The organism is Sphingomonas sp. BL2, from assembly GCF_056680015.1.
In genome coordinates this window covers 1691847-1748335 of the sequence record NZ_CM155261.1, presented here as the reverse complement: position 1 = coordinate 1748335, position 56489 = coordinate 1691847, and the positions used below count along the sequence as shown (strand labels likewise).

Here is a 56489-nt window from a genome sequence, read left to right as displayed (position 1 = left end):
TGTGCACGCTCGCCTGCATTCGCGCGCATCTTGACCATGTGGTCTTTCACGCCAATCTGGAATTCCGCCGGCCCGGTGACAGTGCATACCATCCCGTTGGCGACGCTGGCACACGCATCGACATATTGGCGTGCGTTAGTGATGACCGAGTCTTCAGCCGGACCGAGCCCCATCGAAACATAGCTCGATCCACCGAACAGCGCGGTACCCAGGCCGCCGAGCGTCTTCAGCTCCCATGCGGCGTGGCCGTCAGACGGTTTCGCCGTCTTCATACCGAGCTCGGTCGCGATCCGCTGGCAGAAGCTGGCATTGGCCGCCCCCTCATCCGACTGGGCGGGGGCGGCCATAGTGGCCAGCGCGAGGGCGGCGAGGAAACGGATGTTCATAGCCGGACACTAAGCCGCAACCGATGACAGTTTTGTTAAGCACGTCAAAACCGACGCGTTTGGCCGTCTCACCGCCCTCGTGAAATTCAGATCATCCCCAACGCCTGGAGATACACTTCGAGGATCGCTTCCTCCTCCTGATATTCTTCCTTCTTCTTCTTCCGGATCGACAGGATTTTCCGAATCGCCTTGGGGTCGTAGCCGCGACCCTTGGCTTCGGCCATCACGTCCTTGATGTCGTCCGAGATACCTTTCTTCTCTTCTTCGAGACGCTCGGCGCGCTCGATCAGCAGGCGCAGTTCGTCCGCTGCGACCGCGCCGCCGCCCATGCCGTGTTGCCGTTCGTCAGACATCGAAAATTCCCCACTCGCCAGCGCCCACGCGCCGGTCAAAAGCCAATCAAGATACAAGCCCGCACCGGTGATCGTCGTCCGGAGACGTCCTGAATCATGCCGAATTGGGTGCGGGCCAGCGTCTAGGCGTTTACCGTGTTCGGCTCAAGCGACCCTGCGGGGGATCGTCGCGAATCCATTGCAGCCGTTCTCAGACCACCGCGTTCTTCGCGACGCTCACCTTCATCCGTTCGAGCTGCTCGGGCGTCGCGTCACCCTGGTGGTGCGCCTTCCATTCGGCGTATGGCATCCCGTACACCGTCTCCCGCGCGGCATCCTTCGACAGGCCGCCCGCTTCCTCGACCCAGTCCGACAGGCAGTTGCGGCAAAAACCGGCGAGCCCCATCAAGTCGACGTTCTGCGCGTCCTCGCGGTGGCGGAGATGGCGGATCAGACGGCGGAAGGCCTGTGCCGCTACGGCATCGTCGAGCGTATCGAGCGAGTCGGTTTCGGGGTTCATTCATGTGCTCCGTGGTTGATCCCGCGGAGATAGGGTTTAAGGCCCGTCGCGGCAAAGACCTCCCCCAGGAAACGCACCGCATGACCCACGCCATTGCTCCCCGTTTGCGGAAAGTCCGCATCCTCGCGACCCTAGGCCCTGCCAGCAGCACCCCCGAGATGATCGCGACGCTCTTCCGTACCGGCGCCGACGCGTTCCGAATCAACATGAGCCACGGCGACCAGCAGTCGAAGATCGCCGTGATCCAGGCGATTCGCGCGCTGGAGAAGGACTATGGTCGTCCGTCGACCATCCTCGCCGATCTTCAGGGGCCGAAGCTGCGTGTCGGCAAGTTCGACGGCGGACGCACGGTCCTCGAAACCGGCTCCACCTTCGTGCTCGACCGCGACCCGACGCCGGGCAATGCGACCCGCGTCGAGCTGCCGCACGACGAGATCTTCGCGGCGATCGAGCCGGGCGCCCGCCTGCTGCTCGACGACGGCAAGCTCGTGCTGCGCGTCGTGTCGCACAGCCCGCGCGAGATCACGACGCGGGTCGAGGTCGGCGGCGCGTTGTCGAACAGCAAGGGGCTGAACGTCCCCGACGTCGTGCTGCCGATGGCCGCGCTGACCGAGAAGGATCGCAGCGATCTCGACTTCGCGGTCGACCAGGGCGTCGACTGGATCGCGCTGTCGTTCGTTCAGCGCCCGGAAGATCTTTGGGAAGCGCGCAAGCTGATCGGCGGCAAGGCGGCACTGATGGCGAAGATCGAGAAGCCGGCAGCGATCGAGCGGCTCGAGGAGATCGTCGAGGCGTGCGACGGCGTGATGGTCGCGCGCGGCGATCTCGGCGTCGAGCTGCCGCCGCAGCAGGTGCCGCCGTTGCAGAAGCGCATCGTCGAGGTTTCGCGCCGGATGGGCCGCCCGGTGGTCGTGGCGACGCAGATGCTCGAATCGATGATCACGTCGCCCTCCCCTACGCGCGCGGAAGTGTCCGACGTTGCGACCGCGGTGTATGACGGTGCGGACGCGATCATGCTGTCGGCGGAAAGCGCGGCGGGCGCGTGGCCGGTCGAATCGGTCGCGATGATGGATGCGATCGGCGTGTCGGTCGAGGGCGATCCCGAGCACGGCGACCGGATGCACTTCACCGTGATGAAGCCCGATCCGACGACCGCGGATGCGCTCGCCGAGGCGGCGAAGACCATCGCCGCGACGGTGTCCGCGGTGGCGATCATCTGCTTCACGACGTCGGGCTCGACCGCGCGCCGGATCGCGCGCGAGCGGCCGTCGGTGCCGCTGCTGGTGCTGACGCCGAGCCAGGAGACATCGCGACGGCTCGGGCTGCTGTGGGGGACGCATGCCGTGCATACGCGCGACGTCGAGTCGTTCGAGGACATGGTGGCGAAGTCGAAGCGGATGGCGCTGCGGCATGGCATGGCGAAGGCCGGCGACCGGGTGATCGTGCTGGCGGGCGTGCCGTTCCGGACGCCTGGGTCGACCAACGTGCTGCACGTGGTGCGGATCGTCGGCGACGAGCTTAAGGGCCACCACTCGCAGGTCTGACGTGCCGGTCATGTTGCCGCCGCCGAAGGTCTTCCATCGGCTGCGGCAACGCTGAAACCGGCTGAGGCCGCCTACTCTACCAATTCCTGCTTCGTGCAGTTTCGACCGGCAGCCTTGGCGGCGTAGAGCATCGTGTCAGCCTGCTCGATCCAGGTCGCCACCGAGGTAAGGGTTGGCGTCAGGACGGCGATACCGAAGCTCGCCGTCACCTTGAGCGTGGCGTCATTCGAGAGCCGCATGGGAAACCCCGCAATCGATTCGCGCAGGCGCTCGGCGACAATCAGTGCCTCGTCCGCGCCCGTCTCCGGCAGCAAGATACCGAATTCCTCGCCGCCCAATCGGCCGAACACGTCGATCGGCCGAAGCGTGGCCTCCGCCAGCTTGGCGAGCTGGTGCAACACCTGATCGCCGGTCGTATGGCCATAGGTGTCGTTGACCATTTTGAAATGATCCACGTCGAGCATCACCAGCGTGCTTGGCCGCTCGTAGCGGCGGGACCGCGCCATCTCGCGCTCGGCCTGTTCGACGAAACCGCGCCGAGTCAGCGCGCCGGTCAGGTGGTCGACCTGCGCGATCATCCGCAATTCGAGTTCGTCGCAGACGATGTTGGCGAAATTCGAGAGGATGGCGATGTCGGCAGGGCTGAACCGCCGCGCGCGCGTGTCCATCGCGCACAGCGAGCCGACGTTATAACCCTCGGGCGTGCGCAGCGGGATGCCCGCATAGCTGCGGATATGCGGCGGTCCGACGACCATCGGGCTGGTGGCAAAACGCGGATCGAGATGTGCGTCCTCGACGATCAGCGGTTCGCGCTGCTGAATGGTGTGCGTGCAGAACGAGATCGCACGCGGCGTTTCCTGCTGGTCGAGGCCACGTTGTGCCTTGAACCACTGGCGATCGCGATCGACCAGCGTCACCGTCGCGATCGGCACCGCCAGCACGGTCCGCACCAGCGTCACGATCTTTTCGAACGGCTTCTCCGCGGCGGTATCGAGCACGTTGAGACGGTGGAGCGCCGCGATCCGCGCATCGTCGTCGTATAGCCGCGTGTCATCCATGAGGGGGTGCCTTCATCATCCCGCGGATCGCGACCGTCAATTCATCGGCATAACTGTCGACGAGCGTGCGGACGCTCGACTCCACCATGTCCTCCGACAGGCCCGCAGCGCGCAGGCTCGCGACGAGGCTCGCCAGGTGGCTTTGATGACGCAGGACGCTGTCGAGCAGCTCCGCCGGAATATCGAGCGGTTCGGCACCGGTGGGAGTCGGTTGAAGTTCGGTAATGCGCACGATGCGTCCTCTGCGTGACGGGCGATTCTCGTATATATCCGACTGGTTAACAGAACCGTCCGCAGACCGGGCCGGCACCGAATTTTTCATAGTGTCGACGATGAACCAGTAATCGTGTCGGCCCACCACCACGTCTTCCCGGGGGCATTGCTATGACGCGGTCGCGGGGGGGGCTAGCGCTCCCCCGGCGAATACGCGATGTCGCCTTCGAGAAAGCACGGGAGCGCGAACGCAATGACATTACGCGAGAAGATCGGTTGGGGAGCCCTTGCGCTGCTCGCGGCCTGTGCGCTCGCGGTCGTCGCGTTCGAGCGTGGCGAGCATGTCAACGCGCTGTGGATCGTCACTGCCGCCGTCTCCGTCCAGCTGATCGCGTACCGGTTCTATGCGCGCTACATCGCGCGGCATGTGATGCAGCTCGATCCGTCGCGGCCTACCCCGGCACTGCGCCGCGCCGACGGCCTCGATTACGTCGCGACCGATCGCAACGTCCTGTTCGGCCACCATTTCGCAGCCATCGCCGGTGCAGGGCCGCTCGTCGGCCCGGTGCTCGCTGCGCAGATGGGCTATCTTCCCGGCACGCTCTGGATCCTTGCCGGTGTCGTGCTCGCGGGCGCGGTGCAGGATTTCATGATCCTGTTCATCTCGATGCGGCGTGACGGGCGTTCGCTCGGCGAACTGATCCGCATGGAGATGGGCGCGATCCCCGGCGTGATCGCGCTCATCGGCGCGTTCGCGATCATGGTCATCATTCTCGCCGTACTCGCGCTGATCGTGGTGCGCGCGCTCGCCGGGAGCCCGTGGGGGCTGTTCACCGTCGCGGCGACGATCCCGCTTGCGTTCCTGATGGGCATCTACACGCGCTGGATCCGGCCCGGAAAGGTCGGCGAAGTCTCCGTTCTCGGCGTCATCGGGTTGCTCGCCGCGATCGTCTATGGCGGCACCGTCGCCGCCTCGCCGACGCTTGCGCCGCTGTTCACGCTGACCCCGGTGCAGCTCTGCGTGCTGATGGTCGGCTATGGCACGGTCGCCTCCGTCCTCCCCGTGTGGCTGCTGCTGGCGCCGCGCGATTACCTGTCGACCTTCCTCAAGATCGGCGCGATCGTCGCATTGGCGATCGGTATCGCGGTCGTCGCGCCACCGCTGCGGATGCCCGCGCTGACCCCGTTCATCGACGGATCCGGCCCGGTCTGGTCGGGTGGGCTCTTTCCGTTCCTGTTCATCACGATCGCGTGCGGCGCGGTGTCGGGCTTCCACGCGCTAATCGCTAGCGGCACGACGCCGAAGCTGATCGCGAGCGAAGGCGATGCGCAGTTTATCGGTTATGGCGCGATGCTGATGGAGAGCTTCGTTGCGATCATGGCGCTGGTCGGCGCGTCGATCCTCGATCCCGGCGTGTATTTCGCGATGAACAGCCCGGCGGCGGTGGTCGGCACCGACTTCGCGTCGGCCGCGACCGCGGTCACCGCGATGGGCTTCCCGATCACGCCGGAGCTTCTTGCGCAGACCGCGAAGGACGTCGGCGAGACCACGATCGTATCGCGCACGGGCGGCGCGCCGACGCTGGCGGTGGCGATGTCGGAGATCTTCAGCCACCTCGTCGGCGGGCAGGCGATGAAGGCGTTCTGGTATCACTTCGCGATCCTGTTCGAGGCTCTGTTCATCCTGACCGCGGTCGATGCGGGGACGCGCGCCGGAAGGTTCATGCTGCAGGATCTGATCGGACTCGCGGTGCCGTCGTTCCGTAATGCGTCGGCGATCGTACCGGGCCTGATAGCGACCGCGTTGTGCGTAACCGCGTGGGGCTTCTTCCTGTACCAGGGCGTCACCGATCCGCTTGGCGGGGTGAACACGTTGTGGCCGCTGTTCGGGATCTCGAACCAGATGCTCGCGGCGGTCGCGCTGGTGCTGGCGACGGTGGTGCTGTTCCGAATGAAGCGTCAGCGTTACGCATGGGTGACGATCCTGCCCGCCGCGTGGCTGTGCCTGTGCACGATCACCGCGGGGCTGATGAAGCTGTTCGCGAGCGATCCGAAGGTCGGCTTCCTCGCGCACGCCTCGAAGTTCGCCGATGCGGCGGCGCGGGGTGAACTGCTCGCGCCGGCTAGGACGATGGCGGAGATGCAGCGGATCGTACTGAACGACCGGATCGACGCGGGGCTTTGCGCGCTGTTCCTGGCGGTGGTGCTGTCGATCGTGTTCTTTGGGATTCGGACGTGTCTTGCCGCGCTGAAGATCGACCGGCCGACGGTGACCGAAGTCCCGCCGCAGCTGGTGGCCGCGGAATGATCCGGACACTCTACGCCAAGGTTCGCGAGACCGCGCTGCTGATGGTTGGCGTGCCGTCCTATGCCGCGTATTGCCAGCACATGGCGGAACGGCATCCCGACCACGCACCGATGGACGAACGCGCGTTCTTCCGCGATCGGCAAGAGGCGCGCTATGGAAGCAAGGGTGGAGGACGGTGCTGTTGACCAAGGCGAATACCACGGTCGCCCGCCTGCGCGCGGCAACCGCGAGCGATCACGACGCGGTCGATGCAGGGTTCGGACGCTATGACCTGACCGACGCGGCCGACTACCGCGCCTTCCTGATCGCGCACGCCAAGGCGTTGCCCGCGGTGGAAGCGTGGCTGCGTGATATCCCCGGCTTGCCTGCGTTTCGCGATCGGATGGACCTGCTCGCTGCCGATCTCAGGGCGCTGGGCGAGCCGATGCCGGCGCCGATGGCGTTCGAGGCAATAGCAAGCGTGGCAGCCGGATGGGGTGCGATGTACGTGGTCGAGGGCTCGAGGCTCGGCGGCATCATGCTGTCGCGGTCGGTGCCCGAGGGTATGCCATCGGCGTATCTCGGGGCGAAGCACCTGCCCGGCGAGTGGCGCGAACTGCTCGCGGCGATCGATGCGCAGCCCGCCGACGAAGCGTGGATTGCCGATGCGATCGTCGGTGCGAAGGCCGCGTTCGATCTGTACGGACGCGCGCCGGAGGCTTGATCCGCCCCCGGCGCGGCTCCGTCAACGCAGAAGCTTCGGCGCTTCCTTGCGGATCATGTCCTGCACCTTGCTCGCGAACAGGCCGAGGATCCCGGGCAGGTCGACGACCGCATGGACGTTGGTCTCGAACACCGTGACCGCGCTGGCGATCGTCTGGCCCATCGCCTGGATCGTGAAATGCAGCGTGTCGCCGTCCCAGCGGTGATCGGTCACCGACCCGCCCGGAATGCTGGCGCTGATGTTGTCGATCCCGCCGTCGAGCCTTGTGCGGACCGCTGCCTTGCCGAGCTGGTGGGGGACGTCGACGGTGATGGGAGTGCCCATGTCTATTCCTTAAGTCGCGAAAATCATGTCGTCGTTGGCGAACGCCTTGAACTCTAGGGCGTTGCCGCTGGGATCGAGAAAGAACATCGTCGCCTGCTCGCCGGGCTCGCCCTTGAAGCGGATGTACGGTGCGATCCCGAACTGGACGCCGGCGGCGGTGACGCGTTCGGAGAGCGCGGTCCAGTCGTCCATCGTCAGGACGACGCCGAAATGCGGGACCGGGACGGCGTGGCCATCGACCGCGTTCTCGACCGCGACGGGTTTGGCGGCGGGGTCGAGGTGCGCGACGATCTGGTGGCCGAACAGGTCGAAGTCGATCCAGTGGTCGCTGGAGCGGCCTTCGCGGCAGCCGAGGGTGGCGCCGTAGAAGGTGCGCGCGGCGGCGAGGTCGTGGACCGGGAAGGCTAGGTGGAAGGGGCGTAGGGTCATTGGGGGGAGAATAGGTCGGGCGATCCGGTTCGTCGAGCCGGGGGATTGCGTGGGTGCTTCACCTACCGGGACGGTGGCCCTCTCTTGTTCTCCCGCGAAGGCGGGAGCCCAGTCTGGGCTCCCGCCTTCGCGGGAGAACAAGCTTTGGGCAGGTGATCTCACAACTCTGCACCACCCCGGCGAAGGCCGGGGCCCAATTGGAGAGGTCGCAGTAACGACGCGCTGCACTCCGTTAGCAACGTCCCCCAATTGGGCCCCGGCCTTCGCCGGGGTGGCGCCAGGTAGGGTTCAAGGCCCCAACGAGGCTAAGACATTGCCCGGCCCCTTCCGCCACGCCATAGCGCGAGCGTGAACCGTTACCCTGCCCTCGCCTGCCTCGTCCTCGGAGCGCTTGCCGCGACCGGGTTCGCTCCGCTCGATCTCTGGCCGCTGACGCTGATCGCGTTCGCGGTGTGGATGAAGATCGTCCACGACGCACCGACCCTTCGCAGCGCACTGTGGCGTGGGTGGGTGTTCGGAGTTGGGCATTTTACCGTGAACAACAACTGGTTCCAGCACGCGTTCGACTTTCAGGATGCGATGCCGCCGGTGCTCGGGTACTTCGCGGCAGTCGGTCTCGCGCTGTACCTGGCGGTGTTCCCAATGCTTGCAGGCGGCCTGGCGTGGCGGATCGCACGACGACCCGGCACCCCTGACGCGACGTTCGTGTTCGTCTTCGCCGCGGCCTGGATCGCGACCGAGTGGCTGCGCGCGACGCTGTTCACCGGCTATGCGTGGGATCCGCTGAGCGTCGTCTGGCTCCCCGCGATTGGTGTCGCGCGGCTGTCCGCGTGGATCGGCACCTATGCGCTGTCGGGTGTGACGATCCTCGCCGCGGGCGCATTGCTGATGCTCGCGGTACGCCGTTGGACACTGCCAGCCGTCGCGCTTCCAGCGCTCTGTCTCGCAGCACTGTCCGCGCTCTGGACGAATGCACCGCCGCCCGCTCCCGGCACGCCTCTGGTCCGCGTGGTCCAACCCGACATCGGCCAGGAAGACCGCAGCGAGACCGATGGCGAGCGCGTCCTTACCGCGCTCGAAAAGCTGTCTGGCCAAGGCGGCGCCACCCCGCGTCTCGTCGTCTGGCCGGAAGGCGTCGTCCGCGATTACGTCGAGGATGGCTACCCGTTCTACGCCTATGGCTGGTCGAGCCCGCTCTACCTCCGCCGCCGCATGGCGCGGCTGCTCGGCCCCGAGGACATCCTGCTGATCGGCGGCACCGCGCTCGAGTTCAACGCCAGGGATCAGATCTCCGGCGCGGCGAATTCGGTATTCGCGCTCGATGCGCAAGCGCGGTTGCGGGGCCGCTACGACAAGGCGCACCTCGTGCCATACGGCGAATATCTGCCGATGCCGTGGCTGCTGAAGCCGCTCGGACTCGCGCGGCTCGTCCCCGGCGACATCGACTTCACGTCGGGCAAGGGCCCTGCGAACCTGACACTGCCGGGCTTCGGTTCGATCGGCATGCAGATCTGCTACGAGATCATCTTCTCCGGCGAGGTCGTGGATCGCGCACACCGCCCCCGCATCCTGTTCAATCCGTCGAACGATGCCTGGTTCGGCAAATGGGGGCCACCGCAGCATCTCGCCCAGGCCCGGATGCGCGCGATCGAGGAAGGGTTGCCGATCCTTCGCGCCACGCCGACCGGTATTTCCGCGATCATCGCCGCCGATGGCCGCCTCGTCGCGACCGTCCCGCACGAGACCGCCGGTGCCATTGAACAACCGATGCCGTCCGCGCTGCCTCCCACGCTGTTCTCGCGCGTCGGCAACGCGATGGCGGCGATCGTCGCCATACTCATGCTCGTCACTGCGGTTGCCCTGCGCCGTCGCCAGCGCTAGGGTCATATAAAGCTTTCCTTATATGACGCTCGCTCCAGAGCATGGCAAAGAGGCCCGCATGCGCAAGTCTTTCCTCTTCACTTCCGAATCGGTCTCCGAAGGCCATCCCGACAAGGTCGCCGACCAGATCAGCGACACGATCGTCGACCTGTTCCTCGCCAAGGATCCCGAGGCACGCATCGCCTGCGAGACGCTGACCACCACGCAGCTCGTCGTCCTCGCCGGTGAAATCCGCGGCAAGGGCATCTACGAGAACGACCAGTGGGCCGACGGCGTGCTCGAAGAGATCGAGGCGGCTGTCCGCAACACGGTCAAGGAAATCGGCTACGCGCAGTCGGGCTTCCACTGGGAGACGTTCCGCTTCGAGAACAACCTCCACGGCCAGTCCGCGCACATCGCGATGGGCGTCGACGAGAGCGGCAACAAGGACGAGGGCGCCGGCGACCAGGGCATCATGTTCGGCTACGCGACCGACGAGACCCCCGGCCTGATGCCCGCGACGCTGTATTACAGCCACAAGATCCTCGCCAAGATGGCCGAAGATCGCCACTCGGGCGCCGCGCCGTTCCTCGAGCCCGACGCCAAGAGCCAGGTCACGCTGTCGTACGAGAACGAAGTGCCGGTCGGCGCAACCGCTCTCGTTGTCTCGACGCAGCACGCGCCGGGCTATTGCGAGAAGGGCGACAACGCCGACCCCGCCAAGTACGCGGTGCTGCGCGACTATGTCATGGGCGTGTTCAAGGACGTGCTGCCCGACGGCTTCATCACCGACGAGACCGCGATCTACATCAACCCGACTGGCCAGTTCGAAATCGGTGGCCCCGACGGCGACGCCGGCGTGACGGGTCGCAAGATCATCGTCGACACGTACGGCGGCGCTGCGCCTCACGGTGGTGGTGCGTTTTCGGGCAAGGATCCGACGAAGGTCGATCGCTCGGCGGCGTATGTCGCGCGGTATCTGGCGAAGAACGTCGTTGCTGCGGGGCTCGCGCGTCGCTGCACGATCCAGCTGAGCTATGCGATCGGGATTGCCGAGCCGCTGTCGGTGTACGTCGACACGCATGGCACGGGCACCGTCGAGGAGGCCAAGCTGGAGGCTGTCCTGCCGAAGCTCGTTCGCCTGACGCCGAAGGGCATTCGCGAGCACCTCAAGCTCAACGCGCCGATCTACAAGAAGACCGCGGCGTATGGTCACTTCGGTCGCGAGCCTGAGGGTGACATGTTCACCTGGGAGAAGACCGATCTGGTCGACGCGCTGAAGGCTGCCGTCGCCTGATAGCGACGCCTTTAGGGTTACGAAAAGGCCTCCCGCGGATTCAGTCCGCGGGAGGCCTTTTTATTGTGGGCTGAACTCCCAGTCCCTCTCCCCGCCGGGGAGAGGGAGGGAGGAGCCGCTTGGCGACGGAAGGGTGAGGGGCTTTGGGGAGAGGGTCCGAGCCTCACTCCCCCTCACCCTCCCACCCGGCTTCGCCGTGCGGGCCCCTCCCTCTCCCCAAGGGGAGAGGGTTATCGAGGACAAGGCGCGTTCCGCTCCCCGACCTGTCCTTCGATACGTCGCTTCGACAGGTTCAGCAGCTACTCGGGACGAACGGGGGAAATCTGAGCATGCCGCTGCTCGGTGAGGATCTGCCACGCCGTCAGGAACAGCGCAGCCACCAGCGGTCCGACGACGATACCGCTCAGCCCGACTACTTCGATCCCGCCGAGCGTGGTGACCAGCACGATGTAATCCGGGATGCCGGTGTCACGCCCGACCAGGATCGGCCGGAGGATATTGTCGGCCAGACCAATCACAACGACGCCCGAGACGATCACGACCACGCCCTGCCAGACCGCGCCCGTCGCCAGCAGGTACACTGCAACCGGCACCCACACGATCGCAGGCCCGAGCGCAGGCAGCAGCGACGTCAGCGCCATCAGCAAGCCCCAGAGCAGGGCTGCCGGCACGCCGACGATCCAGAAGGTCAGGCCGCCCAGCGCACCCTGGACGAGCCCGACGATGACCGATCCCTTGATCGTCGCGCGCACCACCGCGACGAACTTGTCGACCAGCTTCACCGCCACCGAATGCTCGAACGGCAGTGCGCGGCGGATTGCCGGACCGACCTTGTCGCCGTCGCGGAGCAGGAAGAACGTCACGTACAGCCCGACGCCGAACGACAGCAGGAACGCGGCCGCGTTGCGGCCGATCGACAGTGCCTGCCCCGCGATCGAGCGGACGCTGTTGCCGAGGATGTTGGACACCCGCGACTGCGCCTGTTCGAAGCTGTTGAGCCCGGCCTTGTCCAGCGCACCCTGGATCCGGTTCGGCATCGCGTCGTGAATCTGCTGAAAATACGCGCCGAAGTTGATCTGGCCACTTTGCAGCTTGGCGTAGACCGAGGCGGACTGGTCGATCATCAGGCTGCCGATGAACAGCGTCGGGATGATTACGGCGACGAAGATGATCAGCAACGTCAACGCGGCGGCGAGATTGCGGCGGTCGGGCCAGCGCTTGAGCAGCCACTGGTACAGCGACTGGAACAGGATTGCCGCCAGCGCACTCCACAACAACGCCGCCGCGAACGACGATACGACCACGCACAACGCGATCGTGATCGCCACCAGGAAGGTGATGAAGCCCCCCGTTTCCAGTCGACGCCTGTCGATCATTGCCGTGTCCCCCGTCATATTAACGACCGATCGAGCCGGTCCTTTCAAAACGTCAAAGCCGCCCTCCGGTGTGTACCGGAGGGCGGCCAGGACGCCGGCGCTGGTGTGCGCCTAGAAGATCAACGGAGCTTTTCGCTGCCGTTGACCAGTGCATCCTTCTGCGCCTGCGGCATCGCCTGCGCGTTCACGTCGGCGTCGTCGATCGCGTCCGACTGGCGATCGCCGTCCTTGCGGACTGCCTTGGCCTGCTCTTCGAGATTGTCGGCAGTCGCTTCGAGTGCGTCGGCACGGTTGTCCGCGGCCTTCTCGACCTGGCTGCCGAGCTTGTCATCGCCCTTGCCGCCGCATGCTGCGAGCGAGACGGCCATGGCGGCGAGCGTGACGGCGATGGAAAGCTTCTTCATGGGGATAGTCCGTTCTGGTTACGATGCGGTGGCAACCGTCACGCGGGCGTAACGGTTCCGCTATCCCCTTGCCGATCCTTACAAATATCCATTTCGCCGCAATCTGTGGTCAACGGGTAACACTCGGTCGCGTCGAACCGCTCAGGCCACGGCGTGCTCGATCAACAACGGCGCCTTGTTCGCCACCGCCGTCTCGACCACAGGCGCAACCCGGTCGAACACCGCGCTGACGAGCGCTTCGGCGATCCACCCGACCGCGGCGCCGACGACGAGATCGGAGAGGTAGTGCTTCCCGTTCACCGGTTGCGCCGCCGCGACCGCGCCGGAGATCAAAGCCGCCGGACCACCGGCACCGGTGATGTCGCGCGACGCGGCACGCGCGACCGCAACCGCGCCGGCAGTGTGGCCAGACGGGAACGACGTCTGGTCGTGATCGTCGCTCTCGCCCGGCTCGAACCGCGCCTTGCCGTCCTCGATCGCCTTTTCCGGGCGGGTGCGGTCGACCGACGCCTTGATCGCCGACTTGACGAAGGTCGCCGCCGCATGCGCCGCCAGCATCCGCACGCCGCCACGGATCACGTCCGGCCTGCGCGCGATCAGGCCGATCACGACCGTGCCGATCGACGTCGCCACCAGCTGCGGCTGGTCGCCGATCTCGGCGAGGAACCCGGTCGCCTTGACCAGCGGCTGGTCGCGGTGCTCTGCGGCCCTGTGCGTTGCCTTGCGGTCCGCCTTTTCGACGGCCTTCGCGGCGTCCTTGGTCTTGCCCATCAATTTTCGCCCTGTCCGTCCATTTCGCCGCGCACCTGTGCATGCGCGAGCAAGGCGAACAACCCCGCACCGCCCAGCAAGTTGCCGAGGATCGCCGGCACCATCAGCCCGCCGAGCGCCTCGGCAGCGCCGACCTTACCCGAAAACAGCAGCAGCCACGCCTCCACCGATCCGACGATCGAATGGCTGAACGCAGCGATCGCGACGACATAGGTGATCGCGACGATCACGAGGAACGACTGTTCGCGCGCATTCGGCAGCGACCAGGCGAGGATCGCGATCATGAACCCGGCCGGGATCGCGTTGACGAACGTCGCACCTGGCGAGAGTTCGGTGATCGCCATCGACACCTCGATCATCGCGGTACGAAGCTCGCTGCCGCCGAGCAGGCCCGCGGCGATCATCCCGCCGGCCAGCGCCGTCCCGATGAGGTTGGCACCCAGCACCACACTCCAGAGCCGCAAGGTGCGCCGCAATGCCCAGCCCGATGGTTTGGTCACCAGCGGCAACATGGCGGTGATCGTGCTCTCGGTGAACAACTGCATCCGCCCGAGGATCACGACCAGGAACCCGATCGGATAGCCAAGCGAGACGATGATCGTCCGCCACGGCGTATCCGGCAGCGCGTGGTGCAGCGCGCCTTCCGCGATCAGCGAACTGGCGATCGCCATCCCCGCGGCGAGCCCGGAGAAGAACAGCGACGATACCGGACGATCGAGTTCTTCCTCGCCCTCCTCGCGAACGGCCTTGTGCAGGTCCTGCGCATCGGCGGCCTTGAGATCCTCGACGTCTTCGCCGGGCGGATTGGAAGCGTTGTCGACCATTACGAGAGTGCAACGGTCCGCGTCGCGCTTTGCTCCGGCGCAATCGCCCGCTAGAGCGCGCGGCGATGAACGATCCTTCTGTTATCCGCCGCCTCTATGGCCGTCGCCAAGGCCACAAGCTGCGCCTCGGCCAAGCCGCGCTCGTCGAGGAAACGCTCGCCGACCTGTCGGTGCCCGAGGAAGGGCCGATCGATGCGATGACGTTGTTCGGCGAGGACCGCCCTTTGCACGTCGAGATCGGCTTCGGTGCGGGCGAGCATCTGGCGGGACAGGCCGCGATGAACCCCGACGTCGGCTTCATCGGCTGCGAACCGTTCCTCAACGGCGTGGTCGGTGCACTCGCACACATCCGCGACGGCGAACTGACCAACGTCCGGTTGCACATGGGCGACGCGCTCGAAGTGATCGAGCGGCTACCCGACGCGAGCCTCGACCGGCTGTACCTGCTGCATCCCGATCCGTGGCGGAAAGCGCGCCACGCCAAGCGCCGCATGGTCAACCACGGCCCGCTCGACACGATCGCCGCCAAGCTCAAGCCCGGCGCAGAGTTCCGGCTCGGTACCGACGATCCGACCTATTGCCGCTGGTCGATGATGATCATGAACGCGCGCCGCGATTTCGAGTGGCAGGCGAAGACGCCGCACAACTTCCTGACGCGCCCGGACGACTGGCCCGAGACGCGGTACGAGCGCAAGGCGCGGCGGCAGGGGCACGAGGTCTGGTATTATCGCTACCTGCGGGTCTGACCCGGCGGCGGCGGTTCGATAGTCAGGTCGCGATACCGCCGCCGATCGCGCGGACGGTGTCGACCGCGATCTGTAGCCGCGTGCTCTGCACTTCGAGCAACAGGCGTTGCGCGTCGAGCGCCGCGGTCTGTGCGGTCACCACGTCGAGATAGTCGGACGCGCCGTCGCGGTAGCGGATGAGCGCAAGATCGCGCGTGCGTTCGGCGGCGCGGGTTGCGGCCAGCTGGTCGCGTTCCTGGGCCACCAGGGCACGCGAGCGGGCGAGGTCGTCCTCGACTTCGCGGAAGGCGGTGAGGACGGTCGAGCGGTAGGATGCCGCCGCCTCGTCATATTGCGCGCGGCTGATGCGGACGCGGGCCCGCCTTGCACCGCCGTCGAAGATCGCGAGCGCGGCGGATAGCGGCCCCAGTGCCCAAAAGCTGTTCGAGGCACGCAGGATGTTGCCGTTGCCCGCCTCGAACCCGCCCGACCCGCCGAGCGTGAGCGACGGGTATTGGGCTGCGCGTGCCACGCCGATCTGGGCGTTGGCGGCCGCGATCCGGCGCTCGGCCGCGACAATGTCGGGGCGGCGTTGCAACAGTGTCGAGGGTACGCCGACGGGGATCGCGGGCGGACGCTGTAATGTGTCCGCTACGGGAATTGCGAAGGTCGAGGGGGTCTCGCCGACCAGCGCGGCGATCGCGTGCTCCAACGCCGCACGTGCGCCAGCGACCGCCGACAGCTCCGCGCGTGCGCTCGACAGCAACGCGGCAGAGCGGCTGACGTCGATCCCCGAGGCGATGCCGCCGGTGTGGCGCGTATCGGTCAGGTCGTAGGCGCGCTGGAACGCCGCCACCGTCTGACGCAGCAACACGGTGCGCGCATCGAGACCGCGCATCTGGAAGTACGAGTCCGCCAGCGACGCCTGGAGCCCGAGACGAACCGCGACGACGTCCTGTGCGCTGGCCTGCGCCGAGGCGGTATCCGCGCGGACCGAATTGCGGACGCGGCCGAACAGGTCGATCTCGTACGCCAGCGATGCACCGACCGAGAGATTATTGTAGGTCGCGGCGTTGCCCGGCGAGAGCGGTCGGCCGGCGGATACGCGCGAACGGCCACCGTCGGCCCCTATCGATATCGACGGCAGTAGCGCAGCACGGGACTCGCCGAGCAGACCTCGCGCCTGATCGTAGCGGGCGACGGCGGCGGCGAGGTCGGGATTGCCCGCCTCGATCCGCGCTTCGAGCGCGGTCAGCGTTGGATCGTCGAACGCGGTCCACCACGCGGCGGGGAGCGACGTGTCGGTGGCGGCTGGCTGCCAGAGCCCCTGCCCTTGCGGTCCTATTTCCTTGTACGCCGCCGCAGCCGGGCTCGGCGGGATGCTGTACGGCGGCGCGAGCGAGCACCCGGCCAGGCTTGCCGCCGCCGCCGCCATACCCAGCCTAGCGCTTCGCACGGGCCGGTCCTGTCGACGGTGCGATACGGACCGGATCGCCGGTCTGGAGCGAGTCCGGCGGGCTGTCGATCACGCGGTCGCTGGCGGTGAGCCCTGCGCTGATCGCGACGCTGTCGCCATCGTCGCGACCGATCGTGATCGTCTTGAGATGCGCCTTGCCGTCGCTGCCGACGACCGCGACCTGCGTGCCCTTCGCGCCGATCACCAGCGCGCTCGACGGCAGCCGTACGCCGGTGCCGCCCGCACCGACCGGGAACTTGACCTGCGCATAGGCGCCCGGTTTCAGCGCACGATCGGTGTTCGCCGCCTGCAACTCGACCAGCACCGTGCCCGACTGCGGATCGACCGCGTCGGCGCTGCGCGTCAGCGTCACGTCGAAGGCGCGTCCCGGATATTCGGGCACGGTCAGCGTCGCGTGCATCCCCTGCCGGGTCTGCCCCGAATATGCCTGTGGCACGCGGACATAGATGCGCATTCGGTTCACGTCGGCGATCGTGAACAGCGGGGTGGACGCCGCCGTCCCTGCGGTCACCAGTGCGCCGACCTGCGTCGAGCGGCTCGTGACGACGCCCGAGAACGGCGCGGTCAGGCGGGTAAAGCCCTGCAACGCGCCGAGCCGGCGGACGTTAGCCGACGCCGCGTTGGCGATCGCGGACTTGGCGGCGAGGTCGCCGATCTTCTCGTCGGTCTCCTGCTTCGACACCGCATCCTTGGCGAGCAGATCGCGCCAGCGCGTCGCGGTCGACGCGGCGAGCGACCGGTTGGCGCGCGCGGTCTGGAGATCGGCCTGCGCGGCGGCGACCTGCTGGTCGACTTCTGGCGCGTCAAGAATGGCCAGTGTCTGGCCGGCGCTCACCGGGTCGCCTATGTCGACGAACCATTTGCGAATATAGCCCGTGGTGCGCGCGTAGATCGCCGCGCTGTTATACGCCTGGACGTTGCCTGGCAGCGTCAGCGCGTCGCTCGCGCCCTCGGCGGTGGGGTGGATCACGGTGACGATCGGGGTCGACTGTGCGGTGGTCCAGGTCGCGAGTTGCGAGTCCGAGCGGTGCCGCGTGAAGATGCCGAACGCCACCAGCGCCAGCGCGATCACCGCCGCGACGATGCCGACTTTCCTGATCGACCCACGCCGCGGTTCGGTGGCGACGGGATCCGGATGAACGATCTCAGACATGCGCTTCCTCTAAAATCTCGTCGCGGCGGGCTTTTGCGGCGGCGCGCTCTGCGTCCTTGCGGTGCACGAGGCTGAAGATGACGGGCACGAACATCAGCGTCGCGAACGTCGCGACGATCAGCCCGCCAATCACCGCACGGCCGAGCGGCGCGTTCTGCTCGCCGCCCTCGCCGAAGCCCATCGCCATCGGCAACATGCCGATGATCATCGCGAGCGCGGTCATCAGCACCGGGCGGAAGCGGGTCATCCCCGCCTCCATCGCCGCCTTGTGCGAATCGCCCAGCTCGGCGAGCCGCTCGCGCGCGAAACTCACCACCAGGATTGCGTTGGCGGTCGCGACGCCCATGCACATGATGGCTCCCGTCAGCGCGGGCACGGACAAGGGCGTCCCCGTCAGGAACAGGATCCAGACGATGCCGGCGATCGCGCCAGGCAACGCGGTGATGATGACGAACGGATCGAGCCAGCTCTGGAAGTTCACGACGATCAGCAGATAGATCAGCACGATCGCGCCGATCAGCCCGAAGAACAGGCCGGAAAACGCGCTGTTCATCGTCGCATACTGACCGCGCAAGGCGACCGTCGTCCCCTCCGGCGCGGACGCCTTGGCATCCGCCAGCACACGCTTGATGTCGCCCGCAACCGCGCCGAGATCGCGGCCGTTGGGGGTCGCGTAGATGTCGATCGCCTGCGCGATGTTGTAGTGCGAGACGACGGCGGGCGAGGTGCCGCGGACGACCGTGGAGAGCCCGCCGAGCACCTGCGACGTGCCGCCCGCATTGGTGCCGGTGACGGGGATGTTCGACAGGTCGCTCATCGATCCGACGCGGTATTCGGGGGTCTGCGCGACGACGCTGTACGACACGCCGTTCTCTGGGTTGAGGTAGTAGACCGGCGCGGTCTGGATCGTGCCGGCGAGCGAGGACCCGACGCTGGCGGTCACGTCGCGCTCGGTCAGGCCGAGCTGGACGATCCGGCTGCGATCGATGTTGACGCGCAGTTCCGGGTAGCGCGCCGATTGCTGGATGCGGGCGTCGGCAACGCCGGGGATCGCCGCGATCTTGCGCAACAGCGTTCGGGCATAGGCGTAGTTGCCGGCCGCGTCCTTGCCGGTGATCTGCACGTCGATCGGCGCGGGCGCACCGAAGTTCAGGATCTGGCTGGTGATGTCGGCGGGCAGGAACGAGAAGGTTGCGCCTGGGAAAGCGCCCGGCAACGTCTCGCGCAGTTTGCGTACATAGTCCGCGGTCGGCGCATGTTCGTGGGCGAGCTGGATCAGGATGTCGCCGTCCTGCGGACCGATCGTGCCCGAATTATTGTAGGTCGCGTTGATCGAGCTGACCGGCAGGCCGATGTTGTCGACTACCGAGACCAGTTCGTTGGCGGGGATGATCTGGCGGACGCGACGTGCGATCCGGTCGAACTGCGCCGACGTGCTCTCGATCCGGCTGCCGATCGGCGCGCGGACGTGCATCGTGATCTGGCCCGCATCGACCGCGGGGAAGAAGTTCTGGCCGAGGAACGGGATCAGCAGCATCGACAGCGCGACCACCGCGAGGAAGCCGAGCAGGAACGGCTTGCCGGTCGCCAGCGCGCGTTCGAGGAGGCGACCATAACCACCGCGAAACCATTCGAACCGAGCCTCGAAACCGCGCTGGAACCGGACGAGCGGATTGCGCGAGGTCGGCGTGCCCGCGGCGTGGACGTCGCCCGCGTGCGGCTTCAGCAGGTACATCGCCATCGTCGGAACGAGCGTGCGTGAGAGTACGAACGACGCGATCATCGCGAACACCACCGACAGCGCGAGCGGCACGAACAGGAAGCCCGCGACGCCCGGCAGGAAGAACATCGGCACGAACACGATGCAGATGCACAGCAGCGACACGAACGCCGGCGTCACGATCTGCGCGGCGCCGTCGAGGATCGCCTGACGGACGCTCTTGCCCTGCTCCAGATGCCAGTTGATGTTCTCGATCGTCACGGTCGCGTCGTCGACCAGGATACCGACCGCGAGGCTCAATCCGCCGAGCGTCATGACGTTCAGCGTCTGCCCGGTGGCCGACAGCGCGATGATCGCGGCGAGGATCGCCAGCGGGATCGAGATCGCGATGATGACCGTCGAGCGCCACGATCCGAGGAACAGCAGGATCATCAGGCTGGTCAGCGCGGCGGCGATCGCGCCTTCCTTGACGACGCCCTCGACCGCCGCCTTCACGAACAGCGACTGGTCGCCGATCGGCACGATCTTGAGGCTGTCGGGCAAGGTCGCCTGGATCGCCGGCAGCGCGTCCTTGATCCCCTGGACGATCGCCAGCGTCGAGGTCGATCCGTTCTTCAGGATCGTCATTACCACCGATCGCGACCCGTCGACATGCACCACGTTGGTCTGCGGCGCGCTGCCGTCGCGGACGTGCGCCACGTCGCGCATGTAGATCGTCGCGCCGTTGACGACCTTCACCGGCAGGTTGTTCAACTCGTCGATCGAGCCCGGCGCGTTGTTCAGGCGGACATTATACTGGAAGCCGCCGATCTTCGCGAAACCGGCCGGGTTGATCTGGTTCTGCGCGGCGATCGCGAGGCCGACGTCCTGCGCGGACAGGCCCTTCGATTGCAGCGCTTGTGGATCGAGATCGATCTGCACCTGACGCTGACGCCCGCCCGACGGATACGGGATCGCCGCGCCCGGCACGGTGACGAGGCCGGGGCGGATCTGGTTGACCGCGGTGTCGAACAGCTTGCCCTCGGACAGCCCGACGCCCGACAGCGCGAGCTGCAGGATCGGCACGGTCGAGGCGCTGTAGTTGAGGATCAGCGGCGGGGTGACGCCCGGCGGCAACTGGCGCAGCACGGTCTGCGACACCGACGTCACCTGCGCGGTGGCGGTGCGGATGTCGGCACCCGGCTGGAAATAGATCTTCACGACGCCGATGCCCGGCATCGACTGACTCTCGATATGGTCGATGTCGTTGACCGTGGTCGACAGCACGCGCTCGTACGGCGTGATGATGCGCCCCGCCATGTCGTCGGGCGACAGGCCCTGGTACGTCCAGGCGGCGGCGATCACCGGCACCTTGATGTCGGGGAAGATGTCGACCGGCGTCCGCACTGCCGCGAGCACGCCGACGACCGCGACCAGGATGGCCATGACGATGAAGGTGAGCGGGCGCGATAAGGCGACCCTGACGATACCGATCACGGACGTGCTCCAATCCGAACGCGGCACGACTGGTGGCGACTCCCGGAGCCGCCAGACCTGCCCGACGATTCCCCTTTGCGGCAGCGCAGCAGGGAAATGCAAGGGTCAATGTTGCTTACGTTTATGGCGTGATGACCGCGAACGCACGCGTACCGGTCGCTATGCGCGCGGTCCGGTGATTTCGACTGAGGGTGGAGCGGGTAACGGGAATCGAACCCGTGTATTCAGCTTGGAAGGCTGCTGTACTACCATTGTACTATACCCGCATGCTATTGAAACCGTTGGGTTTCAAAGCAGGCTCCCGGTAGTTTTCCGACACGGGAGCGGTGCGGCGATAGCGCGGGCGGGTGATCGGTGCAAGCCGCTAGCCGTCGCGGCTCGTCACATACCGGTCGACGCCGAGCGCGCGTCCTGTGCTAGATCGTCGGCTCAATCCTGAACCGGAGCGCTGCCATCGTCGGACCAAGTGTCATCGTCGCGATCCTGACCTATGGCGCGTTGCTGTTCGGGATCGCCTGGATCGTCGACCGGCGCGGGCTGTCGGTGCGGCTCCAGCGGATCGCCTATCCGCTGTCACTCGCGGTATATTGCAGCAGCTGGACGTTTTTCGGCGGGGTCGGCACGGCGGCGACGCGGGGGTGGGATTACCTTGCCATCTATCTCGGCCCGGCTTTGGTGTTCCTGCTTGCGCCGAAGTTTCTCGCGCGTCTGGTGCGGCTGGCGCGCGAGGAAGGGTCGAGTTCGATCTCGGACTTTATTTCCGCGCGCTATGGGCGGAGCCGGGGGACCGCGGCGATCGTCGCTGGCACGGCTTTGCTCGCGTCGGTGCCGTATATCGCGCTTCAGCTGCGATCGGTGACGCTGAGTTTTGGCGCAATCGCGGGCGTGGGGAGTTCGGCGGAGGTCGGCACGTTCGTCGCGCTGTTGCTGGCGGTATTCGCGATCGTCTTCGGTGCGCGGCGGTATGAGGTCGCCGGTCGCAACCCCGGCGTCGTTGCGGCGATCGCGGCGGAGTCGCTGATCAAGCTGGTGTGCTTCGTCGTGCTCGGGGTTGTGACGGTGGCGCTACTGGCCGACGTGCCGGCGGAGATACTGGCGCCGCCGATGGCGCGGCTTCGGTCCGGCTTTACCTGGGGGGCGCTGACGTCCGATTTCTGGGTTCGGACGCTGCTGTCGGCGCTCGCGATCCTGTGCCTGCCGCGGCAATTCTATGTCGGCGTGATCGAGGCGCAGGGTCCGGAGCCGGTCGCCAAAGCGCGCGGGCCGTTCATCGCGTACATGGTGGTGATCTCGGTGCTCGTGCTGCCGCTGGCGCTCGCCGGGATGACGCTGTTGTCAGGCGATGCCGAGCCCGATCTGTACGTGCTCGCGGTGCCGTTGCAGCAGAAGCATCACCTCGTCGCGCTGCTCGCGTTTCTCGGCGGGTTTTCGGCGGCGACGGCGATGGTGGTGGTCGAGACGATCGCGCTGTCGACGATGGCGACCAACGACCTGCTCGCGCCGCTACTGCTGCGGCGGCACGGCGAGGCGGGCGAGGGCGAACTCGGGCGGCGGATGCTGCGCGTGCGGCGCGTCATCATCGCCGCGATCGTCGCGGTCGCGCTGGTGTATGGCCGGAGTCTGGGCGCGGACTTGCCGCTGGCGTCGATCGGGCTGATCGCGTTCGCCGGTGTCGCGCAGTTCGCGCCTGCGTTGATCGCGAGCGTCGGGTGGAACTTCGCCAACCACACCGCCGCGCGCGCGGGGCTGATCGGGGGCGTGATCGTCTGGATCTACTGCCTGTTGCTGCCGTCGATCGGCGAGGGCGTCGGGCCGGCGCTGGCGCAATTCACGCGGGGGTGGCTCGATCCGGATGCGCTGCTCGGGTGGCGGATCGGCTCGCCGTTGGTCAATGGCACCGTGTGGAGCCTTGGCGTAAACGTCGCGCTGATGGCCGGGCTGCATTTGCGCGAGCGGCACCGGGGGAACGCGGCGCTCGATCACGTCACGACGTTGGGCGAATTGCGAATGCTGGTCGCGCGGTTCGTTGGCGACGGCGAAGCGGAGGCGATCGGCGTGGCGTCGCCCGATCTGCGCGCGCCGATCGACGGGCCTGCCGCGCGCACCGCCGAGCGGCTCATCGCGGGCGTGATCGGCGCACCGTCGGCGCGGAAGATCGTCGCGTCGAGCATTGCCGGGTCGGCGATCGACGTCAGCGACGTGGTGCGGCTGCTCGACCAGCGCGGGCGCTCGCTGCGGTTCTCGCGCACGCTGTTGTCCGCGACGTTGGAGACGATCGATCCGGGGGTCAGCGTGATCGACGCGGACTTGCGGCTGGTTGCGTGGAATCCGCGCTATGTCGAAATGTTCGACTATCCCGAGGGCTATGTTGTGGTCGGGCGTTCGATCGCCGACCTGATCCGCTACAATGCCGAGCGCGAGGGCATCGCCGGCGATATCGCGGCGCATGTCGGGCGGCGGGTGGCGCACCTCGCGCGTGGCACGCCGCATAGTTTCGAGCGGCAGCGGCCATCGGGGCGGTGGATCAAGATGGTCGGGCGGCCGATGCCGGGCGGCGGCTACGTCCAGAGTTTCACCGACATCACCGCGGAGAAGGAGGCGCAGGCCGATCTCGAGGCGCGGGTGGCGGCGCGGACGCAGGACCTCGCGCGGTCGAACCACATGCTCGGCGAGGCCCGCGCGATCGCCGAGACCGCGACCCGCGACAAGACGCGGTTTCTGGCGGCGGCGAGCCACGATTTGTTACAGCCGTTGCACGCGGCGCGGCTGTTCTGCGCGGCGCTGGCCGAAGACAGGGCGCCGCATCAGGCGGAACTGGTGCGCGCGATCGATGGCGCGATCGGGTCCGCGGACACGTTGCTGCGCGCGCTGCTCGACGTGTCGCGGCTCGATGCGGGGGGCGTCGTGCCGAAGGTCGAGCGGTTTGCGCTGGGGGCGTTGATCGAGGAACTGGCGGTGCAGTTCCGGCCGTTGGCGGGTGAGCGCGGCCTGGTGCTGGCGGCGCATTCGGGGGCGTTCAGCGTGGCGACGGATCGGTCGTTGTTGCGGTCGATCCTGCAGAATTTCCTATCGAATGCCGTGCGCTATTCGGCGGATGGGCGGATCTGGATCGGGGCGCGACGGCGTGGCGACGATGTGCTGATTGAGGTGCGCGATGCTGGGCCAGGGATTGCGGCTGGGGATCGCGAGCGGATCTTCGAGGAGTTCGAGCGACTCGAGAGCAAGGGGAGCGCGGGGGGCGGCGTCGGGCTGGGGCTGGCGATCGTCCGGCGGATCGCGCGGTTGCTCGGGTCGGCGGTGGAGTTGCGGTCGGAACTGGGGCGGGGGACGACGTTTGCGGTGCGCGTGCCGCTGGCGCCGGCCGGGCTGGATGTTTTGTTGCCAACGCCCTCCGCGACGCGCGCGCTGGTGCCGGGGTTGCGAGTGCTGTGTCTCGACAATGATGCGACGATCCTGGCGGCGCTCGATGCGGCGTTGCGGGCGCGGCGGTGTGTGCCGTTGCTGGCTGCGACGATCGCCGAGGCGATGGAACTGGCGGCGGACGAGGAGCCGGATGTGGCGCTAGTCGACTTTCACCTGGACGAGGTGGGGGACGGGCTGGATGTCGTGGCACGGCTGCGGGCGATGGTGCCGGCGCCAGCGATTGCGCTGGTGACGGCGGACCGTGCGGTTGTGGATGATGTGCGGCGTGAGGGGTTGGTGGTATTGACGAAGCCGGTGGTGCCAGCGGATTTGTGGCGGTTTATCGAGGATGCGTCTGCGGCCGCGGCGCAGGGGAGTTGATCCTCCTCGATCCTCCCCTGCAAGGGGGAGGTGGCAGGCGCTTGCCTGACGGAGGGGGAGGAAAGAGGGAACTGCTGTTGCGTGTTCCTCCCCCTCCGTCGCCTTCGGCGCCACCCCCCCCCCCTGGCGGGGGAGGATTGAGGCACGGGCAAACTTCGTCATCCTGACGAAAGTCAGGATCCAGAGCCATGATCGGGGTGGGTGGTATCCTGGGTCCTGACTTTCGTCAGGATGACGGTCGGGGGAGCGGGCAGCCGGTACGCGGCTAGTCGGCGAAGTGGATGTCCATCGCGCGTGCCGCGAGGACGGCTTGCGTGCGGTTCTGGACGCCTAGTTTCCGCAGGATAACGGTCATGTGACCCTTCACGGTGCCTTCGGAGATGCCGAGGTCGAACGCGACTTGCTTGTTCAGGCGGCCGGCAAGCACGCCGAGCAAGACTTTCAGTTCGGTCGGGGTGAGGCTCGCGACACGCGTCGCCATGTCATCGACGGAGGCACCTTCGATCGGCGCGTCACGTTCGCCGGCCAGGGCTCGGGCTACGGCGGTTTCGAGCGTGGCGAGGTCGGCGGTCTTGGAGACGAAGCCGATTGCGCCGTACGCCCTCGCGCGGGGGGCGGCCTCGGCTTCGTCCGCCGAGGAGATCACCATGATCGGTGTGTCGGGGCGTTCTGCGTGCAGCAACGCGACGCCAGCGAACCCTTCCGAGCCCGGCATCCGCAGGTCCAGCAGGATCAGGTCGAGGCGTTCCGCCACGCGCGCCGCGTCGACCGCCTCGCAGAGTTGCCCCGCCTCGATCACCACCGCGTCGGGCGCGGCGCGGCTGACCGCCAGTTTGAGCGCCTGGCGGAACAGCGGGTGATCGTCGGCGATGAGGATCGTGCGGGTCATGCGGGTACGGGAGCGGCCTCCTCGCGCCCGGCGATCAGCGCGTCGACCACCGCGGGATCGGCGAGCGTCGAGGTGTCGCCGAGCTGGTCGAGCTGGTTCTCCGCGATTTTCCGGAGGATGCGACGCATGATCTTCCCCGAACGCGTTTTCGGGAGCGCGGGGGCGAACTGGAGGATGTCGGGGGTCGCGATCGGGCCGATTTCTCGGCGGACCCATTGGACGAGTTCCTTGCGCAGGTCCTCGCTGGGCTCGGCGTTCGCGTTGAGCGTGACGTAGGCGTAGATACCCTGGCCCTTCACGTCGTGCGGCATGCCGACGACCGCAGCCTCGGCGACCTTCGAATGCGCGACGAGCGCGCTCTCGACTTCGGCGGTGCCCATGCGGTGGCCGCTGACGTTGATGACGTCGTCGACGCGACCGGTGATCCAGTAATAGCCATCCTCGTCGCGGCGGCAGCCGTCGCCGGTGAAATACTTGCCGGGATAGGTCGAGAAATAGGTCTGGAAGAAGCGTTCGTGATCGTTCCACACGGTCCGCATCTGGCCGGGCCAGCTGTCGGCGATGACGAGGTTGCCCTCGACTGCGCCGTCGAGCACCTTGCCCTCGGCATCGACGAGTTCGGGCATCACGCCGAACAGGGGCTTGGTCGCGCTGCCGGGTTTCAGCGCGGTCGCACCCGGTAGTGGCGAGATCATGTGCCCCCCCGTCTCGGTCTGCCACCACGTATCGACGATCGGGCAACGACCGTCGCCGACGACGTTATGGTACCAGTTCCACGCCTCCGGATTGATCGGTTCGCCGACCGAGCCGAGCAGGCGCAGCGACTTGCGGCTGGTGCGGGTGACCCAGTCGTCGCCCTCGCGCATCAGCGAACGCAGCGCGGTCGGCGCGGTGTAGAGGATGTTGACCTGGTATTTGTCGACGATCTGCCAGAAGCGGCTGTGATCGGGATAATTGGGGACGCCCTCGAACATCACCGTCGTCGCGCCGTTCGCGAGCGCGCCGTACAGCGAATAGGTGTGGCCGGTGACCCAGCCGACATCCGCCGCGCACCAGAAGATCTCGCCGGGGCGGTAGTTGAAGACGTATTCGTGCGTCATCGACGCCCATACCAGATACCCGCCGGTCGAGTGGAGCACGCCCTTGGGCTGGCCGGTCGAGCCGCTGGTGTAGAGGATGAACAGCGGGTCCTCGGCGTTCATCGGCTCGGGTGCGCAATCGGTCGACAGGCCCTCGACGCACTCGGAATACCAGCAGTCGCGGCCTTCGGTCATCGTCACCTTGCCGCCGGTGCGACGGACGACGATGACGGTCTCGACCGCGAGATCGCCGTGGTCGAGCGCGGCGTCGACATTGGCCTTCAACGGGACGGTCTTGCCGCCACGCAGGCCCTCGTCGGCGGTGATGACGATGCGGCTGTCGCAGTCGTGGATGCGGTTGCACAGGCTCTCGGGCGAGAAACCGCCGAACACCACCGAATGGATCGCGCCGATCCGCGCGCAGGCGAGCATCGCGAACGCCGCCTCGGGGATCATCGGCAGGTAGATCGTAACCCGGTCGCCCTTCTTGACGCCCTTCGTCTTCAGCGCATTGCCGAGCTTCGACACCTCGTCGCGCAGTTCGGCGTAGCTGATCTTGCGGTCGTCGGCGGGGTCGTCGCCTTCCCACAGGATCGCGGTCGCGTCGGGGCGCGTCTCGGCGTGGCGATCGACGCAGTTGGCGGCGACGTTGAGCTGACCGTCCTCGAACCAGCGGATGTGGAAGTCGCTCTCGTCGAACGACGTATCCTTGATCTTGGTCGGCGGCACGATCCAGTCGAGGCGCTTGGCTTCCTTCGCCCAGAACGCGTCGGGATCGGTCGCGGCCTCGGCATACATCCGGTCATAGGCGGCGGCATCGATCAGGGCGTCCTTCGCCCATTCCGCGGGGACGGGATAGCTTGCCTCGGTCATCTGGCTCTCCTTTTGCCGCGCTGTACGCGGTCGCGTTCGGGCGATCATCCCTAACCAAAGTAAGGGATGGACGCAGGTTCGCAATGCGCCATGATGAGGTCGCTGCTATCCACGCGTCAGATCAGTGGAAGAGAGCAGAGACGGGGATGACACGTATGGCGTTTACGAAACGGCTGGCCTTGACGGCCTTGTTGGCTGGTACCGCGCTGGTGCCGGGCATGGCGCAGGCGCAGACCGCGCGTGAGGTCGAACTCGAGACCCGGTTGAAGGCGTTGGAGGCGGCGGTGCAGGAACTGCGCGGCGAGCTGAACGCCGCGCGGGCGACGGCGGCCACCGCGCCCCAGCCTGCTGCTCCGGCGACATCGACCGCTTCGCCGACGGCTGTCGCGTCCTCGCCGAACGATCTGCATCCGACCGCGCCGATGGGCCCGACCGCGCCGACCGCGCTTGCCGAAGCGAAGGCACCGGGCGCGGCGCCGTCGACCGACGGGTTCAAGGTCGCCGGGACGACGGTAAAGCTCAACGGCTTCATCAAGACCTGGGCATCGGTCAGTCGGTACAGCGGTGGCAACATCGCGCCGGAATCGGTCGGTCGCGACTTCTATTTCCCGAGCATGACTCCGGTCGGTGGCCGCAACGAAGGCAACAGCGTCGAGGCGAACGCCAAGCAGACGCGGATCGTGCTGGGTACCGAGACGCCGATCGCCGGGCATACGCTGAAGGGCCTGCTCGAAGTCGATTTCCAGGTCGTGCCGGGCACTCAAGGCAACCAGCGCATCGTCAACGGTTACAACCCCGGCCTGCGTCGCGCGTTCTTCACGTTCGACAATTGGCTGTTCGGGCAGGAGTGGACCAACTTCCAGTATATCGGTGCGCTGCCCGAGACGACCGACTTCATCGGTCCGTCGGAAGGCACCGTGTTCGTCCGCCAGGCGCAGATCCGCTACACGCGCAAGTTGAACGACACGCTGTCGCTGTCGGTCGCGGCCGAAAACCCCGAGACGGCATCGACCAGCCTTGCCTCGGCAACGATCGTCGAGAATGCCGACGATCGCCTGCCCGACGTCACCGCGCGCCTCAACTACAAGACCGCGTTCGGCGAGTTCTCGCTGGCCGGCCTCGCGCGCCAGCTGACGATCGATACGGGTGCGCTCAAAGACAGCGCCACCGGCTGGGGCGTGTCGTTCGCGGGCAAGGTGCCGCTCGACGCGAAGGGTCGCTCGGACATCCGCTTCATGGTTACGCATGGCGACGGGATCGGCCGCTATGTCGGTCTCGATCTCGCCCCCGACGCGGTGTTCGTGCCGGTGGTCGGCGCGCGGCTGTATACGCCGAGCCTCACCGCAGGGTTCGCGGCGTTGAAGCTCGGCTGGACCGACAAGCTACGCTCGACCTTCATCGGCAGCGTCCAGTCGATCGATTACCCGACGGGCGGCGAGCCGGTTGGCGCGAGCAACTCGGCATGGAGCGCGTCCGCCAACCTGTTCTACTCGCCGATCAAGAACATCGATCTCGGCGTCGAATTCCGTCACGCGGAGCGCGAACTGGTCGATGGGCAGGTCGGCAAGATGGACCGCGGCGAGCTCGCCGCGCGGTACTCGTTCTAAGGCATGATTTCACGATCCTCCCCCGCCAGGGGGAGGTGTCGCCGAAGGTGACGGAGGGGGAGGATGCGGAACAATGGTCATCGCGTTCCTCCCCCTCCGTCAGGCAAGTGCCTGCCACCTCCCCCTGGCGGGGGAGGATCAGCGAGTCGCTTGGCCGGCATTTCTACTTTCTCATAAGTCGGCGGAGATCGGCTGTTCCATCCAATTTCCCTTCTGAGAGGACACTGCCATGGCGACTACAACAGGGGATGCTTCGCCCCTCGGGCACGTGAAGCAGAGCCAGCCGCTCATCATCATCGCGTCGTCGCTCGGCGCGGTGTTCGAATGGTATGATTTCTACCTCTACGGCCTGCTCGCGACGATCATCACCGCGCAGTTCTTCTCGGGCGTCAACGAGACGACCGGGTTCATCTTCGCGCTCGCGGCGTTCGCGGCGGGGTTCGCGGTGCGCCCGTTCGGTGCGCTGGTGTTCGGGCGGATCGGCGATGTCGTCGGGCGCAAGAACACCTTCCTCGTGACGATGGCGATCATGGGCCTGTCGACCTTCCTGGTCGGCCTGCTTCCGAGCTATGCGTCGGTCGGCGTCGCCGCGCCGATCGCGCTCGTCGTGCTGCGCCTGTTGCAGGGCCTGGCGCTCGGCGGCGAATATGGCGGCGCTGCGACCTATGTCGCGGAGCACGCGCCCGACAAGAAGCGTGGGCTGTTCACCAGCTTCATCCAGACCACCGCCTCGCTCGGCCTGTTCGCGGCGCTCCTGATTGTGATCGGTGTCCGCACGCTCGTCGGCGAAGAGGCGTTCGCGGCATGGGGCTGGCGTATCCCGTTCATCGTCTCGATCGCGCTGCTCGCCGTGTCGCTCTGGATCCGCATGCAGCTCGAAGAGAGCCCGGTGTTCCAGAAGATGAAGGACGAGGGCAAGACCTCGAAGGCGCCGCTGACCGAGGCGTTCGGGCAGTGGAGCAACCTCAAGGTCGTGCTGATCGCGCTGTTCGGTGCGGTCGTCGGCCAGGGCGTCATCTTCTACACCAGCCAGTTCTACGCGTTGTTCTTCCTCGAGAAAAACCTGCGAGTCGACGGGCCGACCACCAACATCCTGATCGCGATCGCGCTCTTGATCGCGACGCCGGCGTTCATCTTCTTCGGCTGGCTGTCGGACAAGATCGGGCGGAAGTACATCATCCTGACGGGCTGCGCGCTCGCTGCGCTGACGTACATGCCGCTGTTCCATGCGCTGTCAAAGGCCGCCAACCCGGCGCTGTATGCAGCACAGGCCAATTCGCCGGTGAGCGTCGTCGCCAATCCCGACGAATGCTCAGTGCAGTTCGATCCGGTCGGCAAGAACAAGTTCGACAGCAGCTCGTGCGACATCGCCAAGGCGTATCTGGCGAAGGCCGGCATCTCCTATGCCAACGTGATCGCACCCGCGGGCACCGTCGCGCAGATCCACATCGGTGGCGCGACCATCCCGGTCGTCAACCCCGCGGTCGTGTCGGGTCCGGACAAGGCAGCGGCGATCAAGGCGTTCGGTGCGGAAGTGAAGACCGCCCTGACGTCGGTCGGTTACCCTGAAAAGGCGGACCCGGCGCAGATCAACAAGCCGATGGTCATCGCGATCCTCGTCCTGCTCGTGCTGTACGTGACGATGGTCTACGGCCCGATCGCGGCGCTGCTGGTCGAGTTGTTCCCGACGCGGATCCGCTACACTTCCATGTCGTTGCCTTATCATATCGGCAATGGCTGGTTCGGCGGGTTCCTGCCGACCGCAGCGTTCGCGATGGTCGCGGCGACGGGGGATATTTACTACGGCCTCTGGTATCCGATCGTCGCCTGCGCGGTGACGGTGCTGGTCGGTCTGGTGTTCCTGCCCGAGACTTTCCGTCGATCGTTGCACGGCTAAGGTCTTCGGCCTGTAGTTGAACGACGAAGGGGTCGGTTTGGGTGAACCCAAACCGACCCCTTCGCTATTCCGACGCTGTCACCTTGCCGCCCGATACGCTGGCGGCAAGGATCGTGACGGCATCGTTCAGTAGGTCGACGCGTTCGTCGACGACACCGAACCATAGCGGCCACGCTCGGCAACGACTTCGTCGCGCGTGTATGCGGGTGCTGCCTCGTCGAAGCGCGTCCAGCCGTCCTGGCGATAGGCCGCACCGCGCGTCGTCGCGTCGACCGAACGATGACGATCGAGAACCGCTTCGGCCTCGGTCGCGAGGCTGTCGTCGACGCGTGCGCTGAGCAACGTGCCGCCGCGACGGACGCCTTCCGAATAGACATGCGCTTCGTCATCGGTGTGACCCGCGTCCTTCAGTGCACCGACGATCGTGCCGGTGGCGGCACCGCCTGCCGCACCGATACCGGCACCGACGACGGTCGATGCGAGCCAGCCAGCCGCGACGATCGGCCCCAGGCCTGGGATCGCGAGCAAGCCGAGACCAGCGAGCAGGCCACCGACGCCGCCCACGGCTGCACCGGTCGAGACACCGCGGCTGACATCGCCACGATCGTTGACGTCGTCCAGCGACGTGTCGTGATCGCCATGCGCGCCATCGGCGTTGTTCGCGACGATACTGATCGAGTCGTGCGACACGCCGAGACGCTCGAGATCGTTCAGGGCAGACTTCGCATCCGAATAATCGTCGAACAGGCGGGTAAGGGTCTTGGTCATCGTTTCTCTCCTGGGAAAATGGATCAGCGTGCGGTCACGTTGCCCTTGTAGTCGAGCCCGACATTGACCTTCTTGCCGGCCTTGGTCGCGCTGCCGCGCCAGACGCCGTCCTTGTCCTTCGCCAGGCGCGAGACCGACTGGTAGCCGGCCTTGGTCAGTCGACCGCGAGCCTGATCCTCGGAGAAGGAATTGGCGCCCTTGGCCGGTGCCGCGACATGGGCGGCATCGTTGTTCTTGACGGCCGGGTTGTGCGCGCCGGCATGCGTTGCGGTCTGCGCGACGGCGCTGGAGGCCAGCAGCATTGCGCCGCATGCCATGAATGCTCGAACGGTCATGATACTCTCCTAGGTTTCTGGTTTTGGAAACGGGGGCGTTCGCGAGGTGGGAGGCGGCATGTCGACCACGCCGCCTCCCGGTCGGATCAGCGAACCGTACCGCGACGAAACATGTTGACGATCGCGAGCAGGATCACCGCGCCGACCAGCGAAATGAGGATCGACTGGATGTTGAGCGCGCCGTCCATGATCGATGCGCCACCGATCAGCGGCGTGATCAGGAAGCCGGCCAGCAATGCGCCGACGATGCCGACGACGATGTTGAGGAAGATGCCCTGCTGCGCATCGGTGCGCATGATCATGCTGGCGACCCAACCGATGAGCCCGCCGACGACGAGAAGAATGATGAGGTTCATGATGAGGCTCCTGGACGATGATGGTACGAGTGGATGGTACAGGGGGCTCAACAGTCGGGATCGCCGATCCGTTCAGTTTCGGCGCCGTGACGGGATTTTGCGATTGGTGCTCACATACCGGTCGCATTGGTACAAATGTAGCGCCGGGCACGGAACCGCAGCCCCCTTTTGGTCGCTGGACAGGCATGACCAAGACCAACGGCAAGCCGCTTCACGCCCCGACGCTGCATCACCTCGAACAGCTCATGACCGGGTTGCTCGAGGGCGTGATCCTGATGGATCCGACCGGTATGATCCTCAGCGCGAACCCGGCTGCGTTGAAGATGCACGGCGTCAAGGCGTTGGCCGACCTGGGCGAGACCGCGGACGATTACGCGGCGCGCTTTCGGCTGCGGTACCGTGACGGTCGCAAGCTGCCGCGCCGCGAATATCCGTTGATGCGGCTGCTCGCCGGCGAAAGCTTCCCCGACCTGATCGTCGAGGTCTCGTCACCGGATGCGGACGAGCCGCGCTGGGTGCATCAGGTCCGCGACATCGTCATGGACGAGGATGGCGGCGATCCCGATTGCCTGGGGATGGTCATTAACGACGTCTCCGAACGGTTCGACGCGGAGGACCGGTTCCAGGCGATGTTCCATGCGAACCCCGCCCCTGCCCTCATCATGCGGGTCGCCGACCAGCGCTATGTCCTCGTTAACCAGGGGTTCCTCGATCTCTCCGGCTACGATCGCGACCAGATCGTCGGCAAGACGCTGTTCGATCTCGACTTCCTCGCCGAGGTCGAGCGCAAGCCGTTCGTCAAGGAACGCGTGGCGGGCGGCAAGACCGTGCCACAACTGGAGGCGGAACTGCCGCTTGCGGGGGGCGACAAGACGCTGGTCATCCTCGCGGGCCAGCCGATCGAACTCGCCAACGAGGACTGCCTTCTCTTCACCTTCGCCGACCTCGAGCCCCGGCGGCGCGCGCAACTGGCGTTACAGGCGAGCGAACGGCATTTCGCATCGTTGTTCGAGATGGCCCCCGTCGCGATGGTCATCACCAAGGGTGACGAGAACCGCATCGTGCAGGTGAACGCGGCGTTCAAGAGCCTCACCGGCTACACCGATCACGCGGTCGTCGACCGGATCGCCGATGATCTCCAGCTGTGGAACGACGCCGCGCAGCGGGTGGAACTGGAAACCGAGATCCGCGAACGGAACGGCATTCGCGGCCACGATGTCCGCCTGTTGCACAAGAACGGCGAAACGCTGGACTGCCTGGTGTCCGCCGAACGGATCAGCGTCGACGGCACGCCCTGCGTCCTGTGGCTGTACCAGGACATCACGGCGCGCCGCCGCGGCGAACTCGAACTCGTCGAAGCGATCGACGCGGTGATGAAGGACGCCAACTGGCTCAGCCGGTCGATCATGGACAAGCTGGCGACGCTGCGAAATCCACGCGCCGGCTCGGGTGCCACGCCCCCCACCACCGAACTCAGCAAGCGCGAGCGCGAGGTGCTCGAACTGATCTGCCAGGATCTCGACGATGCGGCGATCGCCACCCGGCTCGACCTGTCGCGCAACACGGTACGCAACCATGTCGCGCGGCTTTACGCGAAGATCGGCGTCAACCGGCGCAGCGCCGCGATCGTGTGGGCGCACGAACGCGGCGTGGGGGCGTAACGCGTATCAGGCCTTGTGGTGCGCGTGGAACAGCTTGCCGCCCTCGACCACGTACACGACCGCCAGGACGCCCAGCCCGATCGCGAGATAGCCGATCGCCAGCGGATAGGTCGTGCCGTTGTACGACTGGCCGATCAATGAGCCGACGATCACCGCGCCGACGCTGGTGATGAACCCCTGGATCGACGATGCGGTGCCGGCGATGTGCCCGACCGGCTCCATCGCCATCGCGCCGAAATTGGAACCGCACAGGCCGATGCACGTCATGCTCAGCGCCTGGAACAGCATGTAGGTCCAGAGCGATTCCGATCCTGCCGCGATCACGCCGATGTGGACCACCGACAGCACGATCAACCCCAGCACCGCGGCCTGCGATATCAGCCGCGTGCCGAGGCGCTCGACCAGCCGGCTGTTGGCGAACGACGCGCACCCCATCGAAAACGCGCAGACCGCGAACAGGATCGTGAATCGCTCGCCGGCGTGGAACTCGTCGACGAAGATCTGTTGTGCCGACGAGACGAAGGCGATGATCCCGCCGAACGTCATCGACGCGGCGACCGCATAGCCTGCCGAATACCGATTGGTCAGCGTCAGGGTGTACGCCTGGCGGAGCGACGCGAACGACAGCGGTGAGCGGCGCTCGACCGGCAACGATTCCCGCAACCGCGTCACCGACCAGGCGAGGACGAACGCCGCAAAGCCTGCCAGCGCGTAGAAGATGAACCGCCACGGACCGAACTGGAGCAGCACCTGCCCCAGGCTGGGCGCCATGATCGGCACGAGGAAGAATATCATCTGCGCGACCGACAGCGTGCGCGCCATCTGGCGACCCGAATACCGATCCCGCACGATCGCGACCGCGAGCACGCGCGTCGATGCGGACATCAGCCCTTGGAGAACACGGGCGCCGAGCAACGCCGCGAACGTCTGCGATCCGGCGGCGAAGATGCTGGCCGCGACGAATCCCGTGAGCGTGACGAGCAAGATGATCCGGCGGCCGTAGCGATCGGCGAGCGGCCCGTAGACGAGCTGCCCCGCGCCGAAGCCGAGCATGTACGCGGTGATGATCCACTGGCGATGGTTCGCGGTGGCGATGCCAAGCTGGTGGCCGATATCGGCGAGCGCGGGCAGCATCAGGTCGACGCCGAGCGCGTTGACCGCCATCAACGCGGCGATGAAGGCGACGAACTCGCCTGGACGCATCGATGGGGCAGCAATTTTGTCGTTCATCGACGTCGCTTAGGACTGTCGCCGCTCGAACGCCATGCCCGAGCGCTGGACTCGATTGCGATGACGGAAAGGCGATGGCGACTGATCGACGAACGCGAATGCCGCCGACCAGTCACCGAGGCGCTTAGGGCTTCTTGAACTTGTAGACGAACTGGTCGGTCGTGCCGCGGATCGCGGGGTCGAACACCGGCTTGGTATGATCGTCGGCGGGATTGCGCAGTGCGGTGGACTCGCCGACGAACTTGAACCCTGCCGCCTGGACCTGCGCCTTTACCGCCGCCGGGTCGATCCGGTGCCGCGTCTCGGTCCCGGCCAGGCCGCTGCCGGGGGCATCCGCATGATCGATCACGACGTAGATGCCGCCGCGCTTGAGCATGTTGAACACCGCCTTGTCGAACGCCTTCAACGCGCCCTCGCCGCCGCCGTTATTGGCGATGTCGTGGTAGTTCTGCACGGTCCAGAACAGGTCGACCGGCTTGGGCGAGGTCGGCAGGTTGGTGGTCTGGACGACGGCGGTGACGTTGGCGAGATTGCGCGCCTGAAGTGCGGGCAGCGTCTTCTCGGCGTATTTCGCGCCGGCCGCCGGCCACACTGCGTAGACATGCCCCTTGGGTCCGACGACGCCGGTGAAGATGCGGGTCCAATAGCCGGCACCCGGCAGGTAATCGACGACGACGTTGCCCGGCCGCACGCCGGAGAAGGCGAGCACGTCGGCGGCCTTGCGGCGGGCATCGTCGCCTTGCTGATCGGCGCGCGCCGGATCGGCGAGCGCGCTGGTGACCGCGGGGCTGACCTTCTGCGCATGCGCGGCCGTTGTGCTCGCCGCGATGGTCATCGCCACTGCAACGCTCGTCCAGATCGTTTTCATCATCCGTCTCCCACCGTCCGGACGACAATGCCGGCTCGGTGAGGAGGATCGGCCGGAAGCCGGCGCTAGTCCAGATCGTTTTCGCTGATGACGACGATCTCCTGGTCGGGATCGCGCGCCAGTGCGACGACGCCGAGTTCGGCGATCTCTTCGGCATGCTGCTTGAAGATCGCCACGGCGTCACCTTCGGGCGATACCGTGCTCAGTGCTTCGAGCACGTCGTACTGGACCGCGAACTGATAGCGTTCCTCGCTCACTTCGGCCTCGAACTCGACCTGGCGCAGGTCGCTATTGTCCTCGAGGGTCTTGGTGTCGATGTTCAAACGGTCTTCGGCCATATCTTCGCTCCTGCTATGCGCCGACAACAGTCCGGGGGCGGAATCGAGCCATTCCACCCCCGAAAAGTGCGGTTGCTTACAGCCCGATCTGGAGGTTGGCGCGCAGCGACAGCGCGACGCGGCCCTGTTGCTGCTCGGCGTTGAACTCGCCGCCCATCCGGAAGATGCCATTGCCGCCGACGCCGCGCAGCTTGCCGACCCAGCCGCTGGTGCGCTTGTCGGGGGTCAGCGTGAACGACTGGCCGCCTTCGAACGATGCGGTGGTCGCGCCCAGGCCGCCGCCGACGATCTGGCGACGGCCGCCTTCGGCTTCGACGCGGAACCAGCCATTCTCGAACTTGGGTCCGCCGAAGTTCAGCCCGAGTGCGCCGCTGCCGGTGACCGCCAGCTCGTCGCTGGTCCGCGACCGAACGACGAGGTCGATCGCCTTGCCGCCGCCGGTCTCGCTGTAGCCGTCCTCCTTGAGCTTGTAGTAATCGATCGCGAGGACCGGCCGGAAGGTGAGCATGCCGGTGCCCGCCTCGTACGACAGGCCGCCGGACGCCGCGTACAGCGTACCGTCCCAGTTGCCCTTCGAAGTCCGCGAGACCACTTCGCTGCCGATCGCGCCGGCGAACTGCCGGACACCGTCGAATTTCACCTTGGCGCCCGACGCGCGCGCATTGGCCTGCAGACCGCCCCAATGCCCGCGCCAGTATCCGGCCAACTCATACTGGTCCGAATTCACCTCGTTGTCCGTGCCGTCGTCGGCATCCTGGCCGTGGAGATAGGCGAGCGAGGTCCCGAAGTTGCCGACGCCCGTCTTGTATTCCGCGCCCGCCGAGACGCCCCAGCCGCTGATGTCGTAACCCGCGGTATCGGCGACGCTTTTCGACGTGCCCCACGCGACCTGCGTCACCCAATAGCCCCATTTGCCCTCGTCCTTGAACGGGCCGTGCGGGTCGGCGAGCACGCGCGCGGTCGCGCGCGAGCCCATCGTCACCGCCTCGAACGTACCGCCGGCATGGTCGGGCAGCATCTGGCGGACCGAACCGCGGAACGCCTCGGCTTCGGTGATGTTGAGGAACGCGCCGCCGACCTTCGCGTCGTTGCCGAGCGCCTTGTAGATCGCGTCATACGCCGACGCCTGGGAGCGGTTGAGCCCGAGTTCGGTCGACGATTTACGCGCGATGTCGACGGCCAGGTCGTTGCCCGTGCCGGTCGCGATGCTGCCCTTGTAGAGGAACGGGAGCAACGTCGTGGTCGCGGTAAGGTTGGCGGCACCCGTCAAGGTGCCAGCGCGAAGGACGGTGTAGCGTCCTTCCGCATCGACGACGCTGGTGAGCTTCAGGGCGAGCTTCGAATCCTTGTCGAACGATGCCGTGCCGGCGACTTGGATCGCCGTGCTGGTGCCGCCAGTCTTGTCGAGCGTCACGGCGAGGATACCGCCGCCGCCGACCGACAGCGACGCGATCGACGCGGCCTTGGTGATGTCGAGCGTGCCGCCGTTGACCGCGACAGCAAGGCCGCCTGAATTGGCGAGCGTGCCGGAGAAGCGCGAGGTGCCGCCGAGCGTCAGCGTGTCGGCGCCGCCACCGAAGTCCGCCGCGCCGTTGAAGACCGAAGTCCCTGCGAGCGTGAGTGCGTCGTTGCCAGCGCCGAACACTGCGCCGCCGGAAAAGTTGGCGTCGCCCGATAGCGCGAGGCGGTTGTTGCCGCTGCCGAAGCGCGCGGTGCCGGCGACCGTGCCGTCCGCGACGTCGAACACGTCGTTGCCGCTGCCGAAGCGGACGTCGCCGACGATCGCGGGCGCCGCGATGCCGGTCGCGACTGCGGTCTGGCGAACGGTCGTACCGGTGGTGTTAGCCGAGAGGTCGATCGCGACGTTGCGCTCGGAGGTGGCAAGGGCGCCCGATGCGCCGATCCCGCCGCTGTTCTCGACCAGCGTGACGGTGCCCAAGCGATCGAGGATCGCGATCGCCGTGCCGTCGGCGGCTTGTGCGGCAGCCTTAATCGTGCCGCTGTTGCGGATCGTGGCGACGGATGCGCCGGTATCGATCAGCACTGCGATCGAGCGCGATGCGGTCGTACCGCCGCCTGCCGCGGAGATCGTGCCGGCATTACGGATCTCGGGGGTCGACGCGCCCGTACCAAGCTTCAACGCGGTCGCACTCGCGCCGTTCGCTATGGCAGCGACCGTGCCGTTGATGCCGATCCCGCCTGCGATCGTCACTGTGCCGCCAAGGCCACCGATCGCCAGGCCGTTGCCCTCGACGCCGCCATAGACACCGCTGCCCGCGATGCCGCCGTCAACGATCAGGCCGAACCCGGTTCCGGTCCCCGCGACAGCACCGATCGCGACGGCGCGCGTGGCCGATCCGATCTGGACAGCCGGTGCCGCGCCGAAGGAGGTGATCGCTGCCGAGCCTTCGGTGGCGTCGGGGAGACCGTCCTTGTCCTCGTCGGTATCGGTCGTGCTCGCGTCCTTCGGCGGGATCGCGAAGATGATCCCGCCCGAGACGTTGCCCGCGACGATCAGCGCCGATCCGCCCTGCAACAGGTCGTCGGCGTCGAGCTTCGACACGTCGGCAGGCGCCGTTGCATAGCGATAGCCGGTCGAGCCGAGCGCGCCCTGCACCACCAGCGCGCCCGCGATATCGCCATCGACGCGCGCGGCGACCGCGTCCTGCCCGATCGCCGCGATCGTGCCCGCGAGCCGGACGTTGCCGGTAACGTCGGCGATCCGCACGCCGGTCGATCCGTTGCCGGTGACCGCGGTCTGGCCGTCGTGCGTGAAGGCGCCGGTCAGCGGCCCGCCGAGCCAGATGCCGGCGGAGTTGTTGCCCTTCACGGTGATCGCGCCGCTGTTGACGATCGCGCCCGTGTACGCGCCTGCGGTACGGATTCCGGTGCGTCCGGTGCCCGCCGCGAACGGGCCGTCGAGGTCGCCGTCCTTGTCCGTGTCGGTCGCGACATAGCTTTCGTCGATGATGATCTTGCCGGCCGCCGCGTTGGTGATCCCGCCGCCGGTGCCGGCGTTGGCGAGGATGCCGGTCGATCCGTCGGCGTTGGTGACCTGGATCGTTCCCTCGTTGCTGACCGAGTTGACGCTGTCGACGGTTACCGGGGTGCCGGTCGTGGGAGTCATCGAACCGGCGGCGGCGATACGAATATTGTCGGGCGCACCGGCCTTGATCGTCGAGGTCCGCACCGCGTCGGTCCGCTTGGTGTCGATCACGGTCTGCGCCCGGGCGGCCGTGGTTACCGCGAACAGGCAGGTGGTGGTCAGCAGAAGACGACGCATACGGAACCCTTTTCGATGTGTTTTCGAGAAGAGGACGGAGACGCGGCTCGCGAACCTTTAACGTTGATGCAGCATAGCGCGGCACCAGGACCGCGGCGGCGCGTTATGGGGCGGATATCTTCAGGGAAATTCCAGCATGATCACCACCATCGCCGAACTCGACCGCATCCGCGACGACAGCAAGCGCCTCGTCACGACGCGCTCGATGATGTCGGCGGGCGCGGCGGTCGTGCCGATCCCCGGCGCGGATATCGTCGCGGATATCGGCCTGCTCACCAAGCTGCTGCCCGAGATCAGCAAGCGCTTCGGGCTGGATCACGAGCAGGTGAAGACGATGGAGCCGCAGCTCGCACAGCAGGCGCTGGTTATGGCGTCGAGCTTGGGCAACACGATGATCGGCCGGATGGTGACCAAGCGAATCGTCGCCGCGCTGCTCCGCCGCGTCGGTGCACGCATTGCCGTGGGGTCGATGGCGAAGTTGATCCCCTTCGCGGGTTCGGCGGTGGCGGCGACGATCAGCTTCGGCGCGATGAAGTTGGTCGGTAATTCGCACGTGGAGGATTGCTACAAGACGGCGCTGGCACTGCTGCCGGCGGATCAGCGAGCGCTGGTGAATGACTGACTCCTGATCCTCCCCCGCAAGGGGGAGGTGGCTGGCCTTTGCCAGACGGAGGGGGAGGTAGGCGGTCACGGAGGTTGCGTATCCTCCCCCTCCGTCTCGCTAAGCGATCCACCTCCCCCTTGCGGGGGAGGATCGAAAGGTCGGTCTAGAAGGCGGCGTCCAGGCCGATGCGAATCGTCCGCGGACGCTGCGGCGTGATCTGCCCACTGCCTACCTGGAACGGCGTCCCCAACGCAAACCGATTGCCGACGCTGTCGGTCAAGTTCGTCATGCCGAGCGTCACGCCCAACGACGGCCGCCCGATCCGCGCCGTCAGCGCCGTATCGAGATAGTCACCCTGCTCTTCGCCCAGTACCGGCCCAACACCCAACCGGGACCGCCCGACATAGCGCGCCCAACCATACACCCGCAGTTCCAGATCCCGCCCGACATCACGCCGGTAATCCGCCCCGAGCCGCCCGGCATAGCGCGCGATGTTCGGCACCTGGCTCATCCGCGCCAGCGCCACGAACAGCGCCGCGCTCGGCTCGGTCACGCGGCTGTCGATGTAGGTGAAGCCAGCGTCGAGCGTCAGTCCGTCGATCGGCTTCCACCCGCCCGCCGCGCTGAACGTCCAGATCCGCCCGTCGCCGATGTTGGCGGTACTCGGCAGGCCGGTCGCGTCGATGAAGTCCGCCTGGATATCCTGCCAGATCGTGTGCGAGACGCTCGCCGTCAGGTACGCGCGATCCACACCGGCGAGCCCGAAGCGAAAGCCGCTCTCCAGCGTCCGCACGCGATCATTCTCGAACCGCCGGACGAAATCGCTTTCGATCGCCAGCCCGCCAGGTCGAAAACCCTGCTGGTATCGCCCGTACAATGACACTTTCGGCAGCACCGCCGCGATCAGCGAGGCGGAGGGCAGCACGCTCGTCTCGATGCGGTCCGCCGTCACGCGCGCCCGGGCAAGCTTGACCGCTTCCAACCGCGCAGGCGCGATGTCCTCGCCGGTCCCCGCGAGCGATGCCCGCGTCACCCGCGCGCCGGCGGTGGCGGTCAACCCTCGCACCAGTTGCACGCTTCCCTCGCCGTACAACGTCGCCTCGTCGATGCTGTTGGTCACGCCCGTCACCGGCGCGGGCGCATCGACCGGGCCGAGCGAGCGGGACAACCGCGTGCGATTGTGCGTGTAACTGCCGCCGACCACCCAGCCGAACCCGTTTCGCATCGGCCGCCATACCCGCGTCTCGTTCGCGAACATGTCGGTCGCATTGCGCTGCGCGAACACGCGCGGGGTGCCCGCGGCTGTCGTCAGGGGGCTGCCGAATGAAGGCCAGTTGGTGATCGGTAGCGTCGGATCGACTGCTGGCAGGGTCGCGTCGTAGCGTTCGGTCAGCGTCTGGCTGACGATCCCGGTCGAGGATTTGACCTTCAGCCCGCCGATCGTGCCCGACACGACGACCTGCCCCATCGTGTAGTCCGCCGAGAAGCCCTGCACGATCGCGCTCGACCGGGTCAGCGGCGGCGCGTCGCGGTCCGCGTACTGGCTGTCGTCGCCCTTGGTCCATTGCCCGATCCCGCCGAGATCGACCGTCCAGCCATTCCCCGCGTCGAGCCGCAGCGCCGCCCGGCCACCACCGATCCGCGTCCGGTTCACATCGCGCCGGTCGAGCACCGGATTGTCGATATATCCGCCCTCGCTCACACCGTAGCCGACGACGCGCAGCGCCACGCGCTCGCCGAGCGGTACGTTCAGCGTTGCGCCCAGATCCGCGCCCGGATCGCCGTGCCACGTCGCGGAGAGGCCGCCAGCGATAGACGCCGACACCGCGCCCAGTTCCGGCGCGTTCGGCACGGTGCGGATAATCCCGCCAAGCGAGCCTGCGCCGTACAGCGTACCCTGCGGCCCCTCGAGCACCTCGACCGAGGCGATATCGTAGAGCCGCAGATCGGGATCGGGCGCGTTGTAGCTCAGCCGCAGGTCGCCGAAATACTGGCCGACGGTGGTCTGGGTCGGTCCGGTGAAACTGGAATCGGCGATGCCGCGGATGAACAGCTTGTTGCGCCCAGCGCCCAGATGCGTCGACGATACGCTCGCCAGCCGCGCGAGGATTGCCTCGGTCCCGCCCGCGCCGCCGAGCGCAAGGTCGACACCGTCGAGCAACGCGACCTGGCCTGCAAAATCGCGCAGCCGCACGTCGCGCTTGCTGCCGGTGACGACGATGTCCGCACCTTGGACCGCGGGGGGCGCGGCGATCGGCACGACTTTCGGCCGCCTCACCCGAACGACGCGGGGCGTGCGGGCAGTCAGCCGCCACCCGAAAGCGCCCGCCGCGACGACGTCCGCATTCGCCGCGATCGCCAGTCGGTCGAGCGCCTCGCGCGCGCCCATCCGCCCACGTACCGCCGGCACGCGCCGCGCCCACAAAGCCGGGTCGCCGACGACGATGCTCGTCCCCGACTGACGCCCGAGCGCCAGCACCGCGTCCCCAAGACGCCCCGCCGGCAAGTCGACCGTCCCCTGCCCCGCCTGCGCAGGAGCGGCGACGGCGAGCGCCGCGACGACCAGACATCCGCGCATCCTCACGAGCGGGAGGACATCACCCAGTGACCGCCACGCTTGCGGATCGCCACCCCAAGCAACGGCGCGGCGAGGCGGGGATCGCCGGACAGCTTGGACGTCGCGATGCTGCCGCTGAACGCGCGTTTGGCGACACCCGGATCGGCGCGCAGGTCGACGCCGAGCGCGCGCGACAGGTCGTCGGCGACCTCCGCCAGCGTCGCGCCCTCATACGCCAGCACGCTGTCGCGCCACGATCCGACGCTGGCGACATCGACTGCGGTCACGGTCGCCTTGCCGTCGCGGACGACCAGCCCCTGCCCCTTCACGAGCCGGATGCCGTCCTGTCCCGGATTATAGTCGACCGCGCCTTCCGACACCGCGACATGCGTCTCGCCGCGCACGCGCTTCACGTCGAACGCGGTGCCGACATCGACCAGCCGCGCGCCGCCGACGCTCACCTCGAACGGATCGCTGTCGTCGTGTCGAACCACGAACATCGCCTCGCCGTGCTCTAGCGTCGCGACCCGCTGATCGTCGCGATCGAGCATCAGCCGCGTCGCACCACCCATCGCGATCGTGCTGCCATCGGCAAGCCGAACCGTCCGCATCGTCCCCGTCGCGGTTTCGACCGCATAGGGATGCGCGCGTGTCTCGATCGACTCATACCCGACGAACAGCGCGAGTGACGCGGCGATCGCTCCACCGGTCCAGACCGGCCAGCGCCTCCGCGGAGGCTGCATCGCGATCGGCGCGGCCTGCACGGGAGGCACCGTCGCCGCCATCTCCTCGATATCCATCGCCATCGCATGATACGCCGCTGCGTGACGCGGGTCCGCCTCCAGCCAGGCGTGGAACGCCGGCCAGTCGTCGAACGCATCGCTGCCGGTCCGGACCACCCAGTCCAGCGCGGTCTCGTTCAGCGTGCGTGCTCCGATATCGTCATGCTCCGCCATCATGGCCTCCTATAGCCGAAGACGGAGACGTTGCGATCAAGCCTCATCGTAACGTCGCTTTGCATCGATCATCGCACGATAGGCTTTGCGCAGATCACCCTCGACCGTGCTGAGGCTTACGCCGAACTCCGCCGCGACCACACGCTGCTCGACGCCGTCGATCCGGTGCCGTCGGAAGATACGCGCCGCCCGGTCGCCGACCGACTGCAACGCCGACTCCGCCAGCGCCGCCTGCTCGCGTGCGATCACGACGCGTTCGGCGGAGGGCTCCTCGGAACGGTCGAGCGACGGTCCCCCGGTCGCCTCGGTCCATTCGCGGTCGCGCTTCTCCGCCTGCCGCACCGCGCGGTGCCGATCGAGCATCAGGTTGTTCGCCATCCGGTACAGATACGATAGCGGCGACGCGATCGGCCCGGTCGGGGCGGTCTGGATCCTCACCCATAGTTCTTGCACAAGATCCTCCGCATCGCTCGCGCCGAGCGAGCGGATAAACCGCAGCAGCGTATCGCGATTAGCCAGGAAAACGGCCTCAAGGCCCGAGGAGTCCATGTCATGCCCGTGTCGATAGGCCGCCGATCGGCGCTCGGCGGCACCGTGTTCCCGGCGGGACGTACAGCGCTTGGCGGGGAGACACAATCGACCCGCCTCACCGCCTATCGGTGCAGCAGCGTCCAGCCCTGCGGCAGATAGTCGGTCGACATATAGTAATAGAACAGGCACGTCCCGTCGCGGCGATAGGTGCCGCCCTTGACGAGGCCCAGCGCGGTGCTGCCCTCGAACACCGGCGCGCCGCTGTCGCCGGCCTTGCACGTCGGCCCCTCGACCGCGACCCAGGTTGGCAGGCACGCACCGCCGCACAGATCGCCCGCCGGCGCGAAGTCGACCATCGCGATCACTGCGCAACTATAGCCGGTACGCTCGCCGCGATGGCACACGAAATCACCGGCGCGGGTGCTCGTCCGGTAGCGCCACGTGGCGACGGGCCGGGCGAGCGTCTTGTCGGTGTCGGCGTAGAACAGCGGTGCGTAACCAACGTCAGGCGCGGTCGCGACGTTGACCTGTACGTCCTGATACCCCCAGCCCCACTGCCCGACGAACGCCAGCGGCCATTCCTCGCGGCTGCCGTCCGAGGGGCGCTTGCCGACGTAAGAGAGCGTGTCCGGGCAATGTGCGGCGGTGACCACGCCGTTGCGCACGCCGTCGGACACGACGAAGCCGGTCGTGCAGGCATAGCGCTTGCCGTCGACCGTCCCGACGACGCGCCCGCCACCCTCTATCGCGCCGTTGTCGACCGGGGCGGGTATGAGCGTGGGGACCGGAGCGACCTGATCCTGCGCCATGTCCGCGGGCGGCTTATCAACGGCTTCGATCCGCACCGGAACGCCGGTCATCGTCGCGATCCGGGTGCGCAGCGCGCCATCGCGGTCGAGATCGGCATCGCCCGACGCGATCATCACGACCAGTTCGCCGGTCCGCTGGTCCACGCCGAGTCCAGGCGGATGCGGCAGGGAATCGCGGATCTTCGCCTGATAGCGCGTGATCGCTTCGAGCACGGCCTCGCGCGTCGCGGCAGCGCCGGTGCGGAAGACGATCGGCACGGTCATGCCGCCCGCCATCACCGATTGCTCCGCGACCGGATCGCTGCCGGTCAGCAGCACGACGATGCGGTAATTCGGCTGATGCTCGATCGCGATGCCGGCCCAGCGATCCTTGTAGGTTTCACGCACCGCGTCGGTCGTCGGCACGCTGGCGCCCTGCGCACGCATCCGCCGCAGCGCCTCGTCGAACGGCACGCCGAACCGAGTCGCATACTCTCCCGCATCCTGCATCAGCGCGTCGATCGGCAGTTGCACCTGCGCCGCCGATACCGGCCCCGCCCCGAGTGCGAGCAGCGCCGCCGCCAGAAACCACCGAACAGATATAGTGAACATGAACGACGAAATCCTGGGCGCGCGGGTCTTCTGAGGCGTCATACCGCCATGATCTGAACCGGTGCTTTCACGCAAGCGATCGAGATGATTGCGCGCGATCTCGCAAGCGTCCTATCAAGCACACCATGAAGATCATGCTCTCCGCCAGCCTCGCCGTGCTCGCCTTTGCGAGTGCCCCTGCCGCCGCCCGGCAACTCACCATCGACGACGTGACGATGCTCAGCCGCGTCGGTGCGCCGACCGCGTCGCAGGACGGGCATTGGCTCGTCTGGGCACAGCGCGAGACCGATCTCGCGGCGGACAAGGGGCGGTATGATCTGTGGCGGCTCGATCTGACCACGCCGGGTGCGACGCCGGTAAAGCTGCTCGCCGACCCGCAGGTCAACGAGAACGACCCGCAGATCGTCGGTAACACCGTGTATTTCACGTCCGACAAGGGCGGCGAGGATGCGGTCTGGTCGGTGCCCGTGACGGGCGGCACGTCACGGCGCGTCACCAGCTTCAAGGGCGGGTTCAGCGGCTTCAAGGTCGCGCCGACCGGCGACAAGCTGCTCGTCTGGGCGGATCGCAAGCCGGGCGCGCCGAGCCTCGAGCCGGCGATGGTGAAGAAGGATCCTAACGCGGGCGCTGGGCGGACGTACGACCAGCTGTTCGTGCGGCATTGGGATACGTGGGCCGATGGCACGCGCTCGCAACTGTTCGTGCTGCCGCTGACCGCCGCAGGTGCGACCGGAAATGGTGTTCCGCTAGTCGGCGCGTTGGTCGGCGATACTCCGTCCAAGCCGAACGGCGGCGGTGAGGAAATTTCGTGGAGCCCGGACGGCCGCACCGTGTATTTCGCGTTGCGCGAGGCAGGCCGGATCGAAGCGCTGTCGACCAATCTGGACATCTTCTCGGTGCCCGCGGACGGCTCGGCGGCACCGGTCAACCTGACTCCGGCGAACAAGGCGACGGACAACCTCCCGACCGTGTCGCCCGATGGCCGCACGCTCGCCTATTTCGCGATGCGCCGGCCGGGGTTCGAGGCGGATCGCCAGGTGCTGACGCTGCGCGATATCGCCAGCGGCAAGACGGTGTCGCTGACCGAGCGCTGGGACCGGTCGGTCGGCTCGATCGCGTGGGCGCCGGACTCGAAGTCGCTCTACGTGACGGCGGACGACACGCAGGAGACGCCGCTGTTCCGTGTCGATGCGACCACCGGTGCGGTCACGCGGCTGACGCAGGAGGGTCACGTCAGCGCGGTCGCGATCACGCCGCGGGGGCCTGTGGTGGCGATCGACAGCCTCACCGCACCCGCCGATTTCTACCGTGTCGCGGGCACCGGCACACCGCAGCGCCTGACGCAGGTCAACGCGACGAAGCTTGCCGGGATCGACATGCCGACGGTCACGCGGTTCAACTTCAAGGGCGCGAACGCGGACACCGTCTGGGGCTATGCGGTGAAGCCGTACGGTTCCACTGGGAAGGTCCCGGTTGCCTACATGGTCCACGGGGGCCCGCAGGGATCGAGCAACAACAGCTGGTCGTATCGCTGGAACCCCGCGGTGTTCGCGGGCGCGGGCTACGGTCTGGTCGCGGTCGATTTCCACGGTTCGACCGGCTATGGGCAGGGCTTCACCGACGCGATCAGCAACAACTGGGGCGGCTGGCCGCTGGAGGATCTGAAGAAGGGGCTGGCTGCCGCGACCGACAAGTTCGCGTGGCTCGATGCGGACAACGCGTGTGCGCTCGGTGCGTCGTACGGCGGCTATATGATGAACTGGATCGAGGGGCAGTGGCCCGATCGCTTCAAGTGCATCGTCCAGCATGACGGCGTCTTCGACGCGCGCGCGATGGCGTACGAGACGGAAGAGCTCTGGTTCGACGAATGGGAGCATGGCGGGAAGGCCTATTACGAGGACCCGCAGGCGTTCGAAAAATGGAACCCGGTCAATTACGTGGCGAAGTGGAAGACGCCGATGCTGGTGATCACCGGCGAGAAGGACTTCCGCATTCCGTACACGCAGGGGCTGGCGACGTTCACCGCGTTGCAGCGGCGCGGGATCCCGTCGCGGTTGCTGGTCAATCCGGGTGAGAACCACTGGGTGCTGAAGCCGAAGAACTCACGGCAATGGTATCGGGAAGTGCTGGGCTGGATGGGGAAGTGGACGGCTAAGTAGCGGTTGCCTCTTCCGCCTCAAAAGCACCACCCCGGCGAAGGCCGGGGCCCAGTTGGAAAGGTCGGAGTAACGTAGCGCACCCTCAGTTAGCCACGTTCCCCAACTGGGCCCCGGCCTTCGCCGGGGTGGTGTTTGTTGGCGGTGGTAGCGCCTTATAATCAAGCGCGACTTGTTTCCCCGCGAAGGCGGGGACCCAGACTGGGCTCCCGCCTTCGCGGGAGAACAAGGAAGGGCGGGCAACGCCTGTTGGTCAGTGCGCCTTCGGCTTCTTCACCGCATGCAAGCCCAGCGCGATCGCACCGCCCAGGATCAAACCGACGATCCCCGAGAAGAACGCGTTCATCACCCAGTTCACCGCGCCCTTGGCGAACGGCACCGCATGCGAAGCCGCCTCCGCCGTGTCGTGGATCCAATGCGGCAGCGTCGTGAACCCGAACTCCTCGATCCCGTGGACGATGATCTGCCCCCCGACCCAGACCATCGCCGCCGTCCCGATCACCGACAGCGCCGACATGACGATCGGCATGCCTTTGACCAGTCCACGCCCGATCGCCTGAACGACCGCGCTGCTGCGCTGCGCCAGATGCAGGCCGATGTCGTCCATCTTCACGATCAGCGCGACCACGCCGTAGACGCCGATCGTGATGACGATCCCGACCAGCGCCAGCACGATCGCCTGCTCCCAGATCGGCTTGGTCGCGACGTCGGACAGCGCGATCACCATGATCTCGGCCGACAGGATGAAGTCGGTACGGATCGCGCCCGAGACCTTCTGCGCTTCGAGCGTCGCGGCATCGACCGGCTCGGCGACGACCTCCTCGGCATGACCGCCGCCAAACGCCTCGAGGATCTTCTCCGCGCCCTCGAAGCATAAATAGGTGCCACCGATCATCAGCAGCGGCGTCAGCAGCCACGGTGCGAACGCGCTCAACGCCAGCGCGGCGGGCAGGATGAAGACCAGCTTGTTGCGGAACGACCCCAGCGCGATCTTCCAGATCATCGGCAGTTCGCGCTTGGGCTCGAACCCGACCATGTAGCGCGGCGTGACGGCGGCATCGTCGACCACCACGCCGATCGCCTTGCTGCCCGCCTTCCCGGTGGTCGCGGCGATATCGTCGAGGCTGGCGGCGGCGAGCTTGGTGATCCCGGCAATGTCGTCGAGCAGTGCGACCAATCCTGTCGGCATTGATGGTGTCCTTCGCGTAGGTGTCGGCGCTCGGTAACGTGACAGGATTGTCATGCAACGGCTTTCGCACTTGCGGTAGTGCGTGGCGGGCGGAATGGTTGCAGCCGACGCGACCCCCAGCGACAGGACGGATCATGACAGACGACTTCATCACGAACCTGCCCAAGGCGGAACTCCACCTCCATATCGAGGGGAGCCTGGAGCCCGAGCTCATGTTCGCGCTGGCCGAGCGCAACAAGGTCGCGATCCCGTTCAGGAGCGTCGAGGACGTCCGCGCGGCGTACAGCTTCACCAATCTCCAGACCTTCCTCGACATCTATTACGCGGGCGCTGCGGTGCTCCAGACCGAGGAGGATTTCCGCGATCTCGGGGTCGCCTATTTCGACCGCGTCGCACAGGACGGCGTGGTGCATGCCGAAATCTTCTTCGATCCGCAGACGCACACGCATCGCGGCATTCCGTTCGACGTCGTCGCGCGCGGTCTGTTCGCGGGGATCGACGAAGCGCAGGCGAAGCACGGCATGTCGGTCGGGCTGATCATGAGCTTCCTGCGCCATCTCGACGAGGAAGACGCGTTCAAGACGTTCGCGCAGGCCGAACCGTGGCTCGACGAGTTCATCGGCGTCGGGCTCGATTCGTCCGAGGTCGGCCATCCGCCGTCGAAGTTCGCGCGCGTGTTCGCCGCGTCGGCGGATGCAGGGCTGATGCTGTGCGCGCATGCCGGCGAAGAGGGCCCGCCCGCCTATATCCACGAGGCGCTCGATATTCTCCAGGTCGACAGGATCGACCACGGCAACCGCGCGCTGGAGGATCCGGCGCTGGTCGCCCGCCTCGCACGCGATGCGATGACACTGACCGTCTGCCCGTTGTCCAACGTCGCGTTGCGCAACGTCGACAAGCTGGAGAACCATCCGATCGACCGGATGCTCGATCTCGGCCTGCGCGCGACGATCCATTCGGACGATCCGGCGTATTTCGGCGGCTATATCGGCGAGAATTTCCGCCAGACGGCGCGCGCGAAGACCTTGTCGCGCGAACAGGTCGTGACGCTCGCGCGCAACAGCTTCCTCGGCAGTTTCCTCGACGACGACGCGCTCAGCGGCCATCTCGCGACGCTCGACGCCTATGTGAAGGCGCATCCGTGATGGGGCGGTTCCTGGCGGTCTTCGAGCCGTTCATCCTGATGCTGCTCGGCACCGTCGTGCTGGCGAGCCTGTTGCCGGCACGCGGCGAGATGGCGACGATCGTCGGCTACGCGGCGGATATCGGCATCGTCCTGCTGTTCTTCCTGCACGGCGCGAAGCTGTCGCGCGATGCGATCTGGGCGGGGCTGCGCAACTGGAAGCTGCATCTGGCGGTGCTGGCCATCACCTTCGTCGCATTCCCGCTGTTCGGGCTCGGGCTGACCGCATTGCCGTTCGTGACCGGGCCGCTTGCGGCAGGGTTGCTGTTCCTGACGCTGCTCCCGTCGACCGTGCAGTCGTCGATCGCCTTCACCGCGATCGCGCGCGGCAATGTCGCGGCGGCGGTGTGCAGCGCGTCGTTCTCGAATCTGCTCGGTATTCTCGTGACGCCGGCGCTGGTCGCGCTGCTGATGAACACTTCGGGCAGCGGCGGGATCTCGATCGAGAGTATCGAGGCGATCGTGCTGCAATTGCTGGTGCCGTTCGTCGCCGGGCATCTATTGCGGCCTTGGATTGGTGCGTGGGTGACGCGCCGGAAAGCGATGCTGACGGTGGTCGATCGCGGCTCGATCCTGCTGGTCGTCTACAGCGCGTTCGGTGCCGCGGTGGTCGAGGGCCTGTGGACCAAATTGTCGATCGGCGACCTGATCCTGATCGGGCTGTTGTGCGCCGCGCTGCTCGCCTTCGTGCTCGGGCTTACCTTCGCGGTGGCGCGCGTGATGAAGCTACCGCGCGAGGATGCGATCGTGCTGCAATTCTGCGGTTCGAAGAAGAGCCTCGCGTCGGGCGTGCCGATGGCGGGCGTGCTATTCCCGCCCGCGCAGGTCGGCGTGATCCTGCTGCCCGTCATGCTGTTCCACCAGTTGCAGCTGATCGCCTGCGCGGTGATCGCGCGCCGCTATGCCGAGTCCGCACCGCGCGATATTGCTTCAGATTAATATCGTAACCCGCTGCGGGTATTTGCTTTGTTCCGCCGGGGGCTGCATGATCGAGGCTCGATAGGAGAGTTTCGGGTAGATGAACGCGTCGAGCGATATTGCCGGTTCCACCGATGGCGTGGGGCTGGACCTCAATGCGTGCGACCGCGAGCCGATCCACATCCCCGGTGCGATCCAGCCGCATGGCCTGCTACTCGTCGCCGATGCGACCAGTCTGACGGTCGTGGCGGGCGCGGGTGATCTCGAGACTCGCCTGACCCCCGACTGGCTCGGCAGCGACCTGTCGACCTTGCTGAATCAGGACGTCGAGGCGATCTTCGCCGCCAGCGATACGGTCGCTGGGGTCGCGCTCGCCGGGCTGCCTTTGAAGGGCCAGGCCGAACGGTTCGACGTCACCCTTCACCGCAACGCTGAACACGTGCTGGTCGAACTCGAGCCCGTCGAAGCGGAGCCGGTCACGGCGGCCGGCATGCTCGGCCGGCTCAACGCGATGGCGATGACGTTCGAGCGCGCGAGCAACCTCCAGACGTTGTGCGAGCGCGCCGCGACCGCGTTCCGGCAGTTGACCGGTTTCGACCGCGTCATGGTCTATCGCTTCCTCGACGACGAGGCGGGCCGCGTGATGGCCGAGGACAAGGCGACGGTGCTCGGCACCTTCCTCAACCACCATTTCCCCGCGTCGGACATTCCGAAACAGGCGCGTGCGCTGTACGTGCGCAACCGGACGCGGACGATCCCGACGATCGCCTACGCGCCCGCGGTGCTGCGCCCGGCCGGGTTCGAGACGCTCGACCTGAGCGACGTGGCGCTGCGCAGCGTGTCGCCGATCCATCTGCGGTATCTCGCCAATATGGGCGTGGCGGCGTCGGCGTCGATCTCGATCGTCAAGGACGGGCTGCTCTGGGGCCTGATCGCCTGCCATCACGGCTCGCCGAAGGGCCTCACCCCCGACATCCGTGCGGCGTCGGCGACGCTGGCGGGCGGGCTCGCGCGCCAGATTCGCGCAAAGGAAGAGGCTGAAACGTACCGCGAGCGGCTGCGGCTGCGCGCGGCGGAGGATGCGGTCATCCCCAAGCTGGCAACCGAGCCGGCCCCGCGCAGCATCGTTGCAGCGTTGCGCGACGATCTCCGGCGGATGCTCGACGGCGACGGCTTCGCCTATGTCGAGGGCACGGTCGTCGACACCGACGGGCCGTGTCCCGGCAAGGACGACATTCTCGATCTCGCCGCATGGGCCCGCACGAGGGGCGTGATCGAGCCGTTCACGACGCATGAACTGTCGGCACTGTTGCCCCGCGCCGAAGCTTACCGTGCGCAGGCGAGCGGCCTGCTCGCGCTGCCGCTGGTCGACGAGGGGGCGGTGCTGTTGTGGTTCCGTGCCGAGCAGATCGAAGAGGTCGAATGGGCGGGCAATCCGCACAAGGCGGTGTCGGTCGATCCCAATGCGGTACTGACTCCGCGCACGTCGTTCGAATCGTGGACACAGGCGGTCAGCGGTCGATCGCGGCGGTGGACGCGCGAGGAAATCGAGGCGGCGCACCGCCTGCGCCGCGCGTTCCACGACGCGCACATCAACCAGCGCCTGCGCCTGCTCAACGCCGACCTGCAGCGGACGCTCGCCGACAAGGACGCGTTGATCGCGCAGAAGGACGTCCTGATGAAGGAGGTCAATCACCGCGTGCAGAACAGCCTGCAACTGGTCGCGGCGTTCCTGTCGTTGCAGGCAAAGTCGTCCGACGACGCGAAGGTGAAGGAGCATCTCGCCGAGGCGCAGGCGAGGCTCGCCGCGGTCGCGCTGGTGCATCGTCGGCTGTACCGCGACGACCAGGTCGAGTCGGTCGACCTGTCGCGCTATATCGAGGAACTCGCGGGCGACATGCAGACCTCGCTGGGCGAGGAGTGGGCGGCGCAGATGACGCTCGATCTCGCGCCCGTGCTCGTCGCCACCGATCGCGCGGTGAACATCGGGCTGGTGCTGACCGAACTCGTCATCAACGCGAGCAAATACGCCTATCGCGGCGATGCGGGCCCGATCCACATCATCCTCGAACAGCATCGCAACCGACTGCGCCTGATCGTCGCGGACCAGGGCGTCGGCAAGTCGGGGACGCGGATCGGCTTCGGCAGCCGGATGATGAACGCCATCGTCGCCGGGTTGTCGGGCACGATCGAGCAGGACGACAACATGCCCGGCCTGCGCGTGATCCTGACAGCGCCGGTCGACGACGTCCGCTGATCACCAGTTGAAGCGGAGCGATCCGACGACGGTGCGCGAGGCGCCGAAGTAACAGCTGTTGACGAAGAAGCAGCTCGCGATGTGGCGCTTGTCGAACAGGTTGGCGACGTTCGCGGTCAGGCTCAGGCCCTTGAGCGACTCGTCGAACTTGCCCAGATCGTAACCGAGCACCGCATCGACCAGCACATAGCCCGGCGACTGGAACCGGGTGGTGAGCGTCTGGTTTGCCTCCACGCGGGTCGCGGTGCCGTCGGACTTGCCGACATACCGCACGCCGCCGCCGATATTGAACCCGGACAGCGCGCCGCCGCCGGCGCGTGACAGGTCGTAGTTGACGAAGCTCGACGCGCTCCACTTGGATATGCCGAGCGGCTTGGTGCCCGTGACGCCGCTCAGCTGGTCGCCGGTGCCGACGACCGGCGTACCACGCGTGACTTCGGGGACGGTATAGGTGCCGGCGACCGTGACGGTCAGGCCCGGCGTGATCTCGCCCCGTCCGTCGAGTTCGATGCCCCGCACCGCGACCTCGCCGATCTGAATCGAGAAATTAGGGTTGTCCGGATCGGTCGTCGGCACGTTCTGGCGGCGCAGGTCGAACGCGGAGAGCGTGAACAGCGCGTTGGTGCCGCGTGGCTGGTATTTCAGCCCGGCCTCGTACTGGCGCCCGGTGACCGGCACGAACGATGTACCGTCGAAGCCGGTGCCGGTCTGCGGCTCGAAGCTTTCCGAATAGCTGACGAACGGCGCGAGGCCGAACTTGGTCTCGTACAGCGCGCCGAGGCGTCCAGTGAACGCGGTCTGGTGGAGCCGCGTCACGCCGCTCGCCGCCCCTGCCGCGGCGTTGCGGTTCACCGTCGTCTGGTCGTACCAGTCGTAGCGGCCGCTCGCGATCAGTTGCAGCCCGCCGATCGCGATCTGGTCCTGCACATAGGCGCCGACCTGGTCGATCTTGCGGAAACTGCGCGTCTGGGTGAGCGGGAAGTTCGGTTGCACGCCGCCATAGACGGGCACGAACAGGTTCAGGTTCGGGATGCTGGTCGCGGGATTGGTGGTGACGCCGGTGTTGAACTGCTGGTCGTTGTTGCCCTGGTTGTTCTGCCAGTCGACGCCCGCGAGCAGCGTGTGCTGCAACGGTCCGGTCGCAAACTTGGCGGTCGCGTGGTTGTCGATCGTGATCGTCCGGAACGACTCGTCCGACCCGCCGCCGCCACGTACGATCGTCGAGAAATCGGTGTTGCGATTGCTGCCTGTGCCGGTCGTCGCGAACGCGGAGAGGTAGATCTGGCGATAGTGGAGGTCGACGTCGAGGTAGCGGGCGCTGGTCGCCCAGCTCAGCCGGTCGTTGAAGTCGTGGCGGAACAGCAGCGTGGCCGATTTCTGCTTGCGATCGAACGCCTCGTACGCTGGCTCGCTCACGTTGAAGTCGGTCGCGAACTGGCCAAACGGATTGGCGAGCGCGGAGCCGTAGACCGGCACGCCGCTGTACGACGCCGATTCCGGATCGCGCTGGTAGTTGAGGATCAAGGTTACGCTGGTCGCCTCGTCGGGCGCAAAGGTCAGCATCGGCCGAGCATAATAGCGCCGATTGCCGGTCATCGCGACGAACCCGTCCGACCGCTCGGCGCCGGCGATGACGCGGAACAGCCATTTGTGGTCCTTGTCGAGCGGCTGGTTCACGTCGATCGCGCTACGCAACAGGTCGAAATTGCCACCCGCCAGCTCGATCCGCCCACCGGATTCGGCATAGGGGACCTTGCTGGTGAGATTGACCAACCCACCCGGCGTCGAGTTGCCATAGAGGACCGAGGCCGGGCCCTTGATCACGTCGACGCGCTCGACGAGGTGGAAGTCGATCTGCGGCGTGGAATAGACGCCGCCGAGCAGCCGCATCCCGTCCATATACTGGCCGGGCGCGAAGCCGCGGACGTAGAGCTGGTCGTACCGCGTGGCGACGTTGCCGCGCTGGTTGGGCGAGACGCCGGCGACATAGCCGAGCGCCTGGTTGATCGACAGCGCGTTGCGGAGCGTCAGTTCCTTCTCGTCGATGCTGGTGATGACCTGCGGCGTGCGGATCAGCGGCGTCTCGGTCTTGGTACCGGTGCTGCCGGTCTTGCGGATACGCTCGCCGTTGACGACGATCTCGTCCTTGCGCGTCTGGATATCATCCTCCGCCAGCCCGGTATCGTCCGCGGCAACGACTGCCGGGGCAGGCACATGCTCTGCCGCGAATGCCGGCACTGCGATGCTGCCCAACGCCGTCCCCAACAGCATCCCGACCATGAAACGTCCCCGCATAAGCGATACCCACTTTGATATTGATAATGACTCGCAAAGCCCGCTAAAGGCGGTTTGGAAGCGCGGCAAGGAAAAATGACAAAATGTTCATGTACGGCCGGATCCTGAAAGCCGGCCCTTTTCCCTCGGGCCGAAGAGTGCGCCCGCTCGTCTGGAGCATGGCCATACGCAGCGTGACGGCGCTGGTCGGCGGCTATGTAGCGGCGGCGGTGCTGGCAACGTTGATTGCCCGTCTGTTGCCCATCGCGCGCGTCGAAGCGACGAGCTGGGGCATGATCCTGTCGTTCCCGATCTATGCCGGCATCGCCTTGTGGTGCTTTCACGAACACCGGCTTTTGCGAGTAGCAGCCGCAGTGTGGGGGATCGCGACCTTTGGCGGCGGATTGCTCTGGTTGCTCGGCGTTCGTCCATGACCTCGGCGGTCGGAACTACGCTGCGCCAGAGCATGGCGTGGATCCACGGCTGGCTTGGGCTGCTGGCGGGATGGATCCTGTTCGCGATGTTCCTGACCGGAACGGCGAGCTATTTCCGGCCCGAGATCACGCAGTGGATGCAGCCTGAGTTCCGCGCGACGCC

The 56489-nt window shown here is 66.7% G+C and carries 47 protein-coding genes and 1 tRNA gene (2 of these 48 cut by a window edge); 18 read left to right on the top strand and 30 right to left on the bottom strand.

Annotation, left to right across the window (positions count from 1 at the left end; translation table 11 throughout):
* The 3 genes from AC1ME3_RS08080 to AC1ME3_RS08070 all read right to left on the bottom strand — a co-directional run.
* Positions 1–386: the 5' portion of a hypothetical protein gene (locus AC1ME3_RS08080; protein ID WP_480955565.1), read on the bottom strand. 43 nt of this gene lie to the left of the window's left edge; only the first 386 of its 429 coding nucleotides appear in the window; it begins with the start codon at positions 384–386; its stop codon lies off the left edge, out of view.
* A gap of 86 nt (positions 387–472) precedes the next feature.
* Entirely contained in the window at positions 473–715 is a 243-nt protein-coding gene (locus AC1ME3_RS08075) for a DUF2312 domain-containing protein (protein ID WP_197942503.1), read from the bottom strand.
* A 214-nt stretch (positions 716–929) separates the two neighbouring features.
* Positions 930–1238 carry a DUF1244 domain-containing protein gene (locus AC1ME3_RS08070; protein ID WP_480955564.1) on the bottom strand — a complete coding sequence of 103 codons (309 nt, stop codon included), beginning with the start codon at positions 1236–1238 and terminating at the stop codon, positions 930–932.
* A gap of 80 nt (positions 1239–1318) precedes the next feature.
* Here AC1ME3_RS08070 and pyk point away from each other — a divergent pair, with 80 nt between their 5' ends.
* The gene (gene pyk, locus AC1ME3_RS08065; protein ID WP_480955563.1) at positions 1319–2782 is read left to right on the top strand and encodes a pyruvate kinase; all 1464 of its coding nucleotides are present in this window, start codon (positions 1319–1321) and stop codon (positions 2780–2782) included.
* 71 nt (positions 2783–2853) lie between these two features.
* On the opposite strand, the gene AC1ME3_RS08060 is transcribed toward pyk, so the two are convergent.
* A complete protein-coding gene (locus AC1ME3_RS08060; protein ID WP_480955562.1) occupies positions 2854–3840 on the bottom strand; it encodes a GGDEF domain-containing protein in 987 nt (328 codons plus the stop codon).
* The gene (locus tag AC1ME3_RS08055; RefSeq protein ID WP_353465955.1) at positions 3833–4072 is read right to left on the bottom strand and encodes a hypothetical protein; all 240 of its coding nucleotides are present in this window, start codon (positions 4070–4072) and stop codon (positions 3833–3835) included. The genes AC1ME3_RS08060 and AC1ME3_RS08055 overlap by 8 nt, the downstream gene beginning before the upstream one ends.
* A gap of 234 nt (positions 4073–4306) precedes the next feature.
* On the opposite strand from AC1ME3_RS08055, the gene AC1ME3_RS08050 reads away from it, so the two are divergent.
* From AC1ME3_RS08050 to AC1ME3_RS08040, 3 genes are read left to right on the top strand one after another with little or no spacing between them, the layout of a single operon-like run.
* Entirely contained in the window at positions 4307–6361 is a 2055-nt protein-coding gene (locus tag AC1ME3_RS08050) for a carbon starvation CstA family protein (protein WP_480955561.1), read from the top strand.
* Positions 6358–6546 carry a YbdD/YjiX family protein gene (locus tag AC1ME3_RS08045; protein WP_426282661.1) on the top strand — a complete coding sequence of 63 codons (189 nt, stop codon included), beginning with the start codon at positions 6358–6360 and terminating at the stop codon, positions 6544–6546. The genes AC1ME3_RS08050 and AC1ME3_RS08045 overlap by 4 nt, the downstream gene beginning before the upstream one ends.
* Positions 6543–7064 carry a biliverdin-producing heme oxygenase gene (locus AC1ME3_RS08040; RefSeq protein ID WP_480955560.1) on the top strand — a complete coding sequence of 174 codons (522 nt, stop codon included), beginning with the start codon at positions 6543–6545 and terminating at the stop codon, positions 7062–7064. Before AC1ME3_RS08045 ends, AC1ME3_RS08040 begins: the two co-directional genes overlap by 4 nt.
* 21 nt (positions 7065–7085) lie before the next feature.
* Here the strand turns inward: AC1ME3_RS08040 and AC1ME3_RS08035 are convergent, their stop codons facing one another.
* A complete protein-coding gene (locus tag AC1ME3_RS08035; RefSeq protein ID WP_480955559.1) occupies positions 7086–7388 on the bottom strand; it encodes a polyhydroxyalkanoic acid system family protein in 303 nt (100 codons plus the stop codon).
* Positions 7389–7397: 9 nt separating this feature from the next.
* On the bottom strand, positions 7398–7817 hold the full coding sequence (locus tag AC1ME3_RS08030) for a VOC family protein (RefSeq protein ID WP_480955558.1): 420 nt from the start codon (positions 7815–7817) through the stop codon (positions 7398–7400).
* Between the two features lie 348 nt (positions 7818–8165).
* On the opposite strand from AC1ME3_RS08030, the gene lnt reads away from it, so the two are divergent.
* A complete protein-coding gene (gene lnt / locus AC1ME3_RS08025) occupies positions 8166–9698 on the top strand; it encodes an apolipoprotein N-acyltransferase (RefSeq protein WP_480955557.1) in 1533 nt (510 codons plus the stop codon).
* Between the two features lie 58 nt (positions 9699–9756).
* A complete protein-coding gene (gene metK / locus AC1ME3_RS08020; RefSeq protein WP_480955556.1) occupies positions 9757–10974 on the top strand; it encodes a methionine adenosyltransferase in 1218 nt (405 codons plus the stop codon).
* Between the two features lie 299 nt (positions 10975–11273).
* Here metK and AC1ME3_RS08015 read toward each other — a convergent pair whose 3' ends face one another.
* From AC1ME3_RS08015 to AC1ME3_RS08000, 4 genes are all read right to left on the bottom strand, one after another.
* Positions 11274–12350, bottom strand: a complete 1077-nt coding sequence (locus tag AC1ME3_RS08015; protein ID WP_480955555.1) for an AI-2E family transporter — start codon at positions 12348–12350, stop codon at positions 11274–11276.
* Between the two features lie 119 nt (positions 12351–12469).
* A complete protein-coding gene (locus tag AC1ME3_RS08010; RefSeq protein WP_056061318.1) occupies positions 12470–12754 on the bottom strand; it encodes a lipoprotein in 285 nt (94 codons plus the stop codon).
* Between the two features lie 141 nt (positions 12755–12895).
* Complete coding sequence (locus tag AC1ME3_RS08005) at positions 12896–13525, bottom strand: phosphatase PAP2 family protein (RefSeq protein WP_480955554.1); 630 nt, start codon at positions 13523–13525, stop codon at positions 12896–12898.
* Positions 13525–14349, bottom strand: coding sequence for a formate/nitrite transporter family protein (locus AC1ME3_RS08000; RefSeq protein ID WP_480955553.1), 825 nt, complete (start codon positions 14347–14349; stop codon positions 13525–13527). The genes AC1ME3_RS08005 and AC1ME3_RS08000 overlap by 1 nt, the downstream gene beginning before the upstream one ends.
* Before the next feature lie 65 nt (positions 14350–14414).
* Here AC1ME3_RS08000 and trmB point away from each other — a divergent pair, with 65 nt between their 5' ends.
* A complete protein-coding gene (gene trmB, locus AC1ME3_RS07995) occupies positions 14415–15095 on the top strand; it encodes a tRNA (guanosine(46)-N7)-methyltransferase TrmB (RefSeq protein ID WP_480955552.1) in 681 nt (226 codons plus the stop codon).
* Positions 15096–15117: 22 nt separating this feature from the next.
* Here trmB and AC1ME3_RS07990 read toward each other — a convergent pair whose 3' ends face one another.
* The 4 genes from AC1ME3_RS07990 to AC1ME3_RS07975 all read right to left on the bottom strand — a co-directional run bounded on the left by AC1ME3_RS07990 (position 15118) and on the right by AC1ME3_RS07975 (position 21166).
* Entirely contained in the window at positions 15118–16530 is a 1413-nt protein-coding gene (locus AC1ME3_RS07990; protein ID WP_480955551.1) for an efflux transporter outer membrane subunit, read from the bottom strand.
* Positions 16517–17704 carry an efflux RND transporter periplasmic adaptor subunit gene (locus tag AC1ME3_RS07985; protein ID WP_480955550.1) on the bottom strand — a complete coding sequence of 396 codons (1188 nt, stop codon included), beginning with the start codon at positions 17702–17704 and terminating at the stop codon, positions 16517–16519. The genes AC1ME3_RS07990 and AC1ME3_RS07985 overlap by 14 nt, the downstream gene beginning before the upstream one ends.
* Positions 17697–20900: an efflux RND transporter permease subunit gene (locus AC1ME3_RS07980; protein ID WP_480955549.1), complete on the bottom strand. Its 3204-nt coding sequence runs from the start codon at positions 20898–20900 to the stop codon at positions 17697–17699. The genes AC1ME3_RS07985 and AC1ME3_RS07980 overlap by 8 nt, the downstream gene beginning before the upstream one ends.
* Positions 20901–21092: 192 nt before the next feature.
* Positions 21093–21166, bottom strand: a tRNA-Gly gene (locus AC1ME3_RS07975).
* A 232-nt stretch (positions 21167–21398) separates the two neighbouring features.
* Here AC1ME3_RS07975 and AC1ME3_RS07970 point away from each other — a divergent pair.
* Entirely contained in the window at positions 21399–24683 is a 3285-nt protein-coding gene (locus tag AC1ME3_RS07970) for a hybrid sensor histidine kinase/response regulator (protein ID WP_480955548.1), read from the top strand.
* A gap of 265 nt (positions 24684–24948) precedes the next feature.
* Here AC1ME3_RS07970 and AC1ME3_RS07965 read toward each other — a convergent pair whose 3' ends face one another.
* Both AC1ME3_RS07965 and acs read right to left on the bottom strand, forming a co-directional pair.
* A complete protein-coding gene (locus AC1ME3_RS07965) occupies positions 24949–25572 on the bottom strand; it encodes a response regulator transcription factor (RefSeq protein WP_480955547.1) in 624 nt (207 codons plus the stop codon).
* Positions 25569–27524 carry an acetate--CoA ligase gene (gene acs, locus AC1ME3_RS07960; protein WP_480955546.1) on the bottom strand — a complete coding sequence of 652 codons (1956 nt, stop codon included), beginning with the start codon at positions 27522–27524 and terminating at the stop codon, positions 25569–25571. The genes AC1ME3_RS07965 and acs overlap by 4 nt, the downstream gene beginning before the upstream one ends.
* A gap of 155 nt (positions 27525–27679) precedes the next feature.
* Here acs and AC1ME3_RS07955 point away from each other — a divergent pair, with 155 nt between their 5' ends.
* Both AC1ME3_RS07955 and AC1ME3_RS07950 read left to right on the top strand, forming a co-directional pair.
* Positions 27680–29131: a DcaP family trimeric outer membrane transporter gene (locus tag AC1ME3_RS07955; protein ID WP_480955545.1), complete on the top strand. Its 1452-nt coding sequence runs from the start codon at positions 27680–27682 to the stop codon at positions 29129–29131.
* Between the two features lie 229 nt (positions 29132–29360).
* Positions 29361–31028, top strand: coding sequence for an MFS transporter (locus tag AC1ME3_RS07950; RefSeq protein WP_480955544.1), 1668 nt, complete (start codon positions 29361–29363; stop codon positions 31026–31028).
* A 126-nt stretch (positions 31029–31154) separates the two neighbouring features.
* Here AC1ME3_RS07950 and AC1ME3_RS07945 read toward each other — a convergent pair whose 3' ends face one another.
* From AC1ME3_RS07945 to AC1ME3_RS07935, 3 genes are all read right to left on the bottom strand, one after another.
* Entirely contained in the window at positions 31155–31796 is a 642-nt protein-coding gene (locus AC1ME3_RS07945; protein WP_480955543.1) for a hypothetical protein, read from the bottom strand.
* A gap of 23 nt (positions 31797–31819) precedes the next feature.
* The gene (locus AC1ME3_RS07940; RefSeq protein WP_056484947.1) at positions 31820–32131 is read right to left on the bottom strand and encodes a hypothetical protein; all 312 of its coding nucleotides are present in this window, start codon (positions 32129–32131) and stop codon (positions 31820–31822) included.
* A gap of 86 nt (positions 32132–32217) precedes the next feature.
* On the bottom strand, positions 32218–32487 hold the full coding sequence (locus AC1ME3_RS07935) for a GlsB/YeaQ/YmgE family stress response membrane protein (RefSeq protein ID WP_056061356.1): 270 nt from the start codon (positions 32485–32487) through the stop codon (positions 32218–32220).
* Positions 32488–32672: 185 nt separating this feature from the next.
* On the opposite strand from AC1ME3_RS07935, the gene AC1ME3_RS07930 reads away from it, so the two are divergent.
* A complete protein-coding gene (locus AC1ME3_RS07930) occupies positions 32673–34148 on the top strand; it encodes a PAS domain S-box protein (protein ID WP_480955542.1) in 1476 nt (491 codons plus the stop codon).
* A 6-nt stretch (positions 34149–34154) separates the two neighbouring features.
* On the opposite strand, the gene AC1ME3_RS07925 is transcribed toward AC1ME3_RS07930, so the two are convergent.
* From AC1ME3_RS07925 to AC1ME3_RS07910, 4 genes are all read right to left on the bottom strand, one after another.
* The gene (locus AC1ME3_RS07925) at positions 34155–35351 is read right to left on the bottom strand and encodes a multidrug effflux MFS transporter (protein WP_480955792.1); all 1197 of its coding nucleotides are present in this window, start codon (positions 35349–35351) and stop codon (positions 34155–34157) included.
* Between the two features lie 151 nt (positions 35352–35502).
* The gene (locus tag AC1ME3_RS07920; protein WP_480955541.1) at positions 35503–36249 is read right to left on the bottom strand and encodes a class I SAM-dependent methyltransferase; all 747 of its coding nucleotides are present in this window, start codon (positions 36247–36249) and stop codon (positions 35503–35505) included.
* A gap of 62 nt (positions 36250–36311) precedes the next feature.
* On the bottom strand, positions 36312–36584 hold the full coding sequence (locus AC1ME3_RS07915; protein ID WP_056061362.1) for a DUF1488 family protein: 273 nt from the start codon (positions 36582–36584) through the stop codon (positions 36312–36314).
* Positions 36585–36660: 76 nt separating this feature from the next.
* Positions 36661–39867: an autotransporter outer membrane beta-barrel domain-containing protein gene (locus AC1ME3_RS07910; RefSeq protein WP_480955540.1), complete on the bottom strand. Its 3207-nt coding sequence runs from the start codon at positions 39865–39867 to the stop codon at positions 36661–36663.
* Between the two features lie 136 nt (positions 39868–40003).
* Between AC1ME3_RS07910 and AC1ME3_RS07905 the strand changes: the two genes are divergently transcribed.
* On the top strand, positions 40004–40489 hold the full coding sequence (locus AC1ME3_RS07905) for a hypothetical protein (RefSeq protein WP_480955539.1): 486 nt from the start codon (positions 40004–40006) through the stop codon (positions 40487–40489).
* A gap of 145 nt (positions 40490–40634) precedes the next feature.
* Here the strand turns inward: AC1ME3_RS07905 and AC1ME3_RS07900 are convergent, their stop codons facing one another.
* From AC1ME3_RS07900 to AC1ME3_RS07885, 4 genes are all read right to left on the bottom strand, one after another.
* The gene (locus AC1ME3_RS07900) at positions 40635–43049 is read right to left on the bottom strand and encodes a TonB-dependent receptor (protein WP_480955538.1); all 2415 of its coding nucleotides are present in this window, start codon (positions 43047–43049) and stop codon (positions 40635–40637) included.
* Positions 43050–43051: 2 nt separating this feature from the next.
* Positions 43052–43987 carry a FecR family protein gene (locus tag AC1ME3_RS07895; RefSeq protein WP_480955537.1) on the bottom strand — a complete coding sequence of 312 codons (936 nt, stop codon included), beginning with the start codon at positions 43985–43987 and terminating at the stop codon, positions 43052–43054.
* Positions 43988–44020: 33 nt separating this feature from the next.
* Positions 44021–44533 (bottom strand): RNA polymerase sigma factor, encoded by a 513-nt coding sequence (locus tag AC1ME3_RS07890; protein ID WP_480955536.1) that lies wholly within the window; start codon positions 44531–44533, stop codon positions 44021–44023.
* Between the two features lie 104 nt (positions 44534–44637).
* A complete protein-coding gene (locus AC1ME3_RS07885; protein WP_480955535.1) occupies positions 44638–45915 on the bottom strand; it encodes a chymotrypsin family serine protease in 1278 nt (425 codons plus the stop codon).
* A gap of 125 nt (positions 45916–46040) precedes the next feature.
* Between AC1ME3_RS07885 and AC1ME3_RS07880 the strand changes: the two genes are divergently transcribed.
* Positions 46041–48074, top strand: coding sequence for a S9 family peptidase (locus AC1ME3_RS07880; protein WP_480955534.1), 2034 nt, complete (start codon positions 46041–46043; stop codon positions 48072–48074).
* Between the two features lie 250 nt (positions 48075–48324).
* On the opposite strand, the gene AC1ME3_RS07875 is transcribed toward AC1ME3_RS07880, so the two are convergent.
* Positions 48325–49260: a DUF808 domain-containing protein gene (locus AC1ME3_RS07875; RefSeq protein ID WP_480955533.1), complete on the bottom strand. Its 936-nt coding sequence runs from the start codon at positions 49258–49260 to the stop codon at positions 48325–48327.
* 134 nt (positions 49261–49394) lie between these two features.
* Here AC1ME3_RS07875 and AC1ME3_RS07870 point away from each other — a divergent pair, with 134 nt between their 5' ends.
* The 3 genes from AC1ME3_RS07870 to AC1ME3_RS07860 all read left to right on the top strand — a co-directional run bounded on the left by AC1ME3_RS07870 (position 49395) and on the right by AC1ME3_RS07860 (position 53618).
* Positions 49395–50405, top strand: coding sequence for an adenosine deaminase (locus tag AC1ME3_RS07870; RefSeq protein ID WP_480955532.1), 1011 nt, complete (start codon positions 49395–49397; stop codon positions 50403–50405).
* Positions 50405–51382, top strand: a complete 978-nt coding sequence (locus tag AC1ME3_RS07865) for a bile acid:sodium symporter family protein (protein ID WP_480955791.1) — start codon at positions 50405–50407, stop codon at positions 51380–51382. The genes AC1ME3_RS07870 and AC1ME3_RS07865 overlap by 1 nt, the downstream gene beginning before the upstream one ends.
* Before the next feature lie 79 nt (positions 51383–51461).
* Positions 51462–53618: a histidine kinase dimerization/phosphoacceptor domain -containing protein gene (locus AC1ME3_RS07860; protein ID WP_480955531.1), complete on the top strand. Its 2157-nt coding sequence runs from the start codon at positions 51462–51464 to the stop codon at positions 53616–53618.
* Here the strand turns inward: AC1ME3_RS07860 and AC1ME3_RS07855 are convergent, their stop codons facing one another.
* A complete protein-coding gene (locus tag AC1ME3_RS07855; protein ID WP_480955530.1) occupies positions 53619–55913 on the bottom strand; it encodes a TonB-dependent siderophore receptor in 2295 nt (764 codons plus the stop codon).
* 83 nt (positions 55914–55996) lie between these two features.
* Between AC1ME3_RS07855 and AC1ME3_RS07850 the strand changes: the two genes are divergently transcribed.
* Complete coding sequence (locus tag AC1ME3_RS07850; RefSeq protein WP_480955529.1) at positions 55997–56326, top strand: hypothetical protein; 330 nt, start codon at positions 55997–55999, stop codon at positions 56324–56326.
* Positions 56323–56489 carry the beginning of a PepSY-associated TM helix domain-containing protein gene (locus tag AC1ME3_RS07845; protein ID WP_480955528.1) on the top strand. The gene runs 1393 nt beyond the window's last position, so 167 of the gene's 1560 nt are visible here — the first part of the coding sequence; its start codon is at positions 56323–56325; its stop codon lies beyond the right edge, outside the window. The genes AC1ME3_RS07850 and AC1ME3_RS07845 overlap by 4 nt, the downstream gene beginning before the upstream one ends.

What these genes read in the sequence shown, in the direction of transcription:
- AC1ME3_RS08075 (WP_197942503.1), bottom strand. Translation starts at nt 715, where the DNA reads ATGGGCGGCGGCGCGGTCGCAGCGGACGAACTGCGCCTGCTGATCGAG.
- AC1ME3_RS08070 (WP_480955564.1), bottom strand. Translation starts at nt 1,238, where the DNA reads ATGAACCCCGAAACCGACTCGCTCGATACGCTCGACGATGCCGTAGCG.
- pyk (WP_480955563.1), top strand. Translation starts at nt 1,319, where the DNA reads ATGACCCACGCCATTGCTCCCCGTTTGCGGAAAGTCCGCATCCTCGCG.
- AC1ME3_RS08060 (WP_480955562.1), bottom strand. Translation starts at nt 3,840, where the DNA reads ATGGATGACACGCGGCTATACGACGACGATGCGCGGATCGCGGCGCTC.
- AC1ME3_RS08050 (WP_480955561.1), top strand. Translation starts at nt 4,307, where the DNA reads ATGACATTACGCGAGAAGATCGGTTGGGGAGCCCTTGCGCTGCTCGCG.
- AC1ME3_RS08045 (WP_426282661.1), top strand. Translation starts at nt 6,358, where the DNA reads ATGATCCGGACACTCTACGCCAAGGTTCGCGAGACCGCGCTGCTGATG.
- AC1ME3_RS08035 (WP_480955559.1), bottom strand. Translation starts at nt 7,388, where the DNA reads ATGGGCACTCCCATCACCGTCGACGTCCCCCACCAGCTCGGCAAGGCA.
- AC1ME3_RS08030 (WP_480955558.1), bottom strand. Translation starts at nt 7,817, where the DNA reads ATGACCCTACGCCCCTTCCACCTAGCCTTCCCGGTCCACGACCTCGCC.
- metK (WP_480955556.1), top strand. Translation starts at nt 9,757, where the DNA reads ATGCGCAAGTCTTTCCTCTTCACTTCCGAATCGGTCTCCGAAGGCCAT.
- AC1ME3_RS08015 (WP_480955555.1), bottom strand. Translation starts at nt 12,350, where the DNA reads ATGATCGACAGGCGTCGACTGGAAACGGGGGGCTTCATCACCTTCCTG.
- AC1ME3_RS08010 (WP_056061318.1), bottom strand. Translation starts at nt 12,754, where the DNA reads ATGAAGAAGCTTTCCATCGCCGTCACGCTCGCCGCCATGGCCGTCTCG.
- AC1ME3_RS08005 (WP_480955554.1), bottom strand. Translation starts at nt 13,525, where the DNA reads ATGGGCAAGACCAAGGACGCCGCGAAGGCCGTCGAAAAGGCGGACCGC.
- AC1ME3_RS08000 (WP_480955553.1), bottom strand. Translation starts at nt 14,349, where the DNA reads ATGGTCGACAACGCTTCCAATCCGCCCGGCGAAGACGTCGAGGATCTC.
- trmB (WP_480955552.1), top strand. Translation starts at nt 14,415, where the DNA reads ATGAACGATCCTTCTGTTATCCGCCGCCTCTATGGCCGTCGCCAAGGC.
- AC1ME3_RS07985 (WP_480955550.1), bottom strand. Translation starts at nt 17,704, where the DNA reads ATGTCTGAGATCGTTCATCCGGATCCCGTCGCCACCGAACCGCGGCGT.
- AC1ME3_RS07965 (WP_480955547.1), bottom strand. Translation starts at nt 25,572, where the DNA reads ATGACCCGCACGATCCTCATCGCCGACGATCACCCGCTGTTCCGCCAG.
- acs (WP_480955546.1), bottom strand. Translation starts at nt 27,524, where the DNA reads ATGACCGAGGCAAGCTATCCCGTCCCCGCGGAATGGGCGAAGGACGCC.
- AC1ME3_RS07955 (WP_480955545.1), top strand. Translation starts at nt 27,680, where the DNA reads ATGGCGTTTACGAAACGGCTGGCCTTGACGGCCTTGTTGGCTGGTACC.
- AC1ME3_RS07950 (WP_480955544.1), top strand. Translation starts at nt 29,361, where the DNA reads ATGGCGACTACAACAGGGGATGCTTCGCCCCTCGGGCACGTGAAGCAG.
- AC1ME3_RS07945 (WP_480955543.1), bottom strand. Translation starts at nt 31,796, where the DNA reads ATGACCAAGACCCTTACCCGCCTGTTCGACGATTATTCGGATGCGAAG.
- AC1ME3_RS07940 (WP_056484947.1), bottom strand. Translation starts at nt 32,131, where the DNA reads ATGACCGTTCGAGCATTCATGGCATGCGGCGCAATGCTGCTGGCCTCC.
- AC1ME3_RS07935 (WP_056061356.1), bottom strand. Translation starts at nt 32,487, where the DNA reads ATGAACCTCATCATTCTTCTCGTCGTCGGCGGGCTCATCGGTTGGGTC.
- AC1ME3_RS07930 (WP_480955542.1), top strand. Translation starts at nt 32,673, where the DNA reads ATGACCAAGACCAACGGCAAGCCGCTTCACGCCCCGACGCTGCATCAC.
- AC1ME3_RS07925 (WP_480955792.1), bottom strand. Translation starts at nt 35,351, where the DNA reads ATGCGTCCAGGCGAGTTCGTCGCCTTCATCGCCGCGTTGATGGCGGTC.
- AC1ME3_RS07920 (WP_480955541.1), bottom strand. Translation starts at nt 36,249, where the DNA reads ATGATGAAAACGATCTGGACGAGCGTTGCAGTGGCGATGACCATCGCG.
- AC1ME3_RS07915 (WP_056061362.1), bottom strand. Translation starts at nt 36,584, where the DNA reads ATGGCCGAAGACCGTTTGAACATCGACACCAAGACCCTCGAGGACAAT.
- AC1ME3_RS07910 (WP_480955540.1), bottom strand. Translation starts at nt 39,867, where the DNA reads ATGCGTCGTCTTCTGCTGACCACCACCTGCCTGTTCGCGGTAACCACG.
- AC1ME3_RS07905 (WP_480955539.1), top strand. Translation starts at nt 40,004, where the DNA reads ATGATCACCACCATCGCCGAACTCGACCGCATCCGCGACGACAGCAAG.
- AC1ME3_RS07900 (WP_480955538.1), bottom strand. Translation starts at nt 43,049, where the DNA reads ATGCGCGGATGTCTGGTCGTCGCGGCGCTCGCCGTCGCCGCTCCTGCG.
- AC1ME3_RS07895 (WP_480955537.1), bottom strand. Translation starts at nt 43,987, where the DNA reads ATGATGGCGGAGCATGACGATATCGGAGCACGCACGCTGAACGAGACC.
- AC1ME3_RS07890 (WP_480955536.1), bottom strand. Translation starts at nt 44,533, where the DNA reads ATGGACTCCTCGGGCCTTGAGGCCGTTTTCCTGGCTAATCGCGATACG.
- AC1ME3_RS07885 (WP_480955535.1), bottom strand. Translation starts at nt 45,915, where the DNA reads ATGTTCACTATATCTGTTCGGTGGTTTCTGGCGGCGGCGCTGCTCGCA.
- AC1ME3_RS07880 (WP_480955534.1), top strand. Translation starts at nt 46,041, where the DNA reads ATGAAGATCATGCTCTCCGCCAGCCTCGCCGTGCTCGCCTTTGCGAGT.
- AC1ME3_RS07875 (WP_480955533.1), bottom strand. Translation starts at nt 49,260, where the DNA reads ATGCCGACAGGATTGGTCGCACTGCTCGACGACATTGCCGGGATCACC.
- AC1ME3_RS07870 (WP_480955532.1), top strand. Translation starts at nt 49,395, where the DNA reads ATGACAGACGACTTCATCACGAACCTGCCCAAGGCGGAACTCCACCTC.
- AC1ME3_RS07865 (WP_480955791.1), top strand. Translation starts at nt 50,405, where the DNA reads ATGGGGCGGTTCCTGGCGGTCTTCGAGCCGTTCATCCTGATGCTGCTC.
- AC1ME3_RS07860 (WP_480955531.1), top strand. Translation starts at nt 51,462, where the DNA reads ATGAACGCGTCGAGCGATATTGCCGGTTCCACCGATGGCGTGGGGCTG.
- AC1ME3_RS07855 (WP_480955530.1), bottom strand. Translation starts at nt 55,913, where the DNA reads ATGCGGGGACGTTTCATGGTCGGGATGCTGTTGGGGACGGCGTTGGGC.
- AC1ME3_RS07850 (WP_480955529.1), top strand. Translation starts at nt 55,997, where the DNA reads ATGTTCATGTACGGCCGGATCCTGAAAGCCGGCCCTTTTCCCTCGGGC.